The organism is Paenibacillus sediminis, from assembly GCF_017873765.1.
Classification (GTDB): Bacteria; Bacillota; Bacilli; order Paenibacillales; family Paenibacillaceae; genus Paenibacillus_AG; species Paenibacillus_AG sediminis.
Genome location: NZ_JAGGKP010000004.1, coordinates 173,015 through 230,685, shown reverse-complemented (window position 1 = coordinate 230,685; position 57,671 = coordinate 173,015). Strand labels below are relative to the sequence as shown.

Sequence of the window (57,671 nt, the reverse complement as noted above, 5' to 3'; positions counted from 1 at the left end):
TGACGGTTGATCTGGAAGAACTGAAGACCAAAGAATTTGACGTTAATATTGAAACGACAGGGACACCGGCAGAAGGATATCAAGTGGGTGTGCCTATTATTAAGCCGAGCAATAAAGTGAAAGTCACTTTGCCGGAAAACTTAATTGACGATGTGAAATCAGTCAAAGGGGTTATTGATGTTGATGGGGCAGATTCATCGATAAAAGATAAAAAAGTGAAGTTGGCAGCTTACGATAAAGAAGGCAAAGAGATTCCAGAAGCGGAAATTTCGCCATCGACAGTCCAAGTGGATCTATCCCTTGCAGCCCCTTACATTACTGTTCCGCTTGAGCTGAAATATACAGGGCAACTGCCTGAAGGACTTAATCTGGCTAGCGTGAAGACAAGTGTAAACCAAGTCGCTCTATTTGGTCCCAAGGAAGCACTTAAGGGAATGGAGTCTTATAAAGGAGTTACGATTAATTTAAGCGACGTGAAGGGAGCGGGAAATACAGAACTGAATGTAGACTTGACTCCACCGCCAGGTTTTGAGAAAATCGAGCCGAGTTCTGTAAAAGTTGAACTGAGTGTCGTTCCTGAAGCACAGCGCGTTATAGACGATATTCCGATTATTATCCAAGGAAGCCGTGATGAGTGGAATACAACGATCGTGAGTCCGCAAAACGGAAGAATGTCGTTGACATTAGCGGGTGCATCCAATTTGCTGGATGCATTAAAACCGGAAGATATACAGCTTACTGTTAATGTAAGCAATTTGAAGCCGGGCACGCATCAAGTACCGGTGCATATTACGCTGCCGCAGTTTATTAAACTTGTAAATCAAGCCGACAATCTCATCGCTAGAGTTGAAATTGCTGAGAAAGATAAAGCGACTAATGGAACCGGTACAACGGGGGATAAAAACGGAAGCTCCTCTAATCCAAATGGTGACCCAGGAAGTCCAGTAAATTCTCCTGGGAACGATCCTGGTAGCTCAGACCCTGCGTCTGAGGTGTCTGGAAGTGTCAATGGTCAGGACACAAACTCGGGGAGCAGCAGTCCTTAAGCTGCATATACGTGATAGTCAACAAGAAAAGGGGTAAGGTCATGGGTAAATATTTTGGAACAGATGGGGTACGCGGAGTAGCGAATAAAGAGCTAACACCTGAAATGGCTTATAAAATTGGACGCTGCGGCGGATATGTACTTACAGGTGAAGCAGAGAAACCTAAAGTTGTCATTGGGATGGATACTCGGATCTCTGGTCTTATGCTTGAATCTGCTCTAGTAGCGGGTCTGCTATCGATTGGTGCGAATGTTATTCGTCTTGGCGTAGTGAGCACGCCGGCGGTTGCTTATATTACACGTCTGCTTAAAGCTGACGCAGGGGTTATGATCTCAGCTTCACATAATCCTGTTCAAGATAACGGGATTAAATTTTTTGGATCAGACGGATTCAAGCTGTCTGATGAAACAGAGCTGCGTATTGAAGAACTGATGGATGCTGAGAACGATGAACTGCCTCGCCCTACTGGCGGCGGACTAGGTACGGTTCATGTAGACAATCAGTCGAAATATGATTATATCAACTATTTGAAGACGACGATTTCCAATTCATTTGAAGGTATGAAAATTGTGCTTGACTGCGCAAACGGCGCAGCCTACGAGCTTGCTCCAAAATTGTTCCGTGAATTGGGTGCAGAAGTCATTACAATAGCCGCAGAGCCAAATGGCCTTAATATTAATGATCACTGCGGCTCGACTCATCCAGAGCAATTAAAAGAGGAAGTCGTGAAACATAAAGCTCATTTAGGACTTGCTTTTGATGGAGATGCAGATCGGCTGATCGCGATTGACGAGAATGGTCAAGAAGTGGATGGAGATTACATCTTGTGTATTTGCGGTGACGCAATGAACCGCGCAGGCAAGCTTAAAGACAGCACGATCGTAACAACAGTGATGAGCAACATCGGCTTCTATAAAGCCGCAGAGAAGCTTGGTCTAAATACAGCCAAGACGCAAGTGGGTGACCGTTATGTTATGGAAGAGATGCGCCGCGGCGGATATAACTTAGGCGGTGAACAATCCGGTCACGTTATATTCCTAGATTACAATACGACGGGTGACGGCATTCTAACGGCGATTCAATTGGTGGATACACTCAAAGCTTCTGGCAAATCGCTAAGTGAACTGAAGTCGCTTATGCGGAAATACCCTCAGGTGTTAGTGAACGTACGTGTCGAAGATAAGAGCAAGTATCAAGGAAACGCAGCAATTGAAGATACAATTGCGTCCGTTGAAGAGAAGCTTGGCGATAACGGCCGTGTTCTAGTACGTCCTTCAGGCACAGAGTCGCTTATTCGTGTTATGGCCGAAGGCCCTGATAAAGCAGAAGTTGAGCAGTATGTAGCAGAAATTGTTGATGTCGTGAAACGAGAACTTATGTAAATATAGATTGTACCAGAGCTGGTGAAATGACTTTCGCCAGCTTTTTATTTGGTTCATCGCCATTTGCCAAATGTATTTATAATGCATATAATAAATGAGTATGATTCAGATATAGAAAGTGAGGGTAGTAAGGTATACAATTAAGCGCCAGAGCTTGTTCTTGCGCGGGCGGATGACATGCTTGCTTCACAGTATGAATTCCACGGCAGAACGAAGCTGACGAGGTGGAGGTGTTCGGAATGTTCGGCGGGGACCTCCCGGTAATGCACCAGAGCCGTAAATTGAAGCGCAAAAGGAGCGGGCGACTGCTCTCACAAACGTTTCGATGGGTGCAAACTGTACAAGATTGATTCGTTTAAGATTTCATGAATGTGCGAAAAATGTACGAAAATGTGCGTGCTGCGCGGGAGAATGTACATTCGTGAAGATAGATTTTCCATAAAGAGTGGATTTTTTAGATTCATTGACAATTAAATTAAATACATTTAACTCTCGCATGCCGCACGCTCCTATCGTAGTTTCATTTTTTGCATAATGAATACGAAAATTCGGAGGTTATTATAATATGTGTGGTATTGTTGGATATATTGGTAAAAGAAATACACAAAACGTCTTAATTGAAGGACTTAAGAAACTCGAGTATCGCGGTTACGATTCTGCGGGTATTGCTGTATTCACAGACAAAGGTCTTGAAATTGCGAAAGCGAAAGGCCGTCTAGCTAACCTTGAAACGAAGCTTGAAAATGCACCGCTTATTGGTTCCGTAGGTATTGGACATACTCGCTGGGCAACACACGGTAAACCGTCTGATGTCAACTCCCACCCGCATACGGATGACAGCCACAAGTTCTCCGTTGTTCATAACGGTATTATCGAAAACTACTTGGAGTTGAAAGAAGAACTGATCGCTGAAGGACACACTTTTGTGTCAGAGACGGATACAGAGGTCATTTCTCATCTGATTGCACGTGAATATGAAGGCGATATTGTTAAAGCCGTTCAAAAAGCGATTAGCCATATGCGTGGTGCATATGCGCTTGGAGTGCTTACAGAGTATGAACCTAATAAATTAGTTGCAGTTCGTCAAGCAAGTCCGCTTATTATCGGTATTGGCGAAGGCGAGAATTTTATCGGATCTGATATTCCTGCGATTCTCGAATATACACGTAATGTGTACATTTTGAATGACGGCGAAATGGCTGTATTGACACAGGATGCTGTCGAATTGATGACTATTGAAGGCAACTTTATTTCTCGGGAAATGATTCGTGTCGATTGGGATGCTACAACAGCAGAAAAAGGCGGTTTTGAGCATTTCATGTTAAAAGAAATTCACGAACAGCCTAAAGCATACCGCGATACAATGCGCGGCAGAATTGACGTTTCCGGTAAACACGTAGTATTGCCTGAACTTAAGCTGACTCCAGAACAAATTAAAAATATTCGCAACGTTCAAATTGTAGCGTGCGGTACAGCGTACCATGCAGGTCTTGTGGGTCGCAGTGTTATCGAGCAACTCGTTAAAATTCCAGTGGAAACGGATGTTGCCTCGGAATACCGTTACCGTTCACCCATTGTAACGCCAGAGACACTCGTTATCGTCGTGAGCCAATCCGGTGAAACGGCGGATACACTTGCAGCTCTTCGCGAAGCACAAAGCCACGGAGCGCATGTGCTTGCCATTACGAACGTAGTCGGAAGCTCAATCGCTCGTGATGCTGATGATGTAATCACAACACTTGCAGGACCGGAAATTGCGGTTGCTTCAACGAAAGCTTATACTTCTCAGTTGATTGCTTTCTACTTGCTGGGCTTGTATCTTGCTGAAGTACGCGGAACGCAAACTCCAGAGCAAATTGCTCATATCATTGCTGCTATGCAAGCATTGCCTGAGCAAGTTGAGAAGATGCTGTCCCAAGCTGATGCCATTAAAGACTTTGCAGAACAAATTTCGAAACATGAAGACTTGTTCTTCATCGGCCGCGGTCTTGACTATGCTGTAGCTCAAGAAGGATCGCTTAAGCTGAAAGAAATTTCTTACATTCACTCTGAAGCTTACGCAGCAGGTGAATTGAAGCACGGAACGCTTGCTCTGATCGAAGACGGAATTCCTGTTATTGCACTCGCAACACAAGAAAGCGTCCTTGAGAAAACAGTAAGCAATATTAAAGAAGTAAAAGCGCGCGGCGCTGAAGTTATGGCAATTACATTCGAAGAGCACGTTGCTGGACTGCTGAAATCTGTAGACCAAGCATTTGCAATTCCTAAAACATTGCCGATTCTTACTCCAGCACTTGCTGTAGTACCACTGCAATTGCTCTCTTACTACGCATCCCTCGCTCGCGGCAACGATGTGGATAAACCACGTAACTTGGCGAAGAGCGTCACTGTGGAGTAAAGGGAAGTAAGTTGTTGAATGATTGTGTGATTCTTTACAATAAAGTCTTGTTCTGAACAATAAAGTTATGTTCTAAAGTAGGATATTGCAATAAAGTGTTGTTTTATTATCCAAACAAGAGATATTGAACTACTAGAAAAGGCCCGATGATGCTTATTGGATCATCGGGCCTTTTTATGAAGGAGCCATTAAATGTCGGGGACAATCGGTACACGGGTAAAAAGGATACGCAACTTAAATGAGATGACACAAGTTGAGTTCTCGTCATTATTAGGAATTTCACAAGGGCGGTTAAGTGAAATTGAGAAAGATATTACGAAGCCATCAGCTGAAACGTTAATTGCACTAAGAAAGAGATTTAAAGTTGATTTAAACGAACTTTTAAGCGATATAGATTAATGGAAACAAGGAAATAAAGTTGGAAACCAACAAATAAACATGGCAACTGATTGTTCAGAGACATTAAAGTTGGTAACTATACATCATAGTTGGTGACTCTTACAAAGAGTTTGTTCTCTTACATCATAGTTGTTGCCTGAGCTTATAATTAGATCTGAATAAACCCTAAGAAACAGTCCCGAAGTATATTAATTAGAAATATTGAAAAGCGAGCATCCCAGTTTCTTATCGTAAAGTAAACAGCTACTATAAACAGTATTATAGTGAGAAAAGCACCAATATCGTGGTTTGTTAATAGAAGGACAATTAATAGTAAGGCTAAAATTCCTGCTACTTTAAGGGCACCCTCTGCATTTTCCAAGGATTTGAATTCTTCCGCCCGTCTCTGTTCCTCTTCTTTAGCAATTAGCTCAGCTTTTCTTTTATTCTCGAGTTCTGCCTCCAGTCTCTTCTTTTCTTCAATTCGCCGGTTAGCTTCTGCGATTTCCTCTTGCAGTTTTGATTTTCTTATTTCCACATCCTCTTTAGATTCCTTTACAGGTCTGTAATATTGTTTTGCTTGTTGCTGTAAACGATCTTTATTATCTTGAGCTCTCCATTCATCGTAGAGTTCACTCCAATTTTCATTGCTCATGTTGTCACTCCAATATTCATGTTTCGCTGCAGTTCTGATCCGTCCCCTTGTTTGCTTCAAAAACCAATCGTACCTCTTTACTATTTATTCTACAGCATTTTCTACTTTTGAGGCACTTATTTGTCATCAATAACTCAATAGCAAGGACCATTGATATAGCCATTAAGCTTACTCTTTGGTGTTTCCTTTATTTTTGTGAGATGAGAGTATGTTATCACTCCCCCATCACCTATCAGGTCCTCTGTATTCGTTCAATTGACAACAGCTTAACAGAATACTGTTAAAAAAATCCGTTATTTATTTAAAATACATAATGCTCAATGGGAAAGTAATAAATAAAGGGGAAAATCAAAATGAAATTATTTTCAGAATTTTAATGTACGGAATGCGGGTTCGCAAGATTAGGACCGGATAAAAAAAGGAAGTTATCTACCAGTAGATTTGATTCCGTAAACCGGGCAAATTATGCGATGAAAAATTCGAAGAGTTACATAATAATGAAATTGTTTATTTGACACAAATGGCAAGAGAACAAGGTGTAGGTACTGTTTTTTAAGACTCAGATTAAAAGAACAGTTTGGGAAAGTAAATCTCCATCAATCACGATGCTTAGCAGAAAGTCCTGTCTTTTTTGTGAAAGAGTAACCAATTCTTTTTCTCTGGGCGATACTCAGATAGCAAATGGTTTGAGCAGCATTTGCCACCTCCAATAGGACGAAATGGAATGAAGTATAACACGTTAGTGAATAGAAGAAATCAATTTTTGATAATTTATCGGGATAATTCAAAGGCTGCACAGACGGAACTTAGAAATTATATGGAAGTAATTATACATGGCTGTACACTCATGATTTTCTCTGGTTGAAGAAATACCAGCCTGGTATCCGAAAAAGGTTAAGCAATCAAAAAAGGAAGACAACATTAAACAAATCATTGGAACAGAGAAGGGAAGAGCTTTTAATGTCAGCAGAAAATAAAGTATTAGACTTCTATGGGTGCTTCGGCAACACATCGACAGAGTTTAGCGTAACTATAGCTGATCCGATTGAACATTCGCCTGCGTAAAAGTTCGGTAATGCCCACGTTATTAAAAAATAACGTACTCTAGTATGCCACTAATTTTCAGTTTACTTTTCTGTGGAGTAATTAAATTAACATTTTTTTATATCGAATTGTAATATTAAAATTACCATAAAGTGTTCATTGACTTGTTGCGGAACCCCGTATATTATACGAATAATATTAAAATTAATAATCTAAAGGAGTTTTTTAATTGTTTAAGCGTTCTGTATTGGCTTTTGCGTTGGTTTTAACGATAACCGTTGGTGGAGTTAACTTGACGAGAGCTTCAGCTGATGAGATTTCACAGATGAAGGCTAAATCAGATTTCGAAAAAGTAAAAAACTGGCAAGAACAAGTTTCTCCTGTTGTTAGTGATGAAATAAAAAAAGAGTTTTCGGAAGATGCGGACGCTTTTTTTGACCAAGCTGCTTATTATTATGACATCAACGATACGGACAACCAAAAGGTTGTGTTCATCGTTGATAAGACAGACACGAAACAAATGCAGGACATTCGCAAAGACCTTGAATCCGCATTAGGCACTAAAGTTAAATTTAAAACAGCAAAGCATAATCCTAAATACCTTCGTGATACAACTGATGATGTGGCAAAGTATGTAGATAAACTCACAACTGAAGATCACCAAGTGGGCTACGATTTGCAAAATGAAACAATTACAGTTAAGGCAAATTTGACTGCTGAACAAATCGCTAACTTAAATACAAAGTTCCCGGATGTACTTACTATTACTAATGACCCGGTTAAAGCAAGTACCACTAGTCATACTCGTGATTATCCTTTTAATAACCTTGGCGGCGGTATTCAAATTGGTATTGATAATGTAGGTAATTCTAATCTTGTAGATTATGAGCAATTTACTTCGGGATTTATCGCAGTTAAAAACAATCAGGCTTTCATGGTTACCACAGGGCACGGTCTTAAACATGCATCGTCAACAAATTCTACCTATAATGCCATTAACGGCGGATCAACATACGGTACTAGAATGATAGGCTATCAACACTGGAGTGGATATAATGCTACTTCACAATATGATCTAGGCTTGATTCGACTAACCAATACAGCAGACTGGGTAAACTCTAGATTTTATACAATGAACAATGGTGGGGATATTGATGGGCAATTGACCCACTGGATTTCCTCAACCGATGTCGTTCCGGGTCTTGCAGTCAATAAGTCAGGGAACATGACGGGTATTACTGGTGGATATGTAAATCAACCAATTCTTTATGTAACTTATGGTGATAGTTTTAGTGTTAAAACTATTGAAATTCCTGTAAAGGATGGTCTTGGATTTGTAGGAAGTAATGGAAATCAGTATATGTGTGCAGGTGGGGATAGTGGTTCTACTGTTTATACTGCAAGTGGATATAAGTTAGTAGGTATTGAATCTGGAGGTGGGATTGAATATCTGGATGCTCAGAAAAAATTAGACTTGTTTGAAACGATGTTTGCAACACCAGCTTATGATATGCAGAAATTTTTTTCCTCAGCCTTCGATCAGTACACTTCCACAAATGACTCACCGCTTAGTGGTTTACAGGGTTAATAATAGTACAAGTTAATCTCGATAAGACCATGCAGAGAATGCGGATAAACATGTTGTACCTAGTGTGATCTAAACAGGCTGCCGAAATTGTCGGTAGCCTTTTAAGCAAATGGCAGGTAATTCATGTGGTAAAATGATTGCTCTAGCGAACGGGCAGATTAATTAGTATAAATAAAAGTCGATCCTCGTTTAACTTCCATAATTTAACTCGCAAATAATTATGACAATTAAATCATTAGGAGGAAACTCATTGAAAAAATTGTTATTAATATTCATTATAGTAATTGTTACAGGATGTTCATCAACAGCCAGTAGAGTCGTTCCGATTCATTATAAGGAAACAATTGGAGACTTAGCATACGAGATTCTACTGAGTAAAAAACAATTCGGATTGAATGATGAAATCGCGGTATATGCAAAGGTTACAAATATAGGTAAAAATTCGATAAGTTATGGATCAGGCAGTTCCAGTTGTCCGAATAACTTGTTGATACAGATTGTTAATAAAAATTCAAAAGAGTATTTAAACGCTAAATTAGAATTGGACGCAACTCGAAAGGCTTGTTCGACGGACATCAACAGTTCTGAATTAAAACCCAGTCAAACGATTGATCAAAAGTTAGTTTTTGTACCGATGAGTGGAAAAAACCGTGCAGACCCTGGCACTTATGACGTAAAGGTTTCGCTTCCTCTCAAAAGACATAGTGCATTTCTTGCTGATAAACCCAAGTTGTATCCTAGCGTAAAAACATCGATAATCATCAAATAAACGGGAAACGATAGCATTAACAAAGCGTCAGTCTATGACTTTATTTTCTCGTTCATGGTTGCCGCTGTTTCGATTTTTTGGGTCAGTCAAATACTTATTCTTTGAAGAATAAGTGCTTAGAGCGGACGCGCGATAAGCGCGTTGTTACCAAGTCTGATATACTGGCATTTTAACGAATCCCTCCTGCAGTAGCAGTCTTGGACTTTATTTTCCATTCCGATGCTGCCGCTGTTTTTATATTGGAGTCAGTCTAAAACTTAATATTCGGAGTCTGACGGTTAGCAATTCAAAGATACGCGTAGGATCAGCAAACCCAGTTTAAAACTTTATTTTCTTTGGACAGTTGATACATACATTGATTCCTGGATCCGGTGTTAGCATGCCGTTCCTGCAGTTGTTAAACTTTACTACACCGTGCCACTACGAGAGAAAGGACTCACCTTTGAGGTGAGTCCTTTCTCTATCCATGTTTGCCCTATTGTTACTAATAAATAATCCACTGTTCATACTATTGGAAGTCGAATAAAACGAGTTGGAAATAAATGGGTATTGTGGAGTTGGCTGTAGCCTAGTAACAAAGTAGTTTATTAATATCAATAGATCGAGGGATGAGATTCTGATCAAAAGCGCCGTAATACAGTGCTAATAGAAAAGAGGGCAATGATCCTAGCCATCAGACTAAAGACGAAAACGCCACTGATTAAGTAGGCGTTTTTAATTTTGCCTCGAAGGGAGGTGAGAACCTGAAGTTTAGTAAAGTGCCAAGCTTGATTAAACGAGAGCACGGACTGAGTGTATAGAGTAGTACTAAGGTCACCGGTCTATTAAAGATATTGGAAGGTATGCCCATATAAGTTGTCGAAATATAAAGAAAAAAAGAGTATTAGACTTCATGGGGGGATCATGCTTTGTAATAAAACTATCTTATAGGCACCTTATTTTTGGTGAACAGCCTAAACGATCAAGAATGTGATTTAGCGTGTGGTGAAATAAGGAGTAAATAAATAGCCGCTCGATGATGCTAGTAAATTTACGGAAACATTATTGATAAAAAATTGGTTTTAACGGAGGGCTTTAAACTATGATTCCAGCAAAGCATTCTAACAGATATTTTTATCATTTTACTCATATGGACAATATTGAATCAATTATTGATAATGGTCTAATTTCAACGAACCAAAAAAATTCAAGAGGAATAAGCCATGTCAATGTGGCTAATGAGAATATTCAAATAAGAAGAAGTAATACTCAGGTTCCTTGTCATCCACATGGAAATATACATGATTATGTTCCCTTTTATTTTGCAGGAACAAATCCAATGCTACTTTCTCTTTTAAATAATAAAAATATAGATCAGCCATATGTAGTATATTTGGCTATATCCATTGAGAAATTAAATGAAAATCACGTAATATTTACGGATGCTTCAGCGAATACACATAATCTTCCTAACTTCTATAGTGATCCACAGCACCTGGATAAGTTAAACTGGTTACAAATTGATTCTAAAAGATGGGGCACTCCACGAGCTGAATTGAATGCGAGAATGGCTGAAGTTTTAGTTCACAATAATGTACCGTTGGATTGGATAGAAAGTTTCATTGTTTTCAACAAGTTATGTAAGGAACGAATTGAAGGTCTTTTTAAGGAAAAGGGATTGGAAAAGCCTAAGGTCACTTATGAACCATTTAATGATACACGGTTTTATTTCACGAAATTCTTCTTTAAGGATAGTGAGAACTTTAAGGATAGACATAATGAAACACTTGTTACAGGTCCAAATAGCTTGAAAGAACTGTATAATGAAATAACTGATGATATAATTGAAAGAAGATCGCAGGAAAGACCCTTCAATCCTTCATTTAAAGATGTAAAAGATGCGCTTATTAAAATTAAAAACAATTTTTGTATTATTGAAGAGTTGAGAGGTATATATGAATTAGAGACAAAGAATGATGCTCATAGGAATATGGTTTGTGAACATACAAAGGATGTAGTGGGAAATTTAGACTCAATTAATTACTTTGATGGACTTGATGATCAGGACAAAGCAATTGTGAAGCTTGCCGGATATTTTCATGATATAGGGAAAGGACCAAAAACAAAGTGGAAGGATGGGGTGCAACCTGCTTATGCTGATCACCCTGCTGATTCTCTAAAGATGATGGAGAGAATACTTATTGAAGAATTCGAGGATTTATCAGAATATGAAATTGACTCAATTTGTTTTCTAGTGGGTTACCACGATATCATTGGTGACATAATAAATAATGGAAGAACCAAGAAAGAATTAATAGATCTTAATAAATCTGGTAATGATTTAAATATGCTGGCAGCTCTATCACTAGCAGATATTAAATCAATAAACTACACATGGTATTTTACTACGAAGATGGGGATTCCTAATCTTATTAAAAATGTACTAAGCTAATAAAATCTATAAATACCGAGGAATTATTATTATTACCTTTTGTTTTCTTTAGTAGTTGTGAAGGGAGTGTGAATAGTGTTAGAGTTTGTAACTGGTGATTTTTTCGATTATAAAGCTGATATTCGCGTAAACACTGTGAATTGCGTAGGAGTAATGGGGGCAGGGGTTGCACTTGCATTTAAAAATAAATATCCTCAAATGTTCAACGATTATGCACTGGCTTGTAAAAATAAAAAAGTTGCGCCAGGAAAGCCACACGTTTGGATAGAGTCGGACTTACTTACAACTAGTACAATCATAAATTTTCCGACAAAAGTTCATTGGAAAAACCCTTCTGAATACGAATATATTGAAAAAGGTCTGATATGGTTCAGGGACTTCCTTGTTGAACATAAGGGAGCAACTGTTACACTACCTGCATTAGGTTGTGGACACGGTGGCCTTAACTGGGATATTGTTAAAGATATGATAAGTAAGTTTCTAGGTGATCTCGATGCAAAAATTTTTGTTTTTAATCCCACGAGTTCAGTAGAAAATCATAAAAATAAGAATTGGGTTAATGAACTTATTAAACATCATGTAGTTACAATTCTTCCAAATGATGAGTTGTACCCAAGGGAAATTGCAGGGCGGGCGGCTCATAATGTGTACTGTATTGGTAATACTGCTTTATTGAAGGAAATGAAACTCTCGATTTTAGTTAATGCAAAGTCTACCGAAAAAGAAAGAGACTCCTTATTGAGGGTAATAAACGAAATTCCAATAGATAGTACTGTACTACTGCTTAGTTTAAGGAATAATACGGATTACGAGTTTGCAAAAACCATACTAGTAAAAGGATTTAGAGCAATCTTTGTTGTTCCTTACGGCATTCTTAACTTTGAAGTGCATAAAAGATTTCAAAATATGTGGGATAAGGATAGAATTCTAATAACTTCAATAACACAACCAGATCAGACATGGAGAGTGTATGAAAACTCAAATGCTCTAAAGTTTCGGCAAAAGCTTGCTGATGTAACACTAATAAACTCTCTAGACTTGAATGGAATTAGCTCATTATTGAAATATCTCAATAAACCATTTAAGAGTATATTTTATATAAATTATTGGTTCGATGAGCAAGAGATTTTTAAGATTCTAAATGCGAAAAAAATTGGCATGAGTATTGAAACCGGAAAAATAAAGTTAGGTCCATTATTAGGTGAATTGGAAAATAAATAATACAAATTGCTAACATAGTCGGATAAACAAAAAGCACTCATTTCTCGGAGTGCTTTTTCTAATGGGGAAGTTATGTGAACACCAGTGAAATTACTAACCTTACTGTAACTATAATTTGTATTAGGTTGGATTTTCATGGTTAATCAACTATGCTGTAACTTATTATTAAGTCCCATGAGAATCAAAAGCCTGCTACTACAATGTTCTTAACGAACCAATTAATTATATTGTCATTGAACACTGATTGATTATCCACAATCTTGGATAATCTGTCGTATCCGACCGGAGATTTATGTTATTATTTAATAAGATATAGTAGACAGAGTACGAGGGAGGGCTCGCATTACATGTCGGAAAGAACACGGATAAGCTTTTACATGTCCAGAATAAAGCGATTCGCCATTTGCTTTATAAAAGGGTAGGGGAAGATGAACTTTTAAATCGTTACCGGAAGGTAACTGGACGAGAGTCCAAAAAGGATTTGCAAGACGCACTTTCCAGGCTAGATAAGGCTAAATTAATAGAGATCGTCGAGAAAAGCGATGAGATCAGGACTGAAGATATCGATGATTGCTTTGAAGAAAATCGCTATAGTCGTCGCCCCAATTTCCGACTGTTTATGCTTCGCTCTCATGACCCTAAAAGAACCTCTGCATCGTTTATCGATGCAAATAAAGATGGTAGAGCTATTGTTACCCTCAACGAGCGCATATCTAGTTTTCAATACCCCACAGAGGCATTAAGGGGTCTAACCGCCGATCAACAAACGATGTTGAATCCCGAGACACTGGAGATCAGCTTCAAATACCAGTCGCGCTATGATTATATTGAGCCTGAAACTGAAATGTCTAACTCCATCTTTGAGCTTCAGTATGGCTTTTTATGGATTGACTTCGACAAGCGTTTTCTTAGTGTCAGCATGCCAGCGGATTCACTTGTCGGGCATGTGACAAAAGCGGTTGAACTTGCGTTTGACTGCTTTGTAACACCTATTAACATCACTAAAAGTGTAATGAATTCGGTTTTTAATACTGAATCGATGAAGCGAACAACCTTTAGCAAAGCAGACCCTACATCTAGCAAACCTGACAAGGTAACGGTTACTGATAGCAATCTTGGTAGCAAACTGGATCAGCTGAAAGAATACGAAGACTACGAATCTCCAAGCTCCGTGTTTGAGGAAGCGATAGACGAGGATGGAGAGTTCAGCTCAACGTTAGGCGTAAACTGCGATAAAGGTAAGATTTATTTAACACGACAACTTCGAGCTTCACAGATGCGTAATTGGGGTCTATGGCGAATCGGGCAGCTCATTGGTCGGATTAATTCAATTTACGATAATGGTGAGATTGATGAACTGTTTGAGTCGTTCGGTCTGGAGGAAGATGTTGATCTTGCCGATTTCGCATATGGCAAAGATGAAAAGGCTGCGATCATTCAAGTGATGAAGGCTATTGTTACCTGTAAGAAAAAGAAAATAGACAGCTTTAGGTTAACAGAACAAATCCCAGAGAAACTGGTTTCAGCATTAAAAAAGCATGCATTATTGATGCGTTATCAGCCATACTGTGAGGATTGTGGACATCATGCGGATGTTACCTGCCAATCATGTGGAAAAACGCAGTTGCTTGAGATCACTTCGAGAAAAGGGAAGAATCCTGTGGTAGCATGCTCATTTTGCCTTGAACATCTAGCTGAAGATCAGGTTCGATGTCTTATGAATCATAAGATTCGTGTTGATTCTTGGTATGATGGTGTGGTTCTTGTCCCAAAACCGTCACTTACCGAACTTCTTCAAAAGCTAATTAATAAATACTTTCATACGGTGGGGTTCTCTGTTACTGAGGAATCTTTTCATATTCATAAAAACACCGTTCACTACGCTGGCAGGCAAGTGACGAAGGTCGTATATAAGATTCAAGAGTTGGAGCAGTTTAAGCAGGTCTGCGAGCGTAAAATAACACAGAAACGACGCGATGAATTGGCTGAGGTCCTCAGCCTCTTGAAAGAAAAGTGTTCCAAGCATAGTCTTGAGGGTTGTGCTGCATGCCAAAAGGAAAAAAGTGTGCGCTGTGTTATGAAGTCATTTGTTACTTTTACAGATCACAAACTCCATCCACATCATGGCCAGGAGTTTGGAGATGTTGCTTTTACGATTAAGATGCTTGACATGGATGATGCGGTTTTTGTTGGTATTGCAAAAAGTTACGAAAAGAAGCCTATTAACATGAGCAGTGATAAAGGTAGGGAAATGCTCCAGCAATTTGTGGATAAATGCGGTGACACATCGGTACATGTTTTAGGCTTAATTGTAGCTGGGGAGCTCGATCAAGGTTTGACCGCACGGCTAGTTGAACTCGCTCGACTGTATGGTAAGAAGGTTGTTATGTGGACTTATGAAGAGCTTATGTCGGCAGTGGACTTTACGATTCGAAAGTACGGTCTCACAGTTGAAGAGGTCCTAGAAGACCTTAAATCTGATAGCAAGAAAAGATCCCGTGGCAGAAAAAATGCCAGCTAATAGTGGTCCAGCGGCGGCATAATAGAAATAATGAGCTTAATGCTCATAAAGAAACAAGAAGGTCCCTGCATACGTGGCAGGGACTTTCTTGTTTTTGGTTCAAATAAAATGTAGGAAGGTTCGGATCGAAAAGCCAATGGAGCTATTGAAAATGATCTTGCTAAACAGCTTTTTCATACTCTAATATGTGGTAACACCAGCGGATGCTATCACCAAGTGCCTACCACTCTAGGATGGATAAGTGACTTAAGGCCTATTTCCCATTATTTGTGTAAAATTTTGAAAACTCTTTAATAATTATTATATATTCCTTATGCGATCTTGTTATCCTAGAATTCAAGTCAATTTTAACTTGTTTTTTTGTCGAATATTGTATAGAAATAAATGAATTGATAGAACTATATACATTAATTACTAGAATGTGACATATTTTAGAAGAGAAACTTAACTAAGCTTCTCAGTTGGCTGGCCAGCCTTATGGAACTCAAAATAAGATTTAGGGAAGGAGATTGAAAAAATGTCTAAATTAAAGAAGAGAATTATCTCAAGCGTGGTTGCTATTGGTACACTGATTTCTTTAACTCCATTTGTTTTTGCAGCAAGTGGTACGTACAACACTTCATATGACATGACAGGTGGAGTATATTCTAAATCTACCTGGAGTCCCAGTGGTCCCTCTAGCTTTGAGTTCTTGATGTCTCCTACAATTGGAGTATCCGGCGCAAATATTGGTATTTACCTACAGAAAAGTGGAATTTTGGGATATAGTGATGTTGACTCAACCCAAGTTTCTTCCACTTCCTTTTCTGATAGTACTTTACATGGATCGTCGGCAGGTACCTACAGATTTTATTTAAGGGATTGGTCCGGTTTTCAAAATACTGGGGATTTGACAATGAAATATTCATGGTAGATTTTTATAAAAAAGTCAAAAAGGCCTACATGGCCTTTTTGACTGCTTTTATTAGTCCAAAAGAAAGTAGGTAGAATAAATGATTGGTTATACGTTTGATTTTCATCCACTAACATTTATTGGAGCTTATTTGATTATTGTTCTTATAGTGTTCATAAGGTTTTATATATCTAAGAAAAATATTTCTTCGAAAAATAGATCTTACATATTGTCATTTATATTCTACATTCTTTCGCTTTTTAAATTTACTATGCTACCAATAACATATTTGTATGCCGGACATAAGGTTCATTATCCGAATTTATATGATAACCTGATTCCGTTTAAGACTATTGTAGGTGCGTTTCAGCATGGAAATTACATACAGAATTTCGGCAATGTGCTTCTGCTTTTACCACTACCCATACTTTTACAATTGGTATCCCAAAAGAGCTACTCATTTCTAAGAACCTTCATAACATGCTTTATTGTTTCTTTGTCTATTGAGATAACTCAATATATCATCGACTTATTAACCCAATATCCTAATAAAGTGGCAGACATTGATGATGTTATTCTTAATGTTTTCGGTGGGATACTAGGCTGGTTTGCATATAAAGTCTTGATAGACTTTGGTTTTTTTGTAAAATTCAAAACTTTATCAGAATCTTTCTATAAACGTAGAATAAATACACGTTAATGGGCCACTTCATCTTGGCCTACAGGCATTCCAATACTCTTTTACATTGAAGATTTAGGTTGGCGGTACCCCATGTAATAGTAATATAATGAAGGGAGTATCCGTATCCGTTAGTCTAACTGCTGTTTCAAGAGCCACTCCTTTGTCTCTTTCATGCGATACAAATTTCCGATTGATGTAAGATTGATGCGTGAGGCGATCAATCATCGCTGCGGTCATGATGGGATCTTGAAAGACTTCCCCCCAGCGCTCAAAAGAGAGATTGGTTGTAATAATCGTAGACTTCCGACCGGCACGAAGGGATAGATGTGTAAACAAGAGCTCCGAGCCTTCTTTATTGTATAATAAATTAACTTATCTGAATATTTTACTCGTAATTTCTATCTGAATAAAAGTGGATATAATTTGATTTAAATGCTTCGTCCTTGAATCTAGGGACGAAGCATTCGTGCTTTTTAGGGGTGTTGAATATTCAATTGAATGTTCAAATGAAGGGTTATTTTGATAAAAAAACGATTGATTGGGAGGATTCTCTAATGATTAGAAAGGGACAGCCACAATGGAAAGTTGAGCAAAGGAGATTAAAAGAAGGACGGGGGCAGGGGCACGGTGTTGATTATCAACCATACATTAAAACGTATGATTTTTCTTCAAAGGGGGTTCGGACACGTTCATTAGGTTGGAAGACGGGAAGACACCATCATTTTATGTCACGTGATGAGTATCACTATTTTCTCACATTGGAGTTTTCTGATCGTGTCGTTGATATTCGTGAGCAATATCCCCTCTTACCTAAAGAAAGAACCATTGAAATCGCGAAGGAATTAAATGTCTCTCATCCAAGTGATGATAATGGAGATCCAGTCGTTATGACCACTGATTTTAACATAACAGTTCTTGGAGAGCATAGTCCAGAAGATTTGCAAGATGTTATTCGTACTCTCAAGCCTTCTTTAAGTTCATGAGTTACATTTCTCCGATGTACTACAGCGTACACCTGGACTATAATGTGCTATTCGGCGGCGGGAGCACTTCTCAATATTTGATTGGTCTTGCACTTATTGCTGGAGTTGCGGTCGTGATTAATACGGTCATTCACAGTCTTAAGTCTGTACGGGCAAAGGATGCGGGCAGCGCAGCTGTTCCGTCAATTATGATGTAGTGTTACTGGGGAATTATGCTTTTGTATAAGCCTTGGATGCTGTATCCATACAGCTTTCTGATTGATGGGTGAAATAGGAAGAGTTGAACTGTGTATTCAGAAGGAATGGAACCCATATTGTAGAGAGAAAAACCTATTTGTATAAAATATCCTAAAACGGATATTAATATACTATGAAATTATTAAGGAGTGATTTTTATAGATAACAAAAAAGTACTTGGAATTGGTCAAGTTACAGAAAAGGGGGTGGAATTCAAAGAGCTTTTTTACTCATGTGATATTGCGATTAAAAAACGATGGTTTGAGCAAGCACGTGTTAATGGTCCTTGGATTGCTTTCGTTATTTTTGATCAGAATACACCGGATAAACTTTTACTTATTGAACCATTCAACCATGAGCCGATTACGTGTTATGCAATTAAAAGGATTACAGAATCCGCATTAAAGCTAGAACGCTACTTTCAAAGTATTCAGCAGCTAAAAACAGCCCGCAGCTATTCCAAAAGTTTTTCTAAATATAATCATAGGCAAAAAAGAGATGACATGAAAAAGCAGTAGTTGATGTAAATTAATAACTTCCCTGGAGGTATTTTTATTGGAGTGGAAAAGCAGTGTTGAGAAGTTTATTACTAATGGAAGTTATATCAAGATGTTAGAGAATGAGAAGAAGCTAAAGCTGCTTCGTAACCAAATTAGTGATTATCAATCAACTACTGGTCAGAAGCGAATGCATTGGCATACTGAAGGTGTAATAGGTATTTTTGAGAGTGTTCGCGTATTTAGTAAAGATAGTATTGAAGTAAAAGAATATTTAATGCAATTGGGCATACTCCCATTAGTTACAACAATCAGTTGGAGAGTATTGACACCTAAAGAGCAGTTGCAAGTAAAACCATATGTGATTAAATTACCTCCAAAAATGAAGTTTTCTCCAGCAGGTGGGCTAAAGGAAGATTCTCAAAAGTTAAACAGATTTGTTTTGCAATATGGAGAAGACAGTGTTTCAGAAAAAGTAATGCTGTGGAAGCACACAAAGAGTAATTTTGAGCAATTGCTAAGGGAGTGGAAATTAATAAAGGCTCATATATTACTCGATTTACAGAATAACAAATCTATTCGCTTTGATTTCGGTTCGATAATATGTACGCCTTCAGATCCGATTTTAAGGGGAATAGATGTATATCAAGTATTAGGCGAAGAGGTAATTATGAAGTATGGCACTATTAATTACGAAAAGCTACTACCTTATATGATTCGAGGGATTATAAGAGAAAAAGAAATTTTAAAATATCGAAAAGTAATAGATGTAAGACTTCGATACATGCTGATTGGGTATGAAAAATTTAACCGGAGAATCGATTTTTATTATCAAAAATTAATACAGATGTCTAACTTGAGAGGAGGGTCGTAAATATCTAACAATTCGATATTTAACATTAGTAGTATCAATATATTGTGTCGAATGATGATGGATGTTACACTATATAGTATATAACGTTCACCGAGAAGGCACATACATAACCGTATGTGCCATTTTTTTGTTTGATTAGCACTAAGCTATATTCTAGAGGGAGTGATTCTTATGTCTATCCAGAAGCAGATACAAAAAAAGGTTAAAGAAGGACGTGGACAAGGGATAGGTAAGGATTATCTACCTTGGTTTACTGCAAAGCAGGTGTCATCTAGGGGGAAAACATTTAGACCGAAGGGGATTAAGACAGGCCGAGAGCATTTGTTTTTGTCTGAGTGGGAGTACTTTTATTTTTTACTCACGGATTGGTCAGGGCGAGTTTTTGATATGAGAGAACAGTATCCACTGCTAGACTCAGATTTAATGGATATTAAGGAGACCATTCAAATTGCAAAGGAGTTAAATGTAGATCATCCTATAGAGCCGAAGATAAACGATCTGAAAGTTATTACAACAGATTTTCTTCTGAAGTACCCAGATAATTCTGAAGTTGCGGTTTCTTTTAAACCCTTTAGATTGATTACCCCTAGGGAAGTAGAAAAAATGGAGATAGAACGGATCTATTGGGAAAGCAGAGGAGTACCTTGGGAGCTAGTTACAGATAAAGATATTCCTGTGATCTACGCGAAGAATGTAGATTACGTTCATAGTGTATATGATTTAACAGGCCATCAAATTAGTGAGAGTACTATTGCAAAGGTAAAACGTTTAATGGAGCCGCAGTTATTAAAAGGAACGCGAGGGCTAACTGAGATTACAAATGAGATTGATGATAAATTGGGGCTTCTACCTGGTAATAGCTTAACTATTTCACGTCATTTAATTAGTACAAAGAAATGGATCATTGATATGGAGCAACCCATCATTCCCTATAAACCGCTGCTTATACAGGAGATCCCAGTAATTAAAACATTGGAGGCCGATTTCAAATATGCAAACTGAAATATATCGAAATAGTATTTTAGAAGTATGGCCCGATTTAGCGGAGGCAAAGGAACTTGAAGTAATTGAGCCGCAGCTACTTCGAGTTCTATGGATGAGTAATAAAACACTTGTAACCATAGATATACGGGATAAAAAAGCTCAGCCAGAAATCCAAAGTCGCGAAATAGTTGAACACGAGATACAAGAAGGTAATATTCAGATTACGGAATACTTTATTCCTAGAATCCAATTGCCTGATGAAAAGTTAAAACCCAAAGACATTGAGATTCGCAACAAGGTATGGGGTTATATTGAGCCTATTATTTCGGGTGAAAACACAAAGGACATTTTTAATAAGAGGTTGCGAGGAATCATTATTAATGACATTAGTGACAGATTGAATATATCAAGAACGTCAATAAGAATTAATTTAAGGAAGTTTTGGCAAAGGGGAATGACTGAGAATGCTCTATTGCCTGACTATCCAAACAGTGGTGCAAGAGGAGAGAAAAGGAGTGGACTAGGAAAAAAGTTGGGTCGCCCAAATCAGGAAGGTAAAATGGATCCAGACCTAGTAGGTGTTAATGTTACAGAAGAAATGAAAAGAGATAAGTTCAGGCCAGCCATCCAACGATGGTACAACAAACGAGATAAAAAAACGCTATACGGAGTTTATGAGCTTATGTTGGGGGCGTATTTTAAAGCAGGAATTGATGCAGTAGAAGGCATTATTCTGAAACCTGAGCATGAGCGGCCAACCTTTCGTCAGTTTTATTATTGGTACCGAACTGAAAGAGATATTAAGAAGGAATATAAGGGACGTAATGGTCAAAGGAAAGTGAATTTGAAATATAGAGAAATTGATGGAACGTTTGATGGACAATCATTTGGACCAGGCTCTCTATATCAAATTGATGCTACTATTGGGAATCTATATTTGGTTAATAGAAAGAATAGAAACTTTCTAATAGGCAGACCTGTCATTTATTTTGTAGTAGATGTCTTTAGCCGATTAATCGCAGGATTGTATGTTGGTTTAGAAGGCCCAAGTTGGATAGGAGCAGCTCTTGCTCTAGAAAATGCAGCCTCTGATAAAGTAGAGTACTGTAAACGATTTAACATTGATATTACGCCTGAAGAATGGCCTTCAATCGGACTTCCTGAGCGGCTAACAACCGATCGCGGTGAATATGTCGGGAATAAGCCAAGTCATTTAATTAAGACGCTTAACGTAAAGATAGAGCATTTACCTGCGTATCGCCCAGATTGGAAACCTTTTGTAGAGAAGCAATTTGATGTTAGCAATGAAACCTATATTAGATGGGTCCCCGGGGCGATCTTGGAAAGAATGAGGGAGCGTGGTGAACAAGGGCCTATAATGGAGGATTTGCTGGACATTCATGAATTTGAAACGATACTAATTGAATACGTTAGGTACCACAATCAGCACTATCTAACCTCATATAAAAGAAATGATGCAATGATCGCTGATGATGTTGCACCGACACCATCAGATTTATGGCACTGGGGGAGGAAAAATAGTCTGGGTACTTTAAGGTCTACCAACAAGGAAGAACTTTGGATTAATTTGCTGCCATCGAGGAAGGGACGCTTTACCGCTAGCGGGATAAAATTTAACAAAGAAATATATACATGCAATACTGCTGAAGAAGAAAGTTGGCGATTTAAAGCTAGAAATGGAGAAAGAATTAACGTTGAGTATAGCTTCGACCCACGCAATACATCCAAATTGTATCTTAGACATGAAGATGGTTCTATCGAGGAATGTTACAGATTAACCGAACAACACACAAAATTTATCTCACGTAGTGTAGAAGTGCGATGGGAAGAACAGCTTGATATTGCTGCATATGAAGCGAGGATGGCGAAAAAAGGTAAGTCTGATAATACCGAAAGTAAACTAAACCTAATAAATAAAGTTACTCAGCAAGTAAAGAATGCAAAAGCTTCGACATCTGACTCAGAGGTCCAGCAGACGGATGTTAAGCTCAATCGTAATAGTGCACTTCAAGAAGAGCGTGATAGAAGAAGAAGGAAGTTTGAAGATTCAACTGATAAGCCACAGCAAGCAAAAAATGTTGTTCCACTTAAGAGAAAAGATAGTGGAAGTTATATACCCCCAATCGATCATTCAGACTTGCTAAGGCAAGTTCTTGAAGAGGAGGACTAGGATGATTGTACGAAAACCTTTACGTGGAAGAGTCGAATTTGCTGAATATAAAGATCCTGGAATTAAAGACTATCAAGGGTTCCCATTAATCGAAGCTTTGCCAGAAATACTAGATGAAATGGAAGCAGCTAAAAAAATTAAAATTCTACATAAATTTGACTCTAACGAATTAATTCTATCCCCAAGTAGACGTAAACACTGTGTAGAGCGTCTCTCCACCTTTATTATCCCATTAAATACACACCTAGATATAGAACAAAAGATGTCTATCTTTATCCGAAAAGGATATCTATCCCGTAATATCACCAATGCAGACAATGTACGTCGAATGCGGTATGCAATGATGCATTTTAAAAGACCAGATATAGCAGAGTTAGAGAAAGAAAAACTAAATATTCCTCTACCAACAAGTTCTGGACTAGGAATAATTGGGATATCAGGGGCTGGCAAAAGTTCAGGAATCTCCAGAATATTAAACATCTATCCACAAATTATTGTTCATGAGAAGTATGAGTTAAATCAACTCGTCTGGATGAAACTTGACTGTCCTGTTACCGGCACAATTAAGCAACTGTGTTTGAATTTTATACATGAGATTAGTGAACTTATGGGGGGAATCAATTACAAGGATTATGAGGGATTTAATACTGACGAATTAATTAGGGCTATGTCGTCACTTGCCCTTGATCATCATCTAGGAGTATTAGTTATTGATGAAATACAATACTTAAATGAAGTTAAATCAGGTGGACAAGCTCTCATGCTCAATTTTTTCAATACACTGATAAATACGATTGGTGTGCCTATCGTATTAATTGGAACTCCGAAAGCCCGTCATTTGTTTACACAAGAATTTCGTAATACCAAACGTATAACTGATCAAGGAAGTGTGGACTGGGATCGTTTAAGTAAAGATAAAGGGGATTGGGAAACACTACTAGATTATATATGGAATCATCAATGGACCTTACAAAAGGCTGAATTGACTCCAGAGCTTGAGGAAGCCATGTATTATGAGACTCAAGGAATACCGGATCTGGTAATTAAGATCTTTAAGGAGTCACAAAAGAGAGTTATCGGAAAGGATGAATTAATTACAACGGACGTAATACACTCAGTTGCACAAGATCAATTTAAGCTGCTACAGCCACCATTAGATGCTCTTCGTAGTGGTAAAAAGGATGAAATGCTTAAGTATTTGGACATCTTTATGAATTACAAGCCGGCACAAGCTATAACACAAGAAGATAAGAAAATTTATGCTAATGAATATGGCATTGACTTGGAAGAAGTTATAAATGAACAGCTACAAGAAAAGCAGCTTGAAGAAATCATCAATTGGCTGGTGAGTGCTGATTTTTCAGAGGAGGTTGCAAGAGGAGCAGCTGTCGAGACTAAGACTACCGATCTTTACCAGTGGAAGCGCAAAGCTTTTCAAATGGCTAGTGCTAACCAGGAAAAATCGTCTGAAAAGCAGTCTAATACTCACGTCAATGAAGCTAATGCTCAGGCCACTGAGGCTGATATTAAGGCTACGGGAGCTGATACTCAGATTACAGACGCTAATTTGCAGACCACTGTAGCCTCAACAAAGAAAGCAGGTTTTAAACCAAGAGGATTGCTTCAAGTCTTAGAATCTAAGGAAAAAAATAAAAATGCAACTTTATATCAACTAATTAAAAAGGCAGGATACGTTCAAGATGTACGTTCCAGGCTAGGATTATAATTAGGAGGTAGTATGAGAATATACCCTGATGAAATTCTTGTTAGCATAATAGCGAGATATAAATTTCAGAATCATACAAGTATGAAGCAAATGGTAAGGAAGGTTTATGATCTTAAACATAAAAAGACCTCGCTAGATCTTCCCACTAACATTCGTTCAATACTTGATGTGCTTCCAAGCACTGATGAAGAAATTCTTCTTAACAATACACTATTTCCTTTGTACAAATCATTTCTATCGAGCAGCCAAGTTATAGCCATTAGAGATCAAATGCTCAATGGACCAGGTGGAGCAGTGCATTCAAAAGCTGGGTTACTGGCAAGCGTAGTTAAATTAAATGATTCGTTACGGTTATGTCCTAGTTGTCTTGTAGAAGATTTTCATAATCATGGAGAAGCTTATTGGCATAGAGAGCACCAATTACCTGGTCATTTGTATTGCCGTATTCATAAGTGCCGGTTATTAACTCAATGTTGGATTTGTAATGAATCGCTGTCAAGTAACTGTTCGAAAGAAATATCCATCTGTCCAACATTTTGCAAGTATGGTCATGACCTTACCAGTCAAATTATTGCCTGTAATAATGAGATGACATTAAAAGTCACTGAGGGAATTACTGATCTATTTAACGCAGCATTAGGTGACAGAATTCCTATAGATTTGAGAGATAAGTACTTGCTAAGGCTTACCCAAATGAACTTGTGTACGGTAAAGGGGAGAATAAAGCAACAAGAGGTATGTTCTAAATTCATTTCACTTTTTTCAAAGGATGTACTCAAAGATCTCGGTGTACGAGTACCTACTGGACCTAATAACTGGCTAGCTACCATTTTGAGAAAGCCAAGACATTCATTCCACCCGTTATTACATGTGTTGGTCATAGAGTTTCTTTGGGGAGGGATTAGCGCAATATCTCATAACCATCTTCTTCCATTTGGGATTGGACCATGGCCATGCCTAAACAAGATAGCTGACCATTATAAAAAAGATACAATAAAAACGGTAATGATAACTCGATGCTCAAAGACAAAAAAAGTGGTGGGATCATTTAAGTGTGATGTATGTGGATTTCAGTACTCACGACGAGGTCCAAATCACTCTGCTGAGGACACTTATTCTTACGGGAGAATTAAAGATTTCGGACATTACTGGAAAGAGAAAGCTGACGAGCTCCTAAAAAAGGGTGGAAGTATTCGTTCAATTTCTAGGGTATTAAAGGTGGATTCAGCAACGGTCAACCTTTATATAAAGAAAAAACAATTGCCTACAATTACTGAAACTCCTATGAGTATTAATAGCCGTGATTTTAGGCGCAAACGGTTAATTCAAACAATTAACAATATGCCAAGTAATAGCTCCTCGACTGTAAGGCAGATGAACGCGAAAGACTACATGTGGCTGTATAGGAATGATAAACAATGGCTCCAAACAGTACTGCCGAAGTCACCTAGAAGAGTAAAAGTAAGGTCGCGGGTAAATTGGAATCAACGCGACAAAAATACTGCTAATGCAATAAATGAAGCTATAGTTCAGTTGAGATTATCTAAAGACAAACCCGAGCGGCTAACTTTAGCTAGAATTGGGAATTTCATCGGCAAGCGTGCTTTATTAGAGCGGCACCTCAACAGATTACCGATATGCCAGGGGTTATTAAAAATGAATTTGGAAACGGAAGAGCAATATCAAATCCGGAGGATTGATTGGGCGTTCGAAAGAGTTAGGCAGCAAGGTAAAAGACCGGCTAGATGGAGAATTATACGAGAGGCAGGGATTCGAATATTCAAATCCGAATGTGTCGAAAAATATTTAGTACACAAGATAAACGAAGCATGCTATCTCCTAAGGGATGCATATACAGCTTAATCTAGGAGCTGATGATAATGCAAAGAGTAAGACCCTATCCGGATGAATTAGTGTACAGTGTTATTTCAAGACTACACTTTATAAGTGGTAATGATTTTGTGAGAAAATCAACAAAACAGCTTTTCGGTAATGCTGAAAAAACAGTTCATATATTATGGCCAACAAGATTGAAGTACTTTATGGATAAGATGAATGTTGAAATAAGTACGGATGAAATAGTCATGAAGCACACAATTTACCCCTATTACTCAAAATTTTTATCTAAGGATAAAAAAGATCAGTTATTAAAGGCTATGTGTGATGGCAGTAGTAGAGCAAATCCATCAGCATTTCTGGGACAAAATCATTCAGGTGCTGTTACTTCTCGACTCTACTTATGCCCGTTATGTGCCAGTGAGGATATTTCAATATTCGGAGAACCTTACTGGCATCGAACTCATCAATTGCCGGGTACAATGGTTTGCCATAAGCATAATGTTTGTTTACTGCATGAATGTCCAGACTGTAACGAACCCTTTATAAAAGGATCCAACCAAGAATTAAATATCACTCCAATATACTGCGGCAAAGGGCACTATCTATATGTAACGAAGGAGAATAGTAACGAGGACTTATTGATAATCGCACAAGAGAATAATAGATTACTCAACACGGACTTGGTGTTTACACAACGAGATATATATGAGAAATGCTTGGATTATGCAAGGGCAATGAAATATGTAAACGTTCAATCTTCAGTTATATTGTACGAGAAGCTTGTTCCTGACTTAGTGCTAAGATTTACTAAACCGTTATTGATGGATATTGGAATCTCATTTAATGGAGAGCATATAAAAGGATTTAATAAATTTTTTTGGAAGAGGGAGGTTTCCCTCAATCCTATTTATATAATTATTCTTATTTTATTTTTTGGGAAAACGCTCGAAGAGTTTTTAGTGTCCGATAGTGATGGATATGCTCCTTTTGGAAGGGGGCCATGGCCATGCTTAAACCAAGTTTGTTCAAAATATTTACAAAATACTATCGAGGCAATTGAACTGAAGAATTCAAGACAGTTTGCGAAACCGAGAGGACATTTTAAATGTACTTACTGCCAGTTTGTATACTCAAGATTAGGACCGGACAAGAGTCAGGAGGATCGTTATCAGTTTGATTTAATTCCGGACACTGGAGAGCTATGGAATTCGAAATTTGAGGAACTACTTAGTGCCGAAATTATTTATCTTAATGAAATGGCAGATAAACTTGGTGTTGGTAAGATCTTTCTACGACGTAAGTTAAAAGATAAGTTTGGCGATATTAATCTTAATAAATTGCGCCTGCTTAATACAAAGCAATTACGAAGGAATCAAGTACTTGAAATTATAAAAGAGCGACCAGGAATAAAACTGAATGAAATTACTGGACTTGATCCTCAACTAATCAAATTTCTGCAAAAGTATGATTTAGTTTGGCTTCGAGACAATGTCACCTATTCTAAAAAAGAGATAAAAGTAGAAGATCGAAGAATAGAGTTTCTTGATATCTTACATAAATACCCCCTAGCAACGAGAAAAGAGTTGTGTCAAATCAACCCCTCCGTGTATCAATGGTTGTTTAAGTATGATAAAAGCTGGATGTTAGAGCAGTTACCGGCTATACAGAAATCTACAAGGGGCCTGGAAGATAGAAGGAAACAGTTTCAACAGCTTCTGATTGAATATCCTTCTGCTACCAGAAATGAACTTAGAAAAATGAATAAGTCAAATTACACTTGGCTTAAGAAAAACGATAGTGAGTGGTTTTCTAAGAAACAACCACCTATTGAAATCAAACAGGAAATCATAATAAAAACTAGTTTAGAGAATAGAAGAGAAAAATACCTTGAGTTGCTTAGTAGAAATCCTCACTTATCTAGAGGGGAACTAAAACTATTAGATATTAATAATTATTCTTGGCTACGTATTCATGATAGCGAGTGGTTTGAGCGGCATTCACCTCCTTTGAAGATAAAAGGAATGAGTCATCCGAGAGTTGGAATTGAGGAGAGAAGAAGCTCTTTTTTAAATATATATCAGAACAATATGGGAGCAACATCTAAGGAACTTAGAAGATTATGTGGAAGTAACTATACATGGTTGCATAAAAATGACTTTCACTGGCTCAAACAGTATCAGCCTAGAGTACGAAAACATAGCCCGGAAACGGGACAGAGAACATTAAATAAATCAGTAGAACAAAGAAGAGAAGAGTTCTTAAATATGAAAGAACAGAACCCACTTCTATCAAGGACAGGATTGCAACAACTTAATCCTGGTCTCTATATATGGCTAGTGACAGCCGATAAAGAATGGTTATTTGACAATTTACCACCGAAGGTAGCAAGAAAATATAATTAGTATTCTCAAACTAATAGGACTATATATACTATATGTTAATATTTATATTGTTTTGGTCCTATAATGGGGTTAGTTCTAAGGTGGACTGTCAACAGTAAATCAGACAACTTTTTTAAGGGCGCGCACTTGCACAGGTAATGATGCAAGTATGGAATTCTCCGGTGATGATTCTACTTACAACGATAACGATAGTGCCGGGCACAATAGTTGGGTTCCTGGTAAAAAATCGCAATTATCTCCTTGTGAGTGCCTCTAATTCTCTTGGTTTCTAGCAGGATTGATGTCGTAATTCGTAGAATTCAATACATATAGGACTAACTACATTCAAACATCTGTTCATTGACATCATGTGGTCAGTGTTACGCATTAAAATAAAGAGCTTGATCCGTAAAGTGGTAGTAGCCATGAAGAATGAGTTCCAAATCGACTGGATGAATCCGCACCGTGCAGATGTCTTGGCAAAGGTCAGTAACGCCGTGAAGATGGTACACATTCGGGAGAAGATTAAGGGCGAGCAGTTGCGGTTTCTGACAAATGCGATCATTGAAGCAGGCAAAAGAAAAATATAAAGGTTGGCCAATTTGAGGCGTAGTGAGGGAAGCCGTAGGTTCTAAGCTTGCGGCTTTTCTGTAAGAGAGAAGACCATAATGTGCAGAATGGCGGTGAATGTACTTGAACATTTTTGAACGAATACCCGATAACTTTTTTTCAATCCTTTCTACGAGATTGAAACACCTCCACACAGACTTATTGTTTTTAATTTATCAACAATATAAAAGTAGTATTTACGTCATTGAGCGCGACGTGATAATAGATTATTTTGTCGAATACTTTGAAACACATCCAGTAACAACACTTGAAGGTGACGAAGAAACTGATTCGAGTGCCACTTTGCCCAAAGAAACTCGGGCTCTAGCTTTTCACTTCTTGAACAAATTTATCGAGCATGGTTGGATTGAGCTAGAACAACAACCTGACTGGTCCTATAAGGCAATTATTCCCGATTATGCGATTCGCATTTTGGATACTTTTGAAAAAATTGCTCTAGGGTATCAAATGGAGTTTCGTGGACAAGTCCTTTCCATATTTCAAAACTTAACTGGTTCAGAGGGATATAGGTATATAGCAATTCAACAAGCCTTCGAAACGACAGATGCATTGTTAAATGGACTTCGTGAATTAAATCATAATATTAAACGATATATGGAGGATATGTTAGCTTCTACAAGCATTAACGAGCTGCTCCACCATTTATTTGTTGTATATAAAGAACGTATCCTGGATACCCATTTCTATCGTCTTAAGACATCTGAGCATATATCAAAATATCGGACGCAAATAATCCGCCGAGCAGAAGATATGCTGTACAATCGAATGGTTATTGAAGAACAGGCTCAATTAATGGTAAATGACCGAATGGCAAAATCGACCCAAGAGGCAGTCCAAACCATTGATAATTGGTTAGAATTTATCTCAGCATCGTTTCGAAATGTATCTGAGCTCGAAAATGAAATTGATTCTCGGAATCAGAAATACGTAAGGGCAGCTGAACGAAGGGTGTCCCTTCTTTATAATAACTCTGGAAATCTAGCAGCTCAAATTGGTTCAATCCTAAGGTTTTTAAGTAGTTTGATTAAGAACGGGAAAGGCAAGGAGGAGCTATCGGCGAATTTTTCAAAATACATACAGCTATTCCAACAGGAAATAATGGACATTAAAAGTCCATCCGTCGTGAGAAGTGCAAATCCTAAAATCGCTCAAACTCCACTTGATGTTTTTGAAATTGATGAAGAAAAGAAAAGGCAAAAGTTAAAAGAATTAAGGGAACGTACCAAAGAAGTTAAAGCAGTAGAACAAATGAACGATTTTGTTAAAACATTGCTTAGAAATAAGCGCGATATCCATATGTCTGATTTTCCGATGGAGGACTCAGAAGATTGGCTTAATGCTTTATACACCGTTATAAGGAGCACATCGAAAAATTCAGTATACCAAATTGAAATGGAAAATAGCCCTGAGAAACTGGTTAACGTATCCGTAGGTAAGTTACCGAATATGAAGGTAAAGTTGAAAGAAGGACGATAATATGGAATGGATGAAAAAGTACGAGAGTTTAACTGAAAAAGAAAAAGAGGATTTTGCGTTAACGGTGAACCGTTTGCTAGCACAAACATACTTAGTTTACCACAATGATGACGACACACGATTATATAGATTTGCTGAAAAATATCATGAGTTGATAAAGGAGTACTTGAATATAGGCGGTTGGAAAGTATCGCTACATCGCGAATACCGAATAGTGTCAGTGTCAAGCATTCTAGAAAAGAATAGGATGCATTTAACAATTGAAGAGACACTGTTCCTCTACATTTTGCGGCATTTATACGATGAGAAGTTGCAGGAACTATCACTAGCTACCCAAATCACAATATCAATTCAAGAGTTGCAGGACAAATATGTAGCGCTTCAAGTCTCAAAACGTTTGCCAACAAAAGATACCATGAAGAAAGTTCTTCGAATATTAGAAAACCATTCTATAGTTAAGTTGGTTCAAGGTAGCTATGACAACCCGGAAAGTATTTTAGTAATTTACCCGACGATAACAATAGTCACTACTATTCAGGCAATAGAAGAATTTTACGCAAAACTACAAGAGAGGTCGAAGGATAAAGGAGATGTAGAAAATGAGGAAACTGATGAAAGCGAAGTTGATTAACTTTCACTATTTTACAAACGAGACAATTGAATTCGATGGTTTACCGACCGTCATTACTGGAGATACCGGCGCAGGTAAATCAACGATAATAGATGCCCTTCAAATTATCTTTTTGGGAGATCTCCGAAAGATTAAGTTTAATGCATCAGCTCATGAACATAAAACAGAGCGTTCATTGTTATCCTACCTTCGAGGGAAAGTAGGAACGGTTGAGAAAGACTTTTTGAGAAATACTGATTTTACTTCTTACATTGTTATTGAAATCGTTCATCAAACAAATAAAGGAGAGATCCCATACTTAGTTGGAGCGGTTTTTGATTATCAACATAGTACGCAGACTGAAACTCATTCTTTCTTTATCATTCCGAAAGTTCCGCTGTATGATGATCTATTTATAAACGGACGTACTCCAAAGACTAAAGAAGAATTCTTCCGAGAATTAAAGAAAAATAACATTTCTCATAAACCCTTCCATAATGACTTGGAAGGGTATAAAAGCGATTTAAAAACGACTCTTGGCAATATTAAAGATTCTTTTTTTACATTATTACCTAAGGGGATAGCTTTCTCACCAATCACTAATCTCAGAAACTTTGTGTATGACTATATTCTAGACCAGGAACCAGTAGATGTTTCTAGAATGCGCGATTTTATGGAGCGTATGGAGGAGCTTAACCGGCTGATTGTTCGAGCAGGGAATGAGATTACCTGGTTAAGTAAAATAAATAAACTTTTTGAGAAGTATGAAGAAATAACAAAAGGGATTGTACTAAATGACTATCTAGTCAAGAAGCATGATGTCGAGGCCGCAAATGAACAAATCAGGAGACTTAATTCGGATATAAGTTTGGATATTGAACGTCAGAATGATTGCTTGCGTAAAATTGAGTCGTTAAAAAACAGTTATTTGAAGCTTGATGGAGAAATCGGTGAGTTATACAAAGAGGTAGGGGCGCATAAATCATTAATTAAGGCTGATAACTTGCGCTCACAGATCGATTTGCTCACTTCGAACATTGCAGAACTTGAAAACCTGTTGGTGGAGTTGAAAAACAGTTCAAAAATAGAAATCAGGGAATTGAGTAAGTTAGAGCATTTACTACATCATTCAGATGCGCCAATAGAACTTACTCATTCTGTATTAGAGATAAAGCAGGCTTTTGAGGAATTTATAGAGAGTATTGCTTTTCCCCAAAACAACTCAGTTTTGTCAACAAAGTGGAGTGACGCGTATCAATGGTTAAATCAACATCTTTTCAACATGGAAAACGAGCAGAACAATGGGATGCTAGCCCTTAGCGAGTTGGATAGAACCATAAATCAACTTGAAAATAAGAATATATTATCAGAACAGTCACCTTCAATGAAATTAAAACGTCTTCTTGAGGAGCATTTGGTTTCAAACAATAACGAGCAAGTAAGGGTGGACATCTTTTGTGAAGTAATTGATGTTGTGAATGATGAATGGAGAAATGCGATTGAAGGATATTTACACACCCAAAAGTTCGATATTTTGGTGTCGCCAGGTTACTTCGGGCAGGCTCTTGAGATTTACGAGAGAATGAAATTTAGTCATAAGATTGAGAGAGTAGGTCTTGTAAATACAGATAAGTTGATATTGAAAAAGCCGGCAGCTCAGCCTGGAAGTCTCGCAGAGGAAATAACTTCAAGCATTTCATATGCTCTAGAATATGCAAATCAGCTTATGGGTTCGATTATGAAAGTTAAAGATGTTTCCGATCTCAAGAATCATACAAGAAGTATTACATCAACTTGCATGACTTACTCAAACTTTACCGCTAGGCAAATACCCAAGGAAAGGTATGAAGTTCCGTACATCGGTAAAGATGCTATTGAAGCTCAATTGAAAATTAAGAGATTGGAGAGAAAAACACTAGCGGAGCATGTCGAAACGCTCGCAAATCAAATTAAAGAGTATATTATTTTGCGTAGTTTTAGTTCCAACAAGCATGATAAATTCACTCAAATGAAAAATGAAGCGAGTAAAATGCAAAATCTAGAATCATTATCCATTCAGGTTAACGAATTGAATCAAAAATTGATGGATATTGACATGTCGGAAGTAGATCAGTTGAACGAGATAATTAATTGTAAAAAGGGTGAGGCCCAATCTATTAATGAAGAGTCGACAGCGAAGTCGGCAGAAGAAGCAATTATTAAAAACCGGATACAAGATAATCGAACCGCATTAATTGATTGGCAAAACAATCTGGCGGCGGCTACTCAATTCCTTTATGAGTTTGAAAAGGGACAAGATGTATTTAAAGTAAGTGATTTAGAAGCGGCTTGGGGTGAAGAATTACGTAAACATCCATTTAACCAAATTAAGAAAAACGCCATTAGTAAAGTAGAATTATTAAAAGGGGACAAGGGGAAACTCTGGGGAGATTTAATAGTAGAACGAAACAATTACAACCGTGAATTTGATATAGGCTATGATGCTAAAGAAGAAAATAATGATAAATATAAAAGTCGTCATTCTTATCTAGAGAATGAAAAGATAATCGATTATAAAGAGAAAGCAGCTGAAGCCAAAGAATTGGCTCAACAATCATTTAAAGAAGATTTTATTGCTAAACTCAAGGAGCAGATTGAGCGTGCCGAGGAAGACTTCAATGCTTTGAACCGCTCGTTAAAAGACATGAAGTTTGGAACGGATCAGTATCGATTTACGATTGGAGCGCGAAACGATAATGAAATGATGCAGTATTATAAGATGTTAAAGGACCCTAACCTTATTGGGGCATCAATTTTTAGCTACTCTTTTCAGGAAGAATATAAGGATTTAATAGACAATTTGTTTGACACGATTATTCGTTCAAGAGAGTTGCAAGATTATCACGAGCTCTTAGATTACAGAAGTTATCTGGAGTTTGAACTAAGTGTAAAGGATAGCCAAGGAAACACCATTGAATATTCTAAAGTTGCCCTGGAAAAATCTGGTGGTGAAACGCAAGTACCCTTTTACGTTGCTATTTTGGCATCATTTTATTACACGTATCAGTTATTTAGAAAGACTGACACCTTCCGCCTAGTAATTCTCGATGAAGCATTTAACCGCATGGATGCGGAAAGAGTTGCTGAGGCGATTAAATTCATTAAAAGCTGCGGGTTTCAACCGATAATCGTTACGCCGACTGGAAGTGTTCATATGTATTCACTGCATATGGAAAACACTTTCGTAGTATTAAAAGATAATTACCATAGTTTTGTTGCCCCATTCAGTTTTAATGCGGAGGAACAAGATGCTTACAGAACAACAGAAACAACTACTACATAAATTAATAGACAAGTTAGAGAATCGAAGTGGTTACGGCACAAATGATAAACCGAAACAACGTGTAAAAATCGGGATAAATGAAAAAGAATTTCCTGATTATTTTCATGTAAGTGAGAGTGATTTTAGAAAGGAATTTAATTTAGACTGTGTTGAGCTCGAAAAAGCTGGTTACTTGATTTGTGACTGGGAGAAATACAGTAGAGGTGAGGAACTAAAAAGACTTACATTAAATGAAGTAGCAGTTCCTAACATTATGGCTGTATTGGGGAGAAAGTCAAAATCAGAACAGTACAGACAGATGGAAGATATCTGTTTAAAATTAATGAAAGATGCGCCGCGCGAACTTTACACTTTTTATGATGAAATGCTACAAAATATAAGAAGTTTAAATTCATTACCTTCAATCTTTTCTTTGAAATCTGAAGATGAGACAAGTAGGGCATTATATGGTTTGAATCAGCTTTTTCTGAATGACAAAGAGATTACAAAACGCAAATGGAGTATTTATTTATATAACGATTCAAAAGAATTTGAGACTTATGAAAAAAGAATTATTAATGTAATAAAGAAGTACGTTACTCCGGACAAAGAGGATCTGGATGAAAAGGATGTTCTAGAATCCTACGGGGTTTCGGCAAAACCGTTAATGGTTAAGATATTTGGCAAATGGGTGGTTCAAACCGATTACGGGAAGATTGACTTCGCGGCGGATAGATTTGGAATAGGGATTCATCCCGAGAATTTAAACATCCGTTGTACGGAATCATTGAATGTTAAGGCGATAGTTACAATCGAAAATGAAACTTCTTATTATGACTATGTTGAGTATTGTCACAATAACCAACTGAACCACCTTGTTGTCTATCTGGGTGGGTTTCATAACAGCGCTAGGCGAACGCTGTTACTATCGATAAGTGATTATGTAAAGACCCATGAAGTGGGTGTTAATTTCTTTCATTGGGGAGATATCGACTTAGGTGGGATGTACATTTATAAAAGATTGTGTGAGGATACGGGTATTTTATTTACTCCGATTTATATGGACCCAAACACATATTTGAAGTTTGTTGAGCACGGTAGCCCAATTACAGAGACGTACATGCAAAAAATAAGCTCACTGTTAGGAAAAGGTGAATTCGCTATGTTTCATGATGTGATTGCCTTAATTCTTAACTATAAGCGGAAAATTGAGCAAGAAATCGTGGATATTAAAATGTGAGATTTAACACAGGGCATCCTGATCCATGGATGCCTTTTATTGTGTTCGTATTTTGTTAAGAATGGCACAGAAAATGGACGCAAGCTTTAATGATGAACAGTAATGACTAAGAGGTGATTGTGTGGACTGCACACTCATGATTTTCTTTGGCTGAAGAAATACCAGCCTGGTATCCGAAAAAAGATTTTCATCATTTCTATGAATCGCCGTTGGGCTACCGATGAATGAATAATGATCAAGGATTAATTATCTGATGAAAGGATCGCCCTTTACCTCCAATAGCGGGTTAGGGCGGTTTTTATTTTAAAATGAACTCATATAGCCTCATGCGAATAATAGGATTTTGGGAAATTATGTCGAATTATAAAGATGGGACCTTTGTCGGAAAACGAAGGTGAATTATTTGATGAAGGAAATCAGCTACTTTGGGGGATCGATATATGTTTTTAAACAATTTGATCATAAAAAATTTTAGGAATATCTCTTATATCAGCATTGATTTTCGTAAAGGACTCAACATATTAGTAGGGGAAAATAATACTGGCAAGTCAGCGATAATTGATGCTCTAAGGATTTGTTTCAACTATGGTAAACAAATGAGGGATATATATGTGAAGCGAAGTGATTTTCACATTAACAGACATGATCCTGATGCCAATATTGACCCAATTGAATTCCATTTACTTTTTAAGATAGAAGACCCTGCAGAGAGCGGAATTTTTATCGATTTATTGTCCCAATCTGAGGATGGAACTCAGCAATGGTTGAAGATTCATTATAAATATTATTTAGAAGATAGAAACGGAATTGAGAAAATCAGATACAACGTTTGGGGAGGAGACAACGAGGGACAACAAATTACGCCAGATGTTTTAAATTTGTTGCTTTTCGTGTATCTAGATGCACTTAGAGACGCTTCTCAGCAACTAAGGCCAGTTCGTGGTAATAGGTTAGGTGAATTATTTTCTTATCTTCGTGAGGATATTCACGGCAATCCAATTACTGATGAAAAACGGGATGAGTTAACACAAAAACTTAGGGGATCTCTAACTGGAGACCCTGATTGGAATAGTATCATTGAAACCGGAAAACAAAAGATAAATGAGCATCTTGATGAGACTTCCATAACGAATAAAAAGCAATCAGTGGAGGTTGAATTTTTACCTTTTGAATTCAGGAAAATTGTCGATAGCTTAAGAGTAATACTCCCTGTGTTTGATTCAGGCCTTCTTGGAGGAGATAACAGCAAACAAAAATACTTTGATATTCAACAAAATGGTCTTGGCTATAATAATTTACTGTACATGGCAACAGTTTTGGGAGATTTAAAGAATCGTAAACATTTAGAACCGGAGTCATACATTGCATTACTAATTGAGGAACCAGAGGCTCACTTGCACCCACAACTACAGAGTATTTATTTTAATTACCTAAGCAAGTTGGATTCGATAGGGTTTCAGATTTTTATTACTTCGCATTCACCAACAATTACAGCTAAAGCAGATCTTGATTCGCTGATTGTGGTTCAATGCCAAGACAATAATGTATCCACATATTCTCTGACAAATTCCGAACTGTCTGAAAATAACAAAAAATATCTTGGTAAGTTTCTTGATGTAACTAAATCACAATTATTTTTTTCAAATGGAGTTATTTTTGTCGAAGGTATATCAGAAGCACTTTTATTGCAAAAGTTTTCAAAAATCATGGGAAATGAGTATGATTTGGACAAAATGGGAATCGAAATTGTCATTGTTAACGGAGTTGCTTTTGAACACTTTGGAAGACTTTTCAATTCAAACGATGAAAGCAAGAGACTAAATATACGTAGTGTGATTATTACTGATGACGATAGGGATCGGGTGACAGAGGAGATCTCTTCTAGGGCACAAAATGCATTAGAGCTTAAGGAGGGCCTGCTGCATGTCGAAACTTCGACTGTAACGTTCGAATACGAGCTAATTATGGCTAGTGACTATAATAAAGATTTATTATTGAGCATTTATAAGGACATGCATCCTACATCTGCCTCAAGGATATCTGGAGACACAAGGTCTAATTTTGCACATAGTTTCCTAAGTAAAGTGGAGAGCAATAAAGCAAAATCAGAATTGGCTCATCGGCTTGCTCTAAAACTTGAAAACGATGAAACAGTTAGGAGGCAGTTTGTAGTTCCCGACTATATAAAACGTTCGATAAGTTGGGTCATTAAGGGTGAACTTAATGTTTGATAGTCTTTCGGAAATCCAACGTAAAATTGTGTTTGAGAAGAATGGTCTTTTTGCCGTTAAAGCTTGTCCCGGAAGCGGAAAAACATATACGACCGCAGCAAGATTGGCTCATAAGATAAATAATTGGCAACTACCAAGTAGGGGGATAGCAGTACTATCCTTTACTAACGTGGCATGGCAAGAAATTCGGAAAATGCTCGATCAGAACCTAGGGATGGCAATAAGTTACCCACATTACCTTGGGACGTTAGACAGTTTTATTAACAAATTTATATTTTTGCCTTTTGGACATTTGATAATGGGATGTGGGAAGAGGCCTGTTCTTGTTGGTGAACCACATGGTACATGGTCAGGCGGCAATTATGATTATGACTATGATCAGTACTTTGACTGCACAAGTTTTTCTATTACTGATGGTGTTATATCAACGACGGCAGACTTCACGAGGTTTCATTTTAAATGGAGAAATAAGGATGGTTCTGAGAGTGGGCATGTGAATAAATTGCGCGAGACAAAATTGAAGTTTTGGAGACAAGGATACGCAACGCAAGCTGACGCTAATTACTTCTCATTAAAAATTCTTGATAAGTATCCGAATATTGCACGCTCTATAGCAATGAGATTTCCAGAACTAATTATTGATGAAGCACAAGATACGTCCGAGATACAGTTAGGCATCATCAATAAATTAGTTGATAATGGTCTTGAAAATGTAATGTTAGTTGGGGATCCGGATCAAGCAATTTTCGAATGGAATGACGCCCGGCCAGATCTATTTATTAATAAATTAAACGAGTGGGAAGAGAACTCTGTCATTCTAGATGAAAATAGAAGAAGCTCTCAAAACATTTGTAATGTAACGTATAAGCTCACCTCTCGTGCTAGACCTTCGGTCGCGGTTACTGAGGCTGTTAAGAATTATGAACATGTCCCAGAGATTATTTGTTACGATCAGGACAATATTCAATCTACACTTGACTATTTTCTTCGCATATGTGAAAAACATCAAGTTGAGATGAGCCATGAAAAGGTTGCTGTTATTTTTAGAAGTAAGTCCATACAGAATTTAATTCTAACTCAGCCTGTTCAGATTGAGTATCCGTGGTTAGTAGGTAAGTATTTCGTAAGAGATTTGGCAAAAGGTAAGTATATGGCTGAGAATGGGAATGTGTTTGAAGCCTTTCGGCTGATAGAAAAAGCATTATACAAAGGATTACATAATAAAAGTTTCTGTTCCACAAATGATCTTGAGAGTTGGATCTCTGCAAGGGGCTTTATTCGTCATAGACAAGAAATAATGCATTTACTGAGGTGTTTACCTTCTCCGGTTGGTAGTATTAATGAATGGGTAAAACAGGCTTCGGATATCCTCAAGATGAACAATGTTGCAATAAGAATGAATTTAAAACCTGATTGCCCGGATTGCGATTTTGATGAATTATTTAAGATTACAACGGAAAGAAATTTAGGGTTTAGAATGGGTACTGTACATACGTTTAAAGGGGTAACTTTCGATGCTGTCCTACTCATATTAAGGGAGAAGGGTGCGCAAGGGTCATTTTATAGAACGATGCTCTCCCGCGGCTTAAATACATTCGATGATGAGGAATTAAGAATAGCTTATGTTGGCATGACTAGGCCTAGGAAATTACTTGTAATTGCGGTTCCAAGTGAACAAAGTAAGTTGGCATGGGAACAAAGGTTACTGAGATAAGTAACTCAATAAAACATCATAAGGAGTGCGAGGGCGTGATTAGATTTGTAATGATCAACAGCAAACACAAGAGTTTTAATTTTACTGAATATACAAATGATCTAATGGAAAAGGTTAAAAGTGATTTTATTACTTCAGATTTTGAGTTTTATTTAAACAAAGACCGCACTAGAAAAGCAAGCATGGAAATTAACAAAAAAGAATACATAATACAATTTACATACATAATGACTCACGGCACATTCCAACTAAAAATTGATATTTCAATGGTAAAAAAGAATGAACTTGATCTAGACCTGCATGATTTAAAAATAAAGCTAAAAGATTTAGTGATAACGGACTGGGAACAGTGTGTTTGGCTAGAGGATCGTCAATCAGAAGCATTTGCTGACAGTCTGTATAAAGATATTCACTCGGTTGAAAACTCGTTGAGGCGGCTAATTAATACTGTATTATTCTTTAACTTAGGTGGTGATTGGTGGGAAACGTATATGCCTATTGATCTCACTAAAAAATATAATCAAAGGAATGATCCATACAAACGGCGGGCGCCGAGCTTTGAAAATATTCATACAAACTTAATGTCAATTGATACAGGGGATTTAGTCAAAATCTTGGGATTCAAAACTTATAAAGTCAAAGAAGAAAACATATTTCGAGGTCATTCAATCGAATTGGAGGACCCGTTTACTGACGCAAGGCAGGTTCTTGCATTAAGTAGAGAAGAGAAGGAACACTTAAAGCAGTTCCAATATATCATGAATAATATCATTTATAACGAAGGAGCAGTAGCTCACTTTCAAACGAAGCTATCTTCACTCTTGACTAATCAATTAGAAGTCGATAAGGATTTTTGGGAGGACTATTTTTCAAATTGGTTTTCCTGTGATTTTCGCCAATTTGAAGGTCGATGGGGAGAATTCAATACTGATAGGAATCACGTTGCACATAACAAGTTGATTGATAATAAATTATATGAAAAATTTAAAACCAGCATGAGTCAATTATTTAAAATAATCACTGAGGCTGAAGATAGATTCTCAGCTTATCTTGAAACTGAAATGTCCCAGTTTCTCGATGAGCTGGAACAAATGAATGAGGCTGAGTCATTCCAAAGAGAACTAGATTATAAAAGTCTTATTGAGGAAGAAGCTGGAGTTAATATTCGCCAACGCGATTCGATAATTGAATTATTTCAAGAGCACATCACTAATATCTTCGATGAGCTAAAAGAACAGTTATATTACAGAGCTGATCTAGAAATCACATATAATGAACCACTTTTGACAGAAGATTCTGAAGTGTTTCGTATCGATTATTTAGTTGGTCAAAATAATTTAAAAGTCATGTCGGAGCCATTTATTGATGATTCAGAAGGAGCAAGTAGCTATGTTAAATTCAACATCATCTATAATGATGTTGATCTTCAGAAGAGATTTAGAATTAGTTACACAAATGGCGAAGCAGAGTACAATGAAGATCAAACCAACTACATGCCCGTTACAATCGATGATCTCTCTGTTGTAGAACTAGTAGAACTTAAGGAATACATTGAAACGCTTCTAGAAGAACATATGCCGGAAGTCGATGAAGATGAAGTGGCTGAATATGCATGTGAGTCATGTCATCAATTTACAATATTTTTATCAATTGAAAACGATGAAAAATATGAGCAAGGGAAATGTCTACATTGTGGGCATTCAAATCCAGTTGGTGAATGATAAGGTGCGACTCAATAATAAATCAATCCACAGACGGACTTTGTGATAACTGCAAGGAGTATATTGAAAAAGAATAATAAAGCAAAGTTATCATTGGTAAGGTGCAAATTAAAGTACCACTAAATACGATCTACTTGATAATTTTCTATCCTACCCGAAAGCAGCGGAATTTCGATTAAGGTTGGAATGAACCTAAAGGTGAAAGGACATACAATAAAAAAGCAAGTAACATCACCATCCCTGAAAACATTACTTTATTGTAATTGTGTATATAACAATTTGGTAATCAATTGCCGGTTAGAACAATACTTTATTGTAATTTAAAAGATAAAAGACATTCAAAAAAAGTCAGTGTTATCAATGGATATGGGAACAATACTTTATTGTAATGAATCATTGTGTTGAAGCATAAAAAACTTTGGGCAATGAGCAAAACATTGTCTTGAATCGCAAAACATTGTCCTCAAACTCACCAAGGATTGGAAATCCGTTGGGTTTTCCCGATGGATCTCCGATCCTTTTTCATTATGACGAAAGAGAAGGAATAGTAGGGGATTGGGCGAATAATTTAATGAGGAAAATACAGGCGTAGCAAGGAGATTGAAGACTTGAGGGGTAGGGGATGTTCGGGCTTCTCCTCAAGCTTCAACCTGATTATTTCATCCTACATTGCCTCAAACTTGACCCTATAAAACGACAAACATTATTATCTCGTTTTGTTCACAATTTACCCTGCTTTTACCCGATTTTTCACATGAAAAAGGACAAGCATTATTATCACCATATGGTACTCAAAAATGCCTCTCAAGCCTTGTTCTAATTGAGCTGGCGGCGTGTTGGGTGAGTGAAGGGGGAAATGACAGGGTTTTTTATTCTCATACAGATTGTTGTAAAAACCAATCAAAGTCATCTCAAAGCCTAAAAAGTCGTGTTAAAGACTAAAAAGTCATGTGACGAGCCGAGCGAAATTCAGGTATTCACTCCTGTTTTTCCTCGGCTCTTTTCTTAAATCAGGGGAGAGGATTTATTGGGAGGGGAGAAGAAGAAAATCCTTGTGGTACAAAGGATTCAAACGTTTTTCTCCTGTTTTTTCTCGATCATTTCCTCCGATTATCTTTTGCACTATCCCGAATCTGTTTCCCTGCCTTTCCCCCTGCTCTTAGTTCGACTTTAATTGCTTTTTTGACCCCGTTTTTTCACGTCGTAATCCCTGTTTTTCCCAGAACCCTATGACGACTATAATTACATTGGTAATTTTTGGTATATGGTGTAAAGAGGCGGAGAAGCCTTGTGGCTGTAAGGATGAGAGTGGATGGGGAAAGGTGACATGGGCGAGACGACTTTAATTGCGAGGCACAGTGAAATAGCAAGATACAACAAGGCAGAGTAGAAATTAAGGGTAAAGGAAAAGAAAGGGAAAAGAGATCTCTTACACCTAAAACCTTACCTCTACTTTGCCTTAAACCTTATATCTACTCTGGAACATTATTTTTATTTCAAAATCAGTGCAAAATTGGTACATAAATGAGGAAAAAGCGGGAGAAAGGCAGGAACGTTATTATTCTTTAAGAGATCGTAGAGTTAAGGGTTAAGGGGGCGTGAGCCTTAGAGGGAGAAGCGATTGAGGGGAAAAGGGGGAGGAGGAGCGGGGGAACGTTATTTTAATTTGAGGACAGAAGATGGAGCGACATATGAAGATGAATTAGAAAAAAGGCTGATTGAAGTTTTTAGAAAGCTTGATGATTATGACAAGAACGAAATAATTGAGTTTATACGAGTGAAAATAAATTTAAGATCAATTTAATTGTTCAGTGCTTAAATTAAGATAAGGCTCATCTTAAAGCAATATATAATAACTGAAAAATAAAGTCTTTCCTTAGTGCTAATAATTTCTTTTTAAGCATTACATGTTACTCGCGTACGTTCTTTAAAAGTTCATTGGAAATGGAATATCTAGCGGAGGACGTAGCCCAAGCGAAGGCGAAGGGATGGTCCTTTTTATTAAACTATCGGGTAGTTTAGCGTGGAAAACAAAGGAGGCTCCGAATCAGTTGGAGCCTCTTTTACTGGAGTATATATTGTTTAATTATCGACATAATGCAATTCGCCATCAGAGCGTTAAGGAAGGATTATTTGATTTCTTCAGATAGAGAAGCAGGTTTACCGTTCTTAATTAGGAATACATTGACCAAAATAGCTAGTAAGCTTGTGATAAAAATAATCAGTCCTAATGGTATGGCAGAGTATTCACCAGCCAATCCTACAAGCGGAGATGCAACAGAACCTAATAAAAATGGCAAGATACCAAACAGTGCGGAAGCACTTCCAGCAATGTGACCTTGTGACTCTATTGCTAATGTAAAAGAAATCGGTCCAACAATCCCTAATGATATATTGGATGAAAATAGCGCAATAACTAACGCGGCTAATGGTCCGTGAGAAAAAACTACGACAAGAACCGCAAGACTAAAAATAAACGAAGATAACAGACCAATTAGAAATATATTATGTGAAGAAATTCGTCCTGCCAGACGTTTTACTAACTGAGCTCCTATCATTAAACTAATTCCATTCAAAGCGAATAATATAGAAAATATTTGAGGAGATATACCATAAATCTTTTGATAAATAAAAGGACTTCCTGAAATATAAGCGAAACAGCCTGCAAATAAAAAGCCAGATGCAAGACCATAACCTATAAATGTTCCACTCCGAAGCAAGCTTTTATAGTTCTCCAATAACTCCTTAAAATTACTTGAAACACGCTGCTCTACAGGTAATGTTTCCTTCATTCTCCAAATAGTCATTATTGTTAAGTATATTCCTACTATGCCTGTAAGAATAAAAACACCAACCCATGAGGTAAAGGATATAATAGAACTCCCTAAAAGGGGCGAAATTAATGGGGTAACACTGGTTATTGTCGTAAGAAGTGCAAAAAACTTTGTTAATTCAACCCCATTATAAACATCACGTACCATTGCACGAGCGATAACAAGTCCTGCAGAAGCCGAAAATCCTTGTGTAAAACGCAGCGCAATAAACACTTCAACATTTGGAGAAAAAGCACAACCGATAGAGGAAATGAAAAACAATATCATCGAAAATAGTAACGGTTTACGTCTGCCATGTACATCGCTTAAGGGACCAATTATTATTTGACCTAAGCTTAATCCTAACAGGGCAGATGTCAAACTTGCTTGAACCATGGATGCGTTTGTTTCAAAAAACTTCATGATTTGTGGAAATGATGAAAGATACATGTCAACAGTAAATGGTCCCAATGCACAAAATACTGCTAACAAAAGAGCAAATCTTACAGGATGATTATTAACTTTGTGACTCATTTATAACTCCTCTTTGAAATTTTAATTAAACAAAAACACACTCCAAGTTTTTGTTGGCATGAAACTAACTACTGGTTTATTTCTTTTCTATCTTGCCACACAAATGTTGATGTTCTTTTAGCAATCAACCACTTTCCGTTTTCGAAGACATATTCATCTTTATACGAAACTGCCGAAGTGTTATTGATTTTTTTGCCATTCACTGAATTAATTAGGTCTACCCGGCAATAAAGTGTCCCTTGCGCTTTATTACCGTTAATCGATACGACATGTTGACCATTGATATGATAAACGATTTCGAAATTTGATAGGAAGGCTTCAAAAGCAGTTCCTATTTCTTGCGTCCCCTTTAAACTTGAAGTCAACTCACCGTTTACATATGAATCCACTGTAGCATCTTTTGTAAATAGCTCTGTTTGCCTCCAGACTTCTTTCTTATCCGCAAGTATGGAAAAATTATCAACAAGCTCCCTAAGAGCCCTTACGTTTTCTAATTCGTTAATTCTCTCTGCGATATCGTTTGTTTGGTTCATGTTTTTCCTCCTGATGGTTAAATTGGAAGGTGGGGATGTAGGTTAAAGATAAAATCCTTCTATTAAATGTTGAATTTTCTGCTATTTAACATCTTTACACGTTCAAGATCACCAACAGTATGGAACAAGCTTTTTCTTGTATCTAACTCGGCTATTTTTCCCATCTCTTCTTGGCTTAATTCGAAATCGAAGATATTGAAATTTTCGACGATTCTTTCTTTACGAACAGATTTTGGAATCACTACTACTTCTCTTTGTGTTAACCAACGTAAAACAACTTGTGCAACTGTTTTGTTATGCTTTTGAGCAATGGAAACTAAAACTTCATTTTGGAAGATGTTTAGTTTTCCTTCAGCTAAAGGTCCCCAAGATTCTATTTGGACATGATTTTCTTTCATAAATTTAACACTTTCTGTTTGCTGGAAGAATGGGTGATTTTCAACTTGATTGACAGCAGGAACCACTTTATTATTCATCATCAAATCCAACAGCCGGTCCATTTGGAAATTGCTAACCCCAATAGCTTTGATTTTACCCTCACGATATAATTCCTCCATCGCACGCCAAGAACCATAAACATCACCATACGGTTGATGAATTAAATACAAATCCAAATAATCTAACTGCAATCTATTTAGTGATTTTTCAAATGCTTTCTTTGTGTTTTCAAAACCGGCATCCTGAATCCAGAGCTTCGTAGTAATAAATATTTCCTCTCTAGGTATACCACTGCGTTTGATTGCTCTTCCGACTGCTTCTTCATTTTGATAAGCCGCAGCCGTATCAATCAGACGATAACCAGCCATAAGAGCATCGTATACACATTGTTCACATTCTTTTGCATCATTGATTTGAAATACACCAAAGCCGATAATCGGCATCTCAACACCATTATTTAACTTTACTTTTTGCATATAAAACCCCCTGTCATGGGTATGTATTTCTTATGCCCATTTTATCATACAACCGTATGTTATCTTACGACTGTATGTTATTATAAATATAGGCGTGCTGCAATGGTCAATTAAATTGCTTCTGCACGTTAACGAACAACTGTGTAGATAAGTGTTCAATTTTTAGGGGGATTTGGTGATGCAATTATGTCGAGAGTAGACCGACGAATAGTCAAAAGTAAAGAAGCAATAATTAAGGCTGTGATTGAATTGATGTCTGAGAAGGACTTTGATGATATTTCCATTCAGGACATTGCTGATCGGGCAAACGTTACCAGGGGGACCATCTACGTTCATTACGGCGATAAGTTCGACCTGCTAGATAAACTAATAACAAACCATCTTAACCAACTAAAAGAGATTTATAAATCGACATCAGAAATGGACTTTATTGAAGGGACTCAGATATGTTTTGAATATTTTCAGTGTAATTATTCATTTTATTTAACGATGTTAAAGGGTAAAGGAGCCCCTTCTTTTCGTACTCGACTGCTTGAAACGCTTATCGAAGAAGGCGAAAATGACAAAGACATAACAAAGGGTAAAAATTCGAATTTGAACAAAGACATAGTTGTTCAATTTTTCGGAATGGCTTACGTAGGGGTAGTAGAATGGTGGATTCTAAATGGAATGCCTTATCCACCACAAGTCATGGCAGAACAAGTAGGAGTGCTATTGGAAAGAAACTTATAAATTTATTGACCAAAATGGACGCTTTCGCAGTGTTAGCATTTTTCCGAAATCGATGCTTGACTTGGAGTTAACTCCATATGGGATAATATCGCCATATCTATGGACACAAAATCATGAAAGGAAAGATGGAAATGGAATACGTGAAATTGGGAAATACCGGGATGGACGTATCTAGGCTTTGTCTTGGCTGCATGAGTTTTGGCGATGCGAGCCGGTGGACGCATCCCTGGATTCTCGACGAGGAACGCAGTCGTCCTATCATCAAAAAAGCTCTTGATCTCGGCATCAATTTTTTCGATACAGCCAACGTATATTCGACGGGCGCGAGTGAGGAAATTGTAGGCAGGGCTTTGAAGGATTACGCGAATCGGGACGAGATCGTCATAGCGACGAAGGTTCATTTCCGTATGCATCAAGGACCTAACGGAGCCGGGCTTTCCCGCAAGGCCATCTTGAGTGAAATCGATAAAAGCTTGAAGCGACTCGGGACGGATTATGTGGATCTGTACCAAATACACCGCTGGGACTACGATACGCCAATTGAAGAAACAATGGAAGCTTTGCATGATGTGGTGAAGGCAGGAAAAGCGAGATACATAGGTGCTTCCGCGATGTTCGCTTGGCAATTCCTCAAAGCTCTGCATGTTGCGGAGATACACGGCTTGACCCGGTTCGTATCGATGCAGAACCATTACAACCTACAGTACCGCGAAGAGGAACGGGAGATGCTCCCGCTCTGCAAAGAAGAGAAGATTGGCGTAATTCCGTATAGCCCGCTGGCATCCGGAAGGTTGCTGCGCGATCCAGGAGAAACGACTCCTCGATTCGAAACCGATCAAGCACAGAAGTCGAAGTATGATGCGATGATGACGGCCGACCGCCCGATCGCAGAACGGGTTGCGGCTATCGCGGCGCTGCGCGGCGTTCCCCGCGTTCAAATCGCGCTAGCCTGGATGTTGCAAAAGGAGATCGTAACATCACCTATCATTGGAGTGACGAGTTTGTTCCAGCTCGAAGAAGCGGTACCTGCACTGTCTGTTAAGTTGACTCCGGAAGAAATCGCATCACTTGAGGAACCGTATGTGCCACACCCTGTCGTCGGAGCTGTGAAACCACGTTCATGACCGGGAAAACTGTACCAACACGGGAAAGAAGGTGATAGGTGGCATGGCGATGACAATCGCAGAAGTGAGCGAAAAATTTGGGCTTTCCCAAGATACACTTCGTTATTATGAACGCATCGGATTGATTCCTCCCGTTACCCGAAATAGAAGCGGCAATCGGGAATATTCGGAGGAAGATATCAAGTGGGTTGATTTTATCAAATGCATGAGGCAGAGCGCAGGGCTTCCTGTCGAAGCATTGATCGAATATGTGGCTCTTTTTCAACAGGGAGACAACACGCTCGTCACCCGTAAGGAACTGCTGGTCGAGCAACGAGACCGGCTAGCGGCCAAACTCGAGGAAATGACGAGCACGTTAGTACGACTTAATGATAAAATTGTTCGATATGAACAGACGATTGTGTTGAAAGAGAAAACGTTGCATAAGAGAAATTAATGTTGACATATTCTTCATAAAGGGTCCCGTCTAAATGAACGGAACCTTTTATTGATGGATTTACACGGCACCTGCTCGTAATGCCACAACACGTTCGTACGAAACTTAAGTGCTCGTGACAATTCTACGAATGAATGAATGTTACTGCACTGCCGTTTCATTTTTTGAATTCTAGAATTTGGTGAGGAGGTTACGCAATGAAAGAAGTTATACTTTGGACCGGTGCTGGACAGATTGGCATGGCGATAGCTAGAAGGATTGGTTTCGGTAAGAAAATTATTGTTGGTGATAAGAACCTAGAAAATGCTAAGGCTATTACAAAAATTATGAAAGAAGCCGGATTTGATGTAGAGCCTGTGGAAACGGATATTTCATCTAGAGAATCTATTATAAATTTGATTGCAGAAGGTCAAAAGTATGGTGAAATCACTGCTCTTATCAATGCAGCAGGCGTGTCCCCTAGTCAGGCACCTATTGAAATGATTCTGAAGGTCGATTTGTACGGAACCGCAGTATTGCTAGAGGAAGTAGGTAAGGTCATAGCTCCTAGAGGCGTTGGTGTGACAATTTCCAGTCAATCTGGACACAGAATGCATCAATTGGGAATTGAGATTGATGAACAGCTGGCAACAACACCAACTGAAGAACTCCTTAGTTTGGAAGTCCTTCGTCCAGAAAATATCAAGGATACGTTGCACGCTTATCAAATGGCGAAACGGTGCAATGTGAAACGCGTTATGTTTGAATCTATACGTTGGGGGGAGAAAGGCGCTCGTATCAATTCCATTTCTCCAGGGATTATTGTAACGCCATTGGCTATAGATGAGTTCAATGGTCCAAGAGGAGAGTTCTACAAGAATATGTTTGCAAAATGCCCTGTCGGTCGTCCTGGAACAGCTGATGAGGTTGCAAATGTAGCTGAGCTGTTGATGATGCCACAGGGAGCTTTCATCACCGGGTCTGATTTCCTAATTGACGGTGGAGCCACGGCTTCATATTTTTACGGACCACTTAAACCTGAAGAATAATGAAAGAAAACTCGAACTGCTGTTTCAATATGTGCTATTGCATTTGCGATTGAGTAACAGACTATTGTCGCGATTAATGAAATGATCATTCGTCCGACCCGTCAACAAATCAAACAAAGGAGTGGAATGATTATGGAGTATACGAAACTTGGAAACACCGGTTTAGATGTATCTCGAATTTGCCTTGGTTGTATGGGCTTCGGTGTAGCAGAGCGCTGGACACACCCATGGGTTATCAACGAAGAACAGAGCCGCCCGATTATTAAAAGGGCACTTGAACTAGGCATTAATTTTTTTGACACAGCAAATATATACTCAGATGGAACAAGTGAGGAAATTGTGGGGCGGGCGCTAAAGGAGTATGCAAATCGGGATGAAATTGTCCTTGCCACGAAAGTTTGGGGGCGTATGCATCAAGGTCCAAACGGCGCAGGGCTATCCCGGAAGGCAATCATGAGCGAAATTGATAAAAGCCTCAAGAGACTCGGAACCGACTACGTCGATTTGTATCTAATCCATCGTTGGGACTACACGACACCTATCGAAGAGACCATGGAAGCCATGCATGATGTCGTGAAAGCTGGCAAAGCAAGATACATTGGTGCTTCAGCGATGTATGCTTGGCAGTTCCTAAAGGCACTTCATGTCGCAGAGAAAAATGGGTGGACACGGTTTGTATCCATGCAGAACCATTTAAACCTCATATATCGTGAAGAGGAACGCGAGATGCTGCCTCTTTGTAGGGAAGAAAAAATCGGTGTAACTCCATATAGCCCGCTTGCATCAGGAAGGTTGACGCGTGATCGCGGGGAAACAACACATCGTTCCGAAACCGATGAAGTGCAAAAAAGAAAATACAATGCAATGGCAAATGCAGATCAATTGATTGTGGATCGCGCGGCGGAACTTGCAAACAAACATGGAGTCCCCCGCTCACATATCGCACTTGCTTGGTTGTTGCAAAAACAACCGGTAACAGCACCTATTGTTGGGGCAACAAAGTTATCTCACCTTGAAGATGCAGTCGGTGCGCTTTCAGTGAAGTTAACACCCGAAGAAATTGCGTATGTAGAAGAACCGTATGTACCACATCCGGTGGTTGGTGCAAACTGATCTTCAAAATGGCTGCCGGGCACAATGGCGGCGATTGTCTTTCCTTCGCACGATGTTGGCTTGTGAATAAAGAATGTAACGGGAGGATATGAAATGGAAAAAGTGATTTTGAACAATGGTATTGAAATGCCGATAATCGGCTTTGGTGTATATCAGATTCCAGATGCGAATGAATGTGAACAAGTTGTTTATGATGCCATTATGACAGGCTATCGTCTAATCGATACTGCTGCCTCTTATATGAACGAAGAAGCGGTCGGCAGAGCCATCAAACGTAGTGGTGTGCCCAGAGAGGAATTATTTATTACAACAAAACTTTGGGTTCAGGATACGGGTTATGAGAACACAAAGAAAGCATTCGAAAAATCACTTCACAAATTGCAATTGGATTATTTGGATTTGTACCTCATTCATCAACCGTTTGGTGATGTTTTTGGTTCTTGGCGAGCTATGCAGGAATTGTACCACGAAGGAAAGGTCAAGGCAATTGGAGTGAGTAACTTTAGAGATGACCGTCTGCTTGATTTAACGCTTCGCAATGAAGTTATCCCTGCCGTAAATCAGGTTGAAACGCACCCTTTCAACCAACAAATCGAAAGTGCAAAACTGATGAAAGAGTACAATGTTCAAATCGAGTCTTGGGCACCTTTTGCTGAAGGAAGAAATGACCTCTTTCATAACGAAGTTTTAGTATCTATAGCTGAAAAGCATCAAAAATCGGTTGCCCAAGTGGTTTTACGTTGGTTGACCCAACGAGGCGTAGTTGTGATTCCAAAGTCGGTACGGAAGGAAAGAATCATTGAAAACTTCAATATCTTCGACTTTGAATTAAGCCAAGAGGATATGGGAAAAATAGCCACTTTAGACACCGGTAAAAGCCTGTTCTTTTCCCATAATGACCCTGAAATCGTGAAATGGATGGCTACGCGTAAACTTGATATTTAATGCTGCCGCCCCAATTTGATTAATCATCTTGGGGCAATTTTTTGGAAGAATGGACCCCTGTAGCATAATTTCCCCATTGAAGGAGGCTACTTAGAAATGCATGAACGAAGATGAACAAAAAATATTAGCCATTTATCAGCGGATAGACGATGCGATGGTTAATAAAGATACCGAGGTATTAGAGAACATTTTGGATAATAACTATATCCTTGTTCACATGACCGGTTATCGACAATGTAAGCAAGAATGGCTTGAACAAATAGAAAATGAAGAAATGAGATACTTCAAAACCATGCCTCAAAAAACTGAAATCACGATATCGGGTAAAACAGCTGTTCTTATTTGCGATACAAAAATTGACGCTAGAATTTATGGTTTTAGAAATACTTGGAGTATGACACTTAAAATGCAATTTGAGAAACTCGGAGAGAAATGGTATCCGGTACTTGCTAAGGCAACAAGTAATTAATAAAACAAAGGCTGATTTTGAATATGACAAACGTTTTAATCCTTGGAGCAAGAGAACTCGCCCCTCTCACATCGGCAGCCTATGGAGCAAACAGAGGCTAGCTAAATTTATGATGACAAAGGCAAGGGGTCTAAGCAAGTGCTCGTTATAGTTAAATCGATCAAAAATTCCTATCCAACAAGACCCCTGTCTGTTCAGCCATAACCCGAGGTGGGAGTGGCATTTCATTCTTGAACCACCATTCCACGGCCCCCACGACAGCTGCCCCAAAGAATTGTAGAATAACCTCTTCACTTAAGCCTTGATTTTTTCCTTCGGTTACATCTACTTCAACCTTATACTCTTGGACAACTAAATCAAGGAATCGACTACGAAAATAAGCTGCACTTTTAGTATTTAACATTATTGAAAAGAACAAATGATTGTCTGCAAAGTATTCGAACCAGACATAATTTCCTTCTTTAAAAGTCATTTCGGATGCAGAGTGGCAAAGATCACGGAGATTGCTTATGTGTTCTTCGATAATCTTATCAAGTAAGTCATATTTATCCATGTAGTGGAGATAAATTGTACCTCGATTAACATCCGCCCTGTCTGAAATATCCCGGATTGTAATGTCATCGAAGTTTTTTTCAGCCATCAGTTCAACAATTGCTTTCTTTATTGCTTCTTGAGATTTGAGTACCCTTCTATCTACTTTAGTCATTCTAAATTCACCCTTCTTAGATAATCGGCAATTTATGATGGTTTGTTGATTAATCAACACATCGCAAGATATTGACCATTGAATGTATTTTCTTTCCGCTTAGAATTATAAACGTGAGTTGATTAAACAATCAATGTTCGTTTAGGGTTACTGGAAATACCAAGTTTAAAGGAGGATGCAATTCATGGACACGTGGCTGAAAGAAGAACTGCACAAGATCGCTGAAGCTGATGACCTGCACATCTCGCCATTCCGTGAAGACGGAGTAACCTACGGCACCCCGACTTGGATATGGTCCGTAGTGGTTGGCGACTCACTCTATGTCCGTGCCTACTATGGGCAGAACTCCCGTTGGTACCAGGCAGCACTACGGCAGAAGGCGGGGCGAATTACTGTCGCTGGCACGACGAAGGAAGTCAGTTTCGAACCGATCGATGGGCAGATCAACGATCTCATCGACAATGCGTACCGTGCGAAATACAATGGCAGCCCCTATCTAAACTCGATGATCAGCACACGAGCCCGTTCTGCGACAGTCAAGGTTGCGCCGCGCGAAACCAACGCCTGATGTACATCAATAAAGCTTCTCATTTGACCATTATTTAAGGAAAAAAGGGAGGAATAATGAAATGGATTATACGAAACTTGGGAATACCGGCTTGGATGTATCTCGGATTTGTCTTGGCTGTATGGGCTTCGGCGACGCAGAGAAAGGGCATCATCGATGGGTGCTTGATGAGGAGAGTGCTCGTCCAATCATAAAAAAAGCTTTGGAGCTTGGAATCAATTTTTTCGATACAGCGAATGTGTATGCTGAGGGGACAAGTGAGGAAATTGTTGGAGGAGCATTAAAGGATTATGCTAACCGTGATGAAATTGTCATCGCGACTAAGATAAATGGACGAATGCATCAAGGACCCAACGGCGCCGGACTTTCCCGCAAAGCGATCATGAGCGAAATCGATAAGAGCCTTAAGAGACTCGGAACCGACTACGTTGATTTGTATCAAATTCATCGTTGGGATTACAACACGCCCATCGAAGAGACGATGGAGGCACTTCATGATGTGGTGAAGGCCGGCAAAGCGAGGTATATCGGCGCTTCCGCCATGTACGCATGGCAGTTCCAAAAGGCGTTACATGTAGCTGAGAAAAATGGGTGGACACGATTTGTATCGATGCAGAATCATTTAAACCTCATTTACCGCGAAGAGGAGCGAGAGATGCTGCCGCTTTGTAAGGAAGAAAAAATCGGGGTCATTCCTTATAGCCCACTCGCAGGAGGAAGATTGGCTCGTGAGGCATCCACACATCGTGCCGAAACCGATCAAATTGCAAAACAAAAATATGATGCAACAGCAGATGCGGATCAGCTTGTGGTAGACCGGGTTGCGAGTCTCGCAGAAAAACATAGCGTTCGCCGGGTTCAAATCGCAATTGCGTGGCTTCTGCACAAAGAACCGGTAACCGCCCCCATCGTCGGTGCTACAAAAATTTCCCATCTCGAGGATGCGGAAGCTGCTCTTTCCATTAAATTAACACCTGAAGAAATTGCGTTTTTGGAGGAACCGTATGTACCGCACCGAGTCGTTGGGCATTTTTAATTTAACATCGTGCTGACGACTTAATCGGCACCCGTTATATGGACCCCTTTAAAGTGTACGGTCTTTAGAAATGGCGATGGTATTCTTTGCGGTTGTATATATGATTGGATTCCTTGCTATATGAATATTTATACCATCTATGCCTGTTGAAGAAAGACTTTCCTAAAGATAATCAAAAATATTATTTTTCTGTTCAATAATCAACGAATTGCGATCTTTTAACCATTGAAAGCATCTTGGTTCCATTTATAATTATAAACAGATGTTGATTAATTTGAGGTGTTTGTTCACAAATTACAGGAGGTTATATATGATTACTGCTAATGCACGTGCTACATTTAGTCCAGAAGGTCCGTTCAAACTGACCACGATCGAACGTAGGGACCTCCAGCCGCATGATGTCCTCATTGAGATTAAGTACGCCGGAATTTGCCACTCTGACATTCACACCGCTCGCGGCGAGTGGGGACCAGTCCAATATCCTCTCGTTCCAGGGCACGAGATCGCCGGAATTGTCACCCAGGTTGGTTCGGAAGTCACAAAGTATGCCGTTGGAGACCGAGTAGGGGTAGGCTGCATGGTTGACTCCTGCGGAGAGTGCAGTAACTGCGATAAGGGGGAAGAGCAGTATTGCCTTAATGGAATGACCGGCACCTATGGGGCTATCGACAGGTATGGGCAGTATACGCAGGGCGGTTATTCCACCCACATCGTCGTAACGGAAGACTTCGTGGTTCGAATTCCTGATGGTATTGAGCTGGACGTCGCCGCTCCGCTTTTGTGTGCCGGTATTACAACGTACTCGCCGCTGCGCCATTGGGGAGCTGCTCCTGGCAAGAAGGTAGCTGTAGTTGGACTTGGCGGGCTTGGACACATGGCTGTGAAGCTCGCTCATGCCATGGGGGCAGAGGTTACCGTTCTATCTCAATCATTGAAGAAAAAAGAAGACGGTTTGCGGCTTGGCGCGGACCAATATTATGCTACGAGCGATCCAGAGACATTTAAGAAATTGGCTGGTTCGTTCGACCTCATTGTGAATACAGTGAGCGCAAAGATCGATATCAGTGCTTACCTCTCGCTACTGGCGCTGGACGGTACAATGGTCAACGTCGGTGCGCCAGCGGATCCGTTGTCTGTTAATGTATTCTCCCTAATCGGTCATCGTCGGTCGTTTGCTGGATCGATGATCGGTGGAATTCGGGAAACGCAGGAAATGTTAGACTTTTGCGCGGAACACCACATTGCTCCTGAGATCGAAGTTATTTCCGCCAAGCAGATTGATGAAGCTTGGGAGCGCGTACTCGCTTCAGATGTCCGGTATCGATTTGTGATTGACATCAGCACGATGGAGAATGAATAACGAGCAATCCCAGATAAGTTTAAGGGGCATACCTATATCGGTGCGCTTCTTTACTTTGGAGGAAAACCTGCCAACCCACGATAACAAAAGAGCGCCCTGACAAAGAGCGCTCTTGTTATACATGGACTACAGACTTCTTTCTAACAAGGCCCCGACTTGTTTGGCCATTGCTTGAGGAGAGTATGGCATTCCATTTCTGATCCACCATTCAATGACACCTACATAAGCAGTCCCAGCATATTGCAACATAACATCTTCATATAAATCAGAATTTTTTCCGCTCTCTCTGTCAATCTCACCTTTGAATCCTTCCATAATAAAATCAAGAAGCCGCGTTCTAAAAGATGGGGCCCCTTTACTCGCTAACATGGTCGAAAAGAATAAATAATTTTTCTCGAAATATTCAAAAAAAGGTAAAAGAGCATTGTTCCAATCCATCTTGCACGCCCATTCACCCATCTCTCCTAATTCGTTAATGTGTGTTTCTATGAGTTTATCCAATAAATCAAATTTGTCCTGATAATGAAGATAAAAGGTTCCACGGTTTATGTTTGCCCGGTCGGTAATATCCTGAATTGTAATATCATCGAAATTTTTTTCAGTCATCAGCTCAATGACAGCTTTTTTCATAGCTTCTTGTGTTTTAAGAATTCTACGATCCACTTTTGTCATCGTAAATATGCACCAAACTTCCATAAATAATTAACATTTTCGAGCAATTTGTTGAGATATCAACATATCACGTTACTTTAACCATTGAATATAATCGTAATGCTTATATAATAATGGACATAAGTTGATTAATCAATGGTATTTGATTAATCGTAGTGTGTTGTCCTAAGCTTGTCTAACAATTGGCTTTAAATGGTTATAGGGCCATTTTGGCCGAGCCGGGATCTAAGAAAGGGTCATGCAGCTACCCAAAACCTTAAGCAGTCGGGTTTGGATGTTTCGTTTGTGCGGATGGATGTCGATGATAAAGATTGAAAATGGATCCTTCCATACTGGAGAGAACGATGCCGTAAAACAAGCAGGAGGTTTAGTTATGGATCGAATTGAGAATAGCAAGGAAACCGATCCGGATTTTCAGGACATCCTGAGCCGCTTCATTTTTGGGGAAGTTTTTTATCAAGGTAACTTGGATAACAAGCAGTGTGAGCTTATCACCCTAGTGGTGCTTGCAACTAATCAAACCTTGCCCCAGCTCAAGGCACATGTTTATGCCGCGCTGAACGTTGGACTGACACCGGTGGAAATCAAAGAGGCCATTTATCAGTGCGCGCCATACCTTGGATTCCCCAAAACACTAAATGCCATCATTGAGGTCAACGAAGTCTTCAAAGCCAGAAATATTGCATTGCCGCTTGAAAGCCAAAAGCAGGTTGAAGAAAATAACCGGTTTGACAAGGGGCTTGCAGTGCAGGTAGAGATTTTTGGGGAAGTCATTGCGAAAAATCGGGAAAATGTCCCATCCAATCAAAAGCATATACAAGACTATCTTTCCGCCTTTTGTTTTGGCGACTTCTATACTCGTGGAGGTCTTGATTTGAAAACGCGGGAGCTGCTTACCCTCTGCATCGTAAGTAGCCTGGGAGGTTGTGAAAGTCAAGTCAAAGCGCATGTTCGGGGCAACCTGAATGTCGGTAATGACAAGGAAACCATGATCACCGCTATCACTCATTGCCTTCCATATATGGGTTTTCCGAGAACATTAAACG

General features: G+C 38.6%; 46 protein-coding genes and 1 pseudogene (2 of these 47 running past the window's edge). 40 read left to right on the top strand and 7 right to left on the bottom strand.

Features of this window, described 5'->3' with window-relative positions; genetic code table 11:
- The 4 genes from J2Z20_RS10885 to J2Z20_RS10870 form a co-directional block, all read left to right on the top strand.
- Positions 1–1,046 carry the 3' portion of a CdaR family protein gene (locus J2Z20_RS10885; RefSeq protein WP_209849502.1) on the top strand. Its footprint begins 373 nt before the window's first position, so 1,046 of the gene's 1,419 nt are visible here — the last part of the coding sequence; its start codon lies beyond the left edge, outside the window; the stop codon is at positions 1,044–1,046.
- Positions 1,047–1,087: 41 nt separating this feature from the next.
- Positions 1,088–2,428 (top strand): phosphoglucosamine mutase, encoded by a 1,341-nt coding sequence (glmM, locus tag J2Z20_RS10880; RefSeq protein WP_209849499.1) that lies wholly within the window; start codon positions 1,088–1,090, stop codon positions 2,426–2,428.
- A gap of 565 nt (positions 2,429–2,993) precedes the next feature.
- Positions 2,994–4,826: a glutamine--fructose-6-phosphate transaminase (isomerizing) gene (gene glmS, locus J2Z20_RS10875; RefSeq protein WP_209849496.1), complete on the top strand. Its 1,833-nt coding sequence runs from the start codon at positions 2,994–2,996 to the stop codon at positions 4,824–4,826.
- A 192-nt stretch (positions 4,827–5,018) separates the two neighbouring features.
- Complete coding sequence (locus tag J2Z20_RS10870; RefSeq protein ID WP_209849493.1) at positions 5,019–5,225, top strand: helix-turn-helix domain-containing protein; 207 nt, start codon at positions 5,019–5,021, stop codon at positions 5,223–5,225.
- 148 nt (positions 5,226–5,373) lie between these two features.
- On the opposite strand, the gene J2Z20_RS10865 is transcribed toward J2Z20_RS10870, so the two are convergent.
- Positions 5,374–5,859 (bottom strand): cell envelope integrity TolA family protein, encoded by a 486-nt coding sequence (locus tag J2Z20_RS10865; RefSeq protein ID WP_209849490.1) that lies wholly within the window; start codon positions 5,857–5,859, stop codon positions 5,374–5,376.
- A gap of 1,273 nt (positions 5,860–7,132) precedes the next feature.
- On the opposite strand from J2Z20_RS10865, the gene J2Z20_RS10860 reads away from it, so the two are divergent.
- The 7 genes from J2Z20_RS10860 (at position 7,133) to J2Z20_RS18360 (ending at position 17,025) form a co-directional block, all read left to right on the top strand.
- Positions 7,133–8,491 (top strand): chymotrypsin family serine protease, encoded by a 1,359-nt coding sequence (locus J2Z20_RS10860; protein ID WP_209849487.1) that lies wholly within the window; start codon positions 7,133–7,135, stop codon positions 8,489–8,491.
- 250 nt (positions 8,492–8,741) lie between these two features.
- The gene (locus J2Z20_RS10855; RefSeq protein WP_209849484.1) at positions 8,742–9,260 is read left to right on the top strand and encodes a hypothetical protein; all 519 of its coding nucleotides are present in this window, start codon (positions 8,742–8,744) and stop codon (positions 9,258–9,260) included.
- A gap of 1,081 nt (positions 9,261–10,341) precedes the next feature.
- Positions 10,342–11,691: a type II toxin-antitoxin system toxin DNA ADP-ribosyl transferase DarT gene (gene darT / locus J2Z20_RS10850; RefSeq protein WP_209849481.1), complete on the top strand. Its 1,350-nt coding sequence runs from the start codon at positions 10,342–10,344 to the stop codon at positions 11,689–11,691.
- A 75-nt stretch (positions 11,692–11,766) separates the two neighbouring features.
- Positions 11,767–12,912, top strand: coding sequence for a macro domain-containing protein (locus J2Z20_RS10845; RefSeq protein ID WP_209849478.1), 1,146 nt, complete (start codon positions 11,767–11,769; stop codon positions 12,910–12,912).
- A gap of 481 nt (positions 12,913–13,393) precedes the next feature.
- The gene (locus J2Z20_RS10840; RefSeq protein ID WP_209849475.1) at positions 13,394–15,433 is read left to right on the top strand and encodes a hypothetical protein; all 2,040 of its coding nucleotides are present in this window, start codon (positions 13,394–13,396) and stop codon (positions 15,431–15,433) included.
- A gap of 517 nt (positions 15,434–15,950) precedes the next feature.
- A complete protein-coding gene (locus J2Z20_RS10835; protein WP_209849473.1) occupies positions 15,951–16,346 on the top strand; it encodes a hypothetical protein in 396 nt (131 codons plus the stop codon).
- A 79-nt stretch (positions 16,347–16,425) separates the two neighbouring features.
- Entirely contained in the window at positions 16,426–17,025 is a 600-nt protein-coding gene (locus tag J2Z20_RS18360) for a VanZ family protein (RefSeq protein ID WP_209849469.1), read from the top strand.
- Between the two features lie 110 nt (positions 17,026–17,135).
- Here J2Z20_RS18360 and J2Z20_RS10825 read toward each other — a convergent pair.
- Positions 17,136–17,367: pseudogene (locus J2Z20_RS10825) on the bottom strand (ATP-binding protein); the annotation flags it as partial.
- Positions 17,368–17,489: 122 nt separating this feature from the next.
- On the opposite strand from J2Z20_RS10825, the gene J2Z20_RS10820 reads away from it, so the two are divergent.
- The 18 genes from J2Z20_RS10820 (at position 17,490) to J2Z20_RS10735 (ending at position 43,446) form a co-directional block, all read left to right on the top strand.
- Positions 17,490–17,990 (top strand): PDDEXK family nuclease, encoded by a 501-nt coding sequence (locus tag J2Z20_RS10820; protein WP_245252238.1) that lies wholly within the window; start codon positions 17,490–17,492, stop codon positions 17,988–17,990.
- 14 nt (positions 17,991–18,004) lie between these two features.
- The gene (locus J2Z20_RS10815; protein WP_209849466.1) at positions 18,005–18,187 is read left to right on the top strand and encodes a hypothetical protein; all 183 of its coding nucleotides are present in this window, start codon (positions 18,005–18,007) and stop codon (positions 18,185–18,187) included.
- Positions 18,188–18,376: 189 nt separating this feature from the next.
- Entirely contained in the window at positions 18,377–18,745 is a 369-nt protein-coding gene (locus J2Z20_RS10810; protein ID WP_209849463.1) for a hypothetical protein, read from the top strand.
- A gap of 37 nt (positions 18,746–18,782) precedes the next feature.
- On the top strand, positions 18,783–19,598 hold the full coding sequence (locus J2Z20_RS10805) for a hypothetical protein (protein ID WP_209849460.1): 816 nt from the start codon (positions 18,783–18,785) through the stop codon (positions 19,596–19,598).
- Positions 19,599–19,769: 171 nt separating this feature from the next.
- Positions 19,770–20,600: a TnsA endonuclease N-terminal domain-containing protein gene (locus J2Z20_RS10800; protein ID WP_209849457.1), complete on the top strand. Its 831-nt coding sequence runs from the start codon at positions 19,770–19,772 to the stop codon at positions 20,598–20,600.
- Positions 20,590–22,773, top strand: coding sequence for an integrase catalytic domain-containing protein (locus tag J2Z20_RS10795; RefSeq protein ID WP_209849453.1), 2,184 nt, complete (start codon positions 20,590–20,592; stop codon positions 22,771–22,773). The genes J2Z20_RS10800 and J2Z20_RS10795 overlap by 11 nt, the downstream gene beginning before the upstream one ends.
- Position 22,774: 1 nt before the next feature.
- Positions 22,775–24,499, top strand: coding sequence for an ATP-binding protein (locus J2Z20_RS10790; protein ID WP_209849451.1), 1,725 nt, complete (start codon positions 22,775–22,777; stop codon positions 24,497–24,499).
- 12 nt (positions 24,500–24,511) lie between these two features.
- Positions 24,512–26,362, top strand: a complete 1,851-nt coding sequence (locus J2Z20_RS10785) for a TnsD family Tn7-like transposition protein (RefSeq protein ID WP_209849448.1) — start codon at positions 24,512–24,514, stop codon at positions 26,360–26,362.
- 17 nt (positions 26,363–26,379) lie between these two features.
- Complete coding sequence (locus tag J2Z20_RS10780; protein WP_209849445.1) at positions 26,380–28,740, top strand: TnsD family Tn7-like transposition protein; 2,361 nt, start codon at positions 26,380–26,382, stop codon at positions 28,738–28,740.
- A gap of 404 nt (positions 28,741–29,144) precedes the next feature.
- The gene (locus J2Z20_RS10775) at positions 29,145–29,309 is read left to right on the top strand and encodes a hypothetical protein (RefSeq protein WP_209849442.1); all 165 of its coding nucleotides are present in this window, start codon (positions 29,145–29,147) and stop codon (positions 29,307–29,309) included.
- A gap of 103 nt (positions 29,310–29,412) precedes the next feature.
- Positions 29,413–30,825, top strand: coding sequence for a Wadjet anti-phage system protein JetA family protein (locus J2Z20_RS10770; RefSeq protein ID WP_209849439.1), 1,413 nt, complete (start codon positions 29,413–29,415; stop codon positions 30,823–30,825).
- A 1-nt stretch (position 30,826) separates the two neighbouring features.
- A complete protein-coding gene (locus tag J2Z20_RS10765) occupies positions 30,827–31,456 on the top strand; it encodes a DUF4194 domain-containing protein (RefSeq protein ID WP_209849436.1) in 630 nt (209 codons plus the stop codon).
- Positions 31,425–34,757: an ATP-binding protein gene (locus J2Z20_RS10760; RefSeq protein WP_209849434.1), complete on the top strand. Its 3,333-nt coding sequence runs from the start codon at positions 31,425–31,427 to the stop codon at positions 34,755–34,757. The genes J2Z20_RS10765 and J2Z20_RS10760 overlap by 32 nt, the downstream gene beginning before the upstream one ends.
- Positions 34,723–35,976: a Wadjet anti-phage system protein JetD domain-containing protein gene (locus J2Z20_RS10755; protein ID WP_209849431.1), complete on the top strand. Its 1,254-nt coding sequence runs from the start codon at positions 34,723–34,725 to the stop codon at positions 35,974–35,976. The genes J2Z20_RS10760 and J2Z20_RS10755 overlap by 35 nt, the downstream gene beginning before the upstream one ends.
- Before the next feature lie 440 nt (positions 35,977–36,416).
- The gene (locus J2Z20_RS10750) at positions 36,417–38,207 is read left to right on the top strand and encodes an ATP-dependent nuclease (RefSeq protein WP_209849429.1); all 1,791 of its coding nucleotides are present in this window, start codon (positions 36,417–36,419) and stop codon (positions 38,205–38,207) included.
- A complete protein-coding gene (locus J2Z20_RS10745; RefSeq protein ID WP_209849427.1) occupies positions 38,200–39,921 on the top strand; it encodes an ATP-dependent helicase in 1,722 nt (573 codons plus the stop codon). Before J2Z20_RS10750 ends, J2Z20_RS10745 begins: the two co-directional genes overlap by 8 nt.
- Positions 39,922–39,956: 35 nt before the next feature.
- Complete coding sequence (locus J2Z20_RS10740) at positions 39,957–41,642, top strand: hypothetical protein (RefSeq protein WP_209849424.1); 1,686 nt, start codon at positions 39,957–39,959, stop codon at positions 41,640–41,642.
- Between the two features lie 1,621 nt (positions 41,643–43,263).
- Positions 43,264–43,446 (top strand): hypothetical protein, encoded by a 183-nt coding sequence (locus J2Z20_RS10735; RefSeq protein ID WP_209849421.1) that lies wholly within the window; start codon positions 43,264–43,266, stop codon positions 43,444–43,446.
- Positions 43,447–43,771: 325 nt separating this feature from the next.
- Here J2Z20_RS10735 and J2Z20_RS10730 read toward each other — a convergent pair whose 3' ends face one another.
- The 3 genes from J2Z20_RS10730 to J2Z20_RS10720 form a co-directional block, all read right to left on the bottom strand.
- Complete coding sequence (locus J2Z20_RS10730; RefSeq protein ID WP_209849419.1) at positions 43,772–44,989, bottom strand: multidrug effflux MFS transporter; 1,218 nt, start codon at positions 44,987–44,989, stop codon at positions 43,772–43,774.
- 68 nt (positions 44,990–45,057) lie between these two features.
- Positions 45,058–45,522 (bottom strand): nuclear transport factor 2 family protein, encoded by a 465-nt coding sequence (locus J2Z20_RS10725; protein WP_209849415.1) that lies wholly within the window; start codon positions 45,520–45,522, stop codon positions 45,058–45,060.
- 62 nt (positions 45,523–45,584) lie between these two features.
- Positions 45,585–46,436 (bottom strand): aldo/keto reductase, encoded by an 852-nt coding sequence (locus J2Z20_RS10720; RefSeq protein WP_209849411.1) that lies wholly within the window; start codon positions 46,434–46,436, stop codon positions 45,585–45,587.
- A gap of 186 nt (positions 46,437–46,622) precedes the next feature.
- Here J2Z20_RS10720 and J2Z20_RS10715 point away from each other — a divergent pair, with 186 nt between their 5' ends.
- From J2Z20_RS10715 to J2Z20_RS10685, 7 genes are all read left to right on the top strand, one after another.
- Positions 46,623–47,168 (top strand): TetR/AcrR family transcriptional regulator, encoded by a 546-nt coding sequence (locus J2Z20_RS10715; protein ID WP_209849408.1) that lies wholly within the window; start codon positions 46,623–46,625, stop codon positions 47,166–47,168.
- 131 nt (positions 47,169–47,299) lie between these two features.
- Positions 47,300–48,292 (top strand): aldo/keto reductase, encoded by a 993-nt coding sequence (locus J2Z20_RS10710; RefSeq protein ID WP_209849406.1) that lies wholly within the window; start codon positions 47,300–47,302, stop codon positions 48,290–48,292.
- 49 nt (positions 48,293–48,341) lie between these two features.
- The gene (locus J2Z20_RS10705; protein WP_415640036.1) at positions 48,342–48,728 is read left to right on the top strand and encodes a MerR family transcriptional regulator; all 387 of its coding nucleotides are present in this window, start codon (positions 48,342–48,344) and stop codon (positions 48,726–48,728) included.
- Between the two features lie 197 nt (positions 48,729–48,925).
- Complete coding sequence (locus J2Z20_RS10700; protein ID WP_209849400.1) at positions 48,926–49,756, top strand: SDR family oxidoreductase; 831 nt, start codon at positions 48,926–48,928, stop codon at positions 49,754–49,756.
- 132 nt (positions 49,757–49,888) lie between these two features.
- Positions 49,889–50,869: an aldo/keto reductase gene (locus J2Z20_RS10695; protein ID WP_209849396.1), complete on the top strand. Its 981-nt coding sequence runs from the start codon at positions 49,889–49,891 to the stop codon at positions 50,867–50,869.
- Positions 50,870–50,962: 93 nt separating this feature from the next.
- A complete protein-coding gene (locus J2Z20_RS10690) occupies positions 50,963–51,814 on the top strand; it encodes an aldo/keto reductase (RefSeq protein ID WP_209849393.1) in 852 nt (283 codons plus the stop codon).
- Between the two features lie 100 nt (positions 51,815–51,914).
- On the top strand, positions 51,915–52,283 hold the full coding sequence (locus J2Z20_RS10685; protein ID WP_209849390.1) for a nuclear transport factor 2 family protein: 369 nt from the start codon (positions 51,915–51,917) through the stop codon (positions 52,281–52,283).
- Between the two features lie 160 nt (positions 52,284–52,443).
- Here the strand turns inward: J2Z20_RS10685 and J2Z20_RS10680 are convergent, their stop codons facing one another.
- Entirely contained in the window at positions 52,444–52,989 is a 546-nt protein-coding gene (locus tag J2Z20_RS10680) for a TetR/AcrR family transcriptional regulator (RefSeq protein ID WP_209849387.1), read from the bottom strand.
- 184 nt (positions 52,990–53,173) lie between these two features.
- Between J2Z20_RS10680 and J2Z20_RS10675 the strand changes: the two genes are divergently transcribed.
- From J2Z20_RS10675 to J2Z20_RS10665, 3 genes are all read left to right on the top strand, one after another.
- Positions 53,174–53,557 carry a DUF2255 family protein gene (locus tag J2Z20_RS10675; protein WP_209849384.1) on the top strand — a complete coding sequence of 128 codons (384 nt, stop codon included), beginning with the start codon at positions 53,174–53,176 and terminating at the stop codon, positions 53,555–53,557.
- Between the two features lie 61 nt (positions 53,558–53,618).
- Positions 53,619–54,593 carry an aldo/keto reductase gene (locus tag J2Z20_RS10670; RefSeq protein ID WP_209849372.1) on the top strand — a complete coding sequence of 325 codons (975 nt, stop codon included), beginning with the start codon at positions 53,619–53,621 and terminating at the stop codon, positions 54,591–54,593.
- 310 nt (positions 54,594–54,903) lie between these two features.
- Positions 54,904–55,953, top strand: a complete 1,050-nt coding sequence (locus J2Z20_RS10665; protein ID WP_209849369.1) for an NAD(P)-dependent alcohol dehydrogenase — start codon at positions 54,904–54,906, stop codon at positions 55,951–55,953.
- 126 nt (positions 55,954–56,079) lie between these two features.
- On the opposite strand, the gene J2Z20_RS10660 is transcribed toward J2Z20_RS10665, so the two are convergent.
- Positions 56,080–56,625, bottom strand: coding sequence for a TetR/AcrR family transcriptional regulator (locus tag J2Z20_RS10660; protein WP_209849360.1), 546 nt, complete (start codon positions 56,623–56,625; stop codon positions 56,080–56,082).
- A 373-nt stretch (positions 56,626–56,998) separates the two neighbouring features.
- Between J2Z20_RS10660 and J2Z20_RS10655 the strand changes: the two genes are divergently transcribed.
- Positions 56,999–57,671: the 5' portion of a carboxymuconolactone decarboxylase family protein gene (locus tag J2Z20_RS10655; protein WP_209849358.1), read on the top strand. The gene runs 35 nt beyond the window's last position; the window shows 673 of its 708 coding nt (coding positions 1–673); it begins with the start codon at positions 56,999–57,001; its stop codon lies off the right edge, out of view.

Bases quoted from the DNA above. Each gene is read 5' to 3' on its own strand.
- glmM (WP_209849499.1), top strand. From the start codon at position 1,088: ATGGGTAAATATTTTGGAACAGATGGGGTACGCGGAGTAGCGAATAAA.
- glmS (WP_209849496.1), top strand. From the start codon at position 2,994: ATGTGTGGTATTGTTGGATATATTGGTAAAAGAAATACACAAAACGTC.
- J2Z20_RS10870 (WP_209849493.1), top strand. From the start codon at position 5,019: ATGTCGGGGACAATCGGTACACGGGTAAAAAGGATACGCAACTTAAAT.
- J2Z20_RS10865 (WP_209849490.1), bottom strand. From the start codon at position 5,859: ATGAGCAATGAAAATTGGAGTGAACTCTACGATGAATGGAGAGCTCAA.
- darT (WP_209849481.1), top strand. From the start codon at position 10,342: ATGATTCCAGCAAAGCATTCTAACAGATATTTTTATCATTTTACTCAT.
- J2Z20_RS10835 (WP_209849473.1), top strand. From the start codon at position 15,951: ATGTCTAAATTAAAGAAGAGAATTATCTCAAGCGTGGTTGCTATTGGT.
- J2Z20_RS18360 (WP_209849469.1), top strand. From the start codon at position 16,426: ATGATTGGTTATACGTTTGATTTTCATCCACTAACATTTATTGGAGCT.
- J2Z20_RS10815 (WP_209849466.1), top strand. From the start codon at position 18,005: ATGTACTACAGCGTACACCTGGACTATAATGTGCTATTCGGCGGCGGG.
- J2Z20_RS10800 (WP_209849457.1), top strand. From the start codon at position 19,770: ATGTCTATCCAGAAGCAGATACAAAAAAAGGTTAAAGAAGGACGTGGA.
- J2Z20_RS10795 (WP_209849453.1), top strand. From the start codon at position 20,590: ATGCAAACTGAAATATATCGAAATAGTATTTTAGAAGTATGGCCCGAT.
- J2Z20_RS10790 (WP_209849451.1), top strand. From the start codon at position 22,775: ATGATTGTACGAAAACCTTTACGTGGAAGAGTCGAATTTGCTGAATAT.
- J2Z20_RS10785 (WP_209849448.1), top strand. From the start codon at position 24,512: ATGAGAATATACCCTGATGAAATTCTTGTTAGCATAATAGCGAGATAT.
- J2Z20_RS10780 (WP_209849445.1), top strand. From the start codon at position 26,380: ATGCAAAGAGTAAGACCCTATCCGGATGAATTAGTGTACAGTGTTATT.
- J2Z20_RS10775 (WP_209849442.1), top strand. From the start codon at position 29,145: ATGAAGAATGAGTTCCAAATCGACTGGATGAATCCGCACCGTGCAGAT.
- J2Z20_RS10765 (WP_209849436.1), top strand. From the start codon at position 30,827: ATGGAATGGATGAAAAAGTACGAGAGTTTAACTGAAAAAGAAAAAGAG.
- J2Z20_RS10760 (WP_209849434.1), top strand. From the start codon at position 31,425: ATGAGGAAACTGATGAAAGCGAAGTTGATTAACTTTCACTATTTTACA.
- J2Z20_RS10755 (WP_209849431.1), top strand. From the start codon at position 34,723: ATGCTTACAGAACAACAGAAACAACTACTACATAAATTAATAGACAAG.
- J2Z20_RS10750 (WP_209849429.1), top strand. From the start codon at position 36,417: ATGTTTTTAAACAATTTGATCATAAAAAATTTTAGGAATATCTCTTAT.
- J2Z20_RS10745 (WP_209849427.1), top strand. From the start codon at position 38,200: ATGTTTGATAGTCTTTCGGAAATCCAACGTAAAATTGTGTTTGAGAAG.
- J2Z20_RS10730 (WP_209849419.1), bottom strand. From the start codon at position 44,989: ATGAGTCACAAAGTTAATAATCATCCTGTAAGATTTGCTCTTTTGTTA.
- J2Z20_RS10725 (WP_209849415.1), bottom strand. From the start codon at position 45,522: ATGAACCAAACAAACGATATCGCAGAGAGAATTAACGAATTAGAAAAC.
- J2Z20_RS10720 (WP_209849411.1), bottom strand. From the start codon at position 46,436: ATGCAAAAAGTAAAGTTAAATAATGGTGTTGAGATGCCGATTATCGGC.
- J2Z20_RS10715 (WP_209849408.1), top strand. From the start codon at position 46,623: ATGTCGAGAGTAGACCGACGAATAGTCAAAAGTAAAGAAGCAATAATT.
- J2Z20_RS10710 (WP_209849406.1), top strand. From the start codon at position 47,300: ATGGAATACGTGAAATTGGGAAATACCGGGATGGACGTATCTAGGCTT.
- J2Z20_RS10705 (WP_415640036.1), top strand. From the start codon at position 48,342: ATGACAATCGCAGAAGTGAGCGAAAAATTTGGGCTTTCCCAAGATACA.
- J2Z20_RS10700 (WP_209849400.1), top strand. From the start codon at position 48,926: ATGAAAGAAGTTATACTTTGGACCGGTGCTGGACAGATTGGCATGGCG.
- J2Z20_RS10695 (WP_209849396.1), top strand. From the start codon at position 49,889: ATGGAGTATACGAAACTTGGAAACACCGGTTTAGATGTATCTCGAATT.
- J2Z20_RS10690 (WP_209849393.1), top strand. From the start codon at position 50,963: ATGGAAAAAGTGATTTTGAACAATGGTATTGAAATGCCGATAATCGGC.
- J2Z20_RS10685 (WP_209849390.1), top strand. From the start codon at position 51,915: ATGAACGAAGATGAACAAAAAATATTAGCCATTTATCAGCGGATAGAC.
- J2Z20_RS10680 (WP_209849387.1), bottom strand. From the start codon at position 52,989: ATGACTAAAGTAGATAGAAGGGTACTCAAATCTCAAGAAGCAATAAAG.
- J2Z20_RS10675 (WP_209849384.1), top strand. From the start codon at position 53,174: ATGGACACGTGGCTGAAAGAAGAACTGCACAAGATCGCTGAAGCTGAT.
- J2Z20_RS10670 (WP_209849372.1), top strand. From the start codon at position 53,619: ATGGATTATACGAAACTTGGGAATACCGGCTTGGATGTATCTCGGATT.
- J2Z20_RS10665 (WP_209849369.1), top strand. From the start codon at position 54,904: ATGATTACTGCTAATGCACGTGCTACATTTAGTCCAGAAGGTCCGTTC.
- J2Z20_RS10660 (WP_209849360.1), bottom strand. From the start codon at position 56,625: ATGACAAAAGTGGATCGTAGAATTCTTAAAACACAAGAAGCTATGAAA.